The following is a 43,717-nucleotide window of genomic DNA, read 5'->3' as shown; positions in this document are numbered from 1 at the left end:
TGAACCGCCCCGACCGGCTGCGGGAACTCGCGACCGCCAACTTCGACCGGCTGGGCCTGATGCCGATGGAGCCAAGCCAGTTCGGCACGGCGGCGCAGGTGTCCTATCCGGCGGCGAAACTGCCCGAAGTCAGCTTCACCCAGGATGTGCAGGGCACGACCGGCGCTGACGCCGAGACTGGCACTGAAACCGGCACCGGCGCGGAGGGTTTGTAAGATGCGCACGCCCCTTCGCCCGCTCGCCCGTATCCTGCAGGCCCGACAGGAAGGGCTGAACCCCGACAGCATCGAGAAGGAAAACCTGAAGGTCCGCCACGAGGCGCTGCGCGAAAAGGCGCGGGGCCGGGCGCAGTTCCGGCTGTTCATTCTCTGCATCAGCTTCGTCTTCGCCTTCGGCGCCATCGGCGCGCGGATGGGACTGATGGCGGCGACCGAGCCGGTGGAGCCGAAATCCAGCGCGCCGGGGGCCGAGATCATCGCGCAGCGTGCCGACATCACCGACCGCAATGGCCGGGTGCTGGCGACCAACATGACGACCCATGCGCTTTACGCGCACCCCAAGGTCATGGTCGACCCGAAGGGCACGGCGGTGAAACTGGCGGAGATTTTCCCCGAGCTTGACGCCAAGGCGCTGGAGCGGCGCTTCACCGACGGGCGGAGCTTCGTCTGGATCAGGAAGGTCCTGTCGCCGGAACAGATGCAGAAGGTGCATGAGATCGGCGATCCCGGCCTGCTCTTCGGTCCGCGCGAGATGCGGCTTTACCCGAACGGGACCTTGGCCGCGCATGTGCTGGGCGGAACCTCCTTCGGCGCGGAGGGGGTGCATTCGGCGGAAGTGATTGGCGTTGCGGGGATCGAGAAGGCGCTGGATACCCGCCTGCGCGACCCGGCGCAGGGCGGCAAGGCGCTGACGCTCTCCATCGACCTGACGCTGCAATCGACGATCGAGGAAGTGCTGGCTTCGGGCGTGAAGATGCTGAACGCCAAGGGCGCGGCGGCGATCCTGATGGATGCGCGGACCGGCGAGATCCTGGCGATGGCCTCGCTGCCGACCTTCGACCCGAACGACCGCCCGGCCCCCATCGTCGACAAGAACGCCGAACCGGGGGACAGCCCGCTTTTCAACCGCGCGGTGCAGGGGGTCTACGAGCTTGGCTCGACCTTCAAGATTTTCGCCGTGGCGCAGGCGATGGAGCTGGGGCTGGTCAACCCGGAGACCCTGGTCGACGCCAATGCGCCGATGATCTGGGGCAAGCACAAGATCAGCGAGTTCGAGGGGCACAACTACGGCCCGCTTTTGTCGGTGACGGACGTGATCGCCAAGTCGTCGAACGTGGGCACGGCGCATATCGCGCTGATGATCGGGCCCTTGCGGCAGCAGGCGTTCCTGAAGTCGATGGGCTTCTTCGACCCGACGCCGGTTGAACTGGTGGAAGCCCCCGGGGCAAAGCCGCTTCTGCCGAAGAAATGGCCGGAGATCGTGACGATCACCACCTCCTACGGCCACGGGATGTCGGCCAGCCCCATGCATCTGGCGGCGGCCTATGCGGCGATTGCCAACGGTGGGGTGATGATCAAGCCGACGCTCCTCAAGCGCGAGGGTCCGACGACGGGCGTCCGGGTGATGAGCGAGAAGACGGCGGCGGATTCGGTCAAGATGCTGCGCCGCGTGGTGCTGGAGGGCACGGCGACGCTGGGCGACGTGCAGGGCTACGAGGTGGCGGGCAAGACCGGGACGGCGGAGAAACCGAAGAAGACCGGCGGCTACTACAAGGACAAGGACGTGAACACCTTCGCCTCGATGTTCCCGGCCTCGAACCCGCAATATGTGCTGATCGTGACGCTGGACGAGCCGAAGGACGACACCCTGTCCGAGGTGCGCAGCACGGCGGGCTGGACGGCGGTGCCGGTCGCGGCCGAGATCATCCGGCGCGTCGCGCCGTTGATGGGGCTGCGCCCGAAGCTTGAACCTGTCGCACCGGATGCGGTAACTGCCGCCAGCAACTGAAGCTGGCAAATCACGGGGACATGACATGGCAGCGCGCGCGACACGGCTATCCGACCTCGGGCTGACCGCCCGGGCCGGTCGCGACCCGGCGCTGTCGGGGGTGACGGCGGACAGCCGGGCGGTGCGTGCGGGAATGCTGTTCGCGGCCCTGCCGGGGACGGCGGTGCATGGCGCGACGTTCATCGCGGCGGCGCTGGAGCAGGGCGCGGCGGCGGTCTTGACCGATGCCGAGGGCGCGCGGCTGGCGGCAGAGGCTTTGGCCGAGACCGACGTGGCGCTGGTGGTGGCCGAGGACCCGCGCGCGGCCCTGGCCTGTGCCGCCGCGCTGTGGTTCGGGGCGCAGCCTGAAGTGATGGTCGCGGTGACGGGGACGAACGGAAAGACATCCGTCGCGACCTTCACCCGGCAGATCTGGGCCGCCTTGGGCCATGAGGCGATCAACATCGGCACCACGGGGATCGAGGGGGCCTGGACGGCGCCCTCCGGGCACACGACGCCCGACCCGGTGACCTTGCAGAAGCTGCTGGCGGCGGCGGCGACGGGGGGCGTGACCCATGCGGCGATGGAGGCCTCGTCGCACGGGATCGACCAGCGGCGGCTGGACGGGGTGCGGCTCAAGGCGGGCGGTTTCACCAACCTGACGCAGGACCACCTCGACTACCACGGCACGATGGAGCGCTATTTCGCGGCCAAGGCGCAGCTCTTCACCCGTCTGCTCCCCGAGGACGGGGTGGCGGTGGTGAACCTCGACGGCGCCAAGGGGTCGGACATGGCCGAACTGGCGCTGGCGCGGGGCTTGCGGGTGCTGACCGTCGGCAAGGGGCAGGGCGCGGATTTGCAGATCGCCGCGACCCGTCCCGATGCGACCGGGCAAGAGGTACGCTACCTGTGGCAGGGCCGCGCGTTCCAGACCCGCCTCGCGCTGATCGGGGCCTTCCAGGCCGAGAACGTGGCGGTGGCGGCGGGGCTGGCGATTGCCGCCGGAGACGCGCCCGAGGCGGTGCTGGCCGTCCTGCCGCGCCTCACCGGCGTGCGGGGCCGGATGCAGCTGGCCGCCACCCGCAGGAACGGCGCGGCGGTCTATGTCGATTATGCCCATACGCCGGATGCGCTGGAAACCGCGCTCACGGCGCTGCGCCCGCATGTGATGGGGCGGATTGTGGTGGTCTTCGGCGCGGGCGGCGACCGCGACCGGACCAAACGGCCCCTGATGGGGGCGGCGGCGAAGGCCCATGCCGATGTGCTGTATGTGACCGACGACAACCCGCGCACCGAGGACCCCGCCTCGATCCGCGCCGCGATCCTTAAGGCCTGCCCCGAGGCGCATGAGGTCGGCGACCGGGCCGAGGCGATCCTGCGGGCGGTGGATGCGCTTCTGCCGGGCGATGCGCTGTTGATCGCGGGCAAGGGCCATGAAAGCGGGCAGGTCGTGGGGACCGACATCTACCCCTTCGATGACGTGGAACAGGCTTCCGTTGCGGTGGCTGCGCTGGACGGGGTGATCTGATGCTCTGGACCTCCTCCGACGCGGCACAGGCGACCGGCGGGCGGGTTACGAAGCCCTGGGAGGCCTCGGGCGTGTCCATCGACACGCGGACGCTGGCGCAGGGAGACCTGTTCGTTGCGCTGAAGGATGTGCGGGACGGGCATGAATTTGTCGCGGCGGCGCTGGAGAAGGGGGCTGCAGCGGCGCTGGTCAGCCGCGTGCCGGAGGGCGTTGCGGCGGATGCTCCCCTCCTGATCGTCCCCGATGTGCTGAAGGCGCTGGCTGACCTCGGCGCTGCGGCGCGCGCGCGGACGCGGGCGAAGGTGGTGGGCGTCACCGGCTCGGTCGGCAAGACCTCGACCAAGGAGATGCTGCGGGCGATCCTGTCGGGGCAGGGCCGGACCCACGCGGCAGAGGCCAGCTACAACAACCATTGGGGCGTGCCGCTGACGCTGGCGCGGATGCCGGTCGACACCGACTATGCGGTGATCGAGATCGGGATGAACCATCCGGACGAGATCGCGCCGCTGGCCCGGCTGGCCCGGCTGGACGTGGCGATGATCACCATCGTCGCCCCCGCCCATCTGGAAGCCTTTGCCAGCATCGAGGGCATTGCCGAGGAAAAGGCCGCGATCTTCGACGGGCTCATCCCCGGCGGGACGGCCATCTTCAACGCCGACATGGCGACGACACCGATCCTGCGGGCGAAGGCGGCGGAAGTCGGCGCGAAGCCGGTGGGTTTCGGGGCCAGCGAAGGCGCCGACTGGCGGCTCATCGAAGCGCGGATCGGCGACGAGGCGACGGTCTGCCGGGCGACGCATCAGGGCAAGCCGCTGCTCTACAAGGTCTCTTCCCCCGGCCGCCATTTCGCGCTGAACGCGCTTGGCGCGCTGGCGGTGGCCGAGGCGCTGGGGGCCGACCCGATGATCGCCGCGCATGACCTTGGCCGTTGGGTGCCCCCGGCCGGGCGCGGGCAGCGGGAACGGATCACGCTGGATATCGTCGAGGAAACCTATTTCGACCTGATCGACGACGCCTTCAACGCCAACCCGGCCTCGCTGGCGGCGGCCCTTGACGTGCTGATCGCCGCCAAGCCCACCGACGGGATCGGGCGCGTCGGCGGCGGCCGCAGGATCGCCATCCTGGGCGACATGCTGGAACTCGGCCCGACCGAGATCGAACTGCACGCCGCCATCGCGAAACATCCCGGCCTGTCCGCCATCCACGTCATCCACTGCGTCGGACCCCGGATGAAGGCGCTGCACACCTCCCTGCCGCGCGGGCAGCGGGGCGAATGGGTGGAAACCGCGCAGGACCTGGCGCCGCGCGTCCGCAGCCTGATCGACGCGGGGGACATCCTGCTGGTCAAGGGCTCGAAGGGCGTGAAGGTCAGCCTGGTCGTTGACGTTCTGCGAAAAATGGGGCAGGCCGCGAGCCCGAAAGAAGGGACCCTGTAGATGTTTTACTGGCTTGCCGAGTTTTCCGATGGGGGCGGTATCTTCAACCTCTTCCGCTACATCACCGTGCGCGCAGGCGGGGCCTTCGTCACCGCGCTGATCTTCGGCTTCCTCTTCGGGCGCCCGCTGATCGACCTGTTGCGCCGGAAACAGGGCAAGGGCCAGCCGATCCGCGACGACGGGCCGCAAAGCCACCTGTCGAAGGCCGGGACGCCGACGATGGGGGGCCTTCTGATCCTGTCGGCGCTGATGGTCTCGACGCTCCTCTGGGCGCGGCTCGACAACCCCTTCGTCTGGATCGTGATCCTGGTGACGCTGGCCTTCGGCCTGATCGGCTTCGCCGACGACTATGCCAAGGTGACCAAGCAGAACACCAAGGGCGTCTCAGGCCGGGTGCGGATGGGGCTTGGCCTGCTGATCGCGGCGCTGGCGGCCTATGCGGCCTCGATGTTCCATCCGGCGGAGCTGACCAACCAGCTGGCCTTCCCCTTCTTCAAGGACGCGCTTCTGAACCTGGGCGTCTTCTTCGTGCCCTTCGGCATGGTGGTGATCGTGGGCGCGGCAAACGCGGTGAACCTGACCGACGGTCTGGACGGGCTGGCGATCATGCCGGTGATGATCGCGGGCGGCACGCTGGGGATCATCGCCTATGCGGTGGGCCGCGTCGACTTTACCCAGTACCTCGATGTCCACTACGTTCCCGGCACGTCCGAACTGTTGATCTTCTCGGCCGCGCTGTTTGGCGGGGGCCTTGGGTTCCTTTGGTACAACGCGCCCCCGGCGGCGGTGTTCATGGGCGATACCGGGTCGCTGGCTCTGGGCGGCGCGCTGGGGGCCATCGCGGTCTGCACCAAGCACGAGATCGTGCTGGCCATCGTCGGCGGCCTTTTCGTCGTCGAGGCGCTGAGCGTGATCATCCAGGTCCTCTATTACAAGCGCACCAAGAAGCGCATCTTCCTGATGGCCCCGATCCACCACCATTTCGAGAAGAAGGGCTGGGCCGAGCCGCAGATCGTGATCCGGTTCTGGATCATCAGCGTGATCCTGGCGATGATCGGCCTGGCGACGCTGAAGGTGCGGTAAGTCGTCGCAACTTTCCTGACGGTCATGGCTTGTTTCCCGGCAGGGGCCAAACCGGGCGGATTGCCGCATTTCGGCCACGAAATGGCAAAAGTTTCACCCCTTTACCTCCTTGAATTGCATTGCGATTCAACTGGAGGCTGAGCAGATGTTTTCCATCACCAAGGCTGTTTGTCGTAACGCGTTCCTTGCCGTCGCATTTCTGGCGCCCCTGTCCGCCGCCGCGCAAGAGGCCTGCACCACCTACACCGTGCAGGAGGGCGACACGCTGGGCGGCATCGCCATGACCGCCTACGGGTCCTACAACTATCAGATGATCTTCAACGCCAACCGCGAGGCGATTGCGGGCAACACGAACAGCCTTCCGGCCGGGTTGCAACTGGTCCTGCCCTGCAAGGACGGTCGCCTGACGCCGGACAGCGAGCTGAGCGCCGTGATCGAGGCCGAGACGAAGAAGCAGGACGAGACACGCGATCCGAACCGGCCCTACCTGCCGCCGTTGAAATTCGTCACCGCGAACGACTGGAAGCCCTTCACCGACGAAAGCCTGACCGGCGGCGGCATCTATGTCCGCATGGCCACGACCGCGATGCAGCGTGGCGGCAACGACCGCGACTACAAGATCGCCTTCGTCGACGACTGGGGCGCGCATATCGACACGCTCCTGCCCTCGGGGGCCTATGATGTGTCGATCGCCTGGTCGAAGCCGGACTGTTCCAAGATCGACATGTTGGGCGAATTCGCGGTCAAGATGTGCACCGAGTTCGAGTTCTCGGACCCGATCTACGAGGTGGCCTATTCCTATCACACGCTGGTCGACAGCAAATACGCCAACGCCCGCGCCTTCGCCGACTATGCCGGGGCAAGGATCTGTCGGCCCGAGGGCTGGCCGACCAGCGATCTCGAGGTCGAGGGCCTGGCCGCGCCGACGGTGGAATTCGTCCGACCGAAGACCCCGATGGAATGCGCGAAGATGCTGCTTGACGGCAAGGTCGACCTCTATTCCATCGAAGTCGAGACCTCGACAGCGAACTTCGAGGAGTTGGGCGCGACCGACAAGGTGCTGCTGAACCCGGCGCTGGCGACCTTCAACACGCATCACTTCGTGACCTCGCGGTCGAACAAGCGCGGGCTGGAATATATCGCCATGCTGAATCGCGGCCTGGCCGAGATGCGCGAGTCGGGCGAATGGTACGACATCGTCGCCACGGGTCTGGCGGAATACAACGACGCGAAGAAGTGATCCGGCTCCCGGGCAGGTGGCATGGGTTGCCCCCTGTCCGGGTCCGCTTCTGGCCGGAGCGGCATGCCATCCGGCCTCACGCGGGGATCACCAACCCGTGCTGCACGTCGCGGTGATTTCCAGGTGAACGGGGTCTGTGTCTAGCCTTTGTCCCACGTCCGACAGGGACGCAACAACGGGCTTCGACCCAGGAGAAACGCCATGAAACTCACGCTCACTGCTCTCGCACTTGCCGCCGCTGCCGCGCTGCCGACGCTGGCCCTGGCCGATGACATGGACCCGGCCAAGATGACCTGCGCCGAGTTCTCGGCGATGGACAAGGACGGGATGATGAAGGCCATCGACGCCATGCACATGGCCGGGCCGGATGCGTCGATGAAGATGGACGCGGCGGCGACCGAGGAGGCGATGAAGATGACCACCGAGCACTGCAAGGACAAGCCGGACATGATGGCGATGGACGCCATGATGCAGAAGTGACGCGAGGCCCGGTCGGCCCGTCCCCGGATCGGCCGGCCGGACTTTCGCCCTGATCGGCAGGGCACGCCCGATCCCCTTCCCCTTTGCCGCGCGGTCGCCTATCCCTGTCCGGGACCAATGGGGGGCAGGCGATGATCCCGGTGAAGGGCTACAAGGGTGCGAAGGTGGCGGTGCTGGGCCTCGGCCGGTCAGGCCTCGCCACGGCGGCGGCCTTGCGGGCCGGGGGGGCGGAGCCCTTGCTGTGGGACGACAGCCCCGAAGCCCGCGCGAAGGCGGAAGCCGAGGGGTTCACGCTCACCGACCTGACGCGCAACGCGGCGCTTGAGGGGGTGGCCTGCCTTGTCACCTCGCCCGGCATCCCGCATCTTTTCCCGGCGCCAAACCCGATCATCGCCCGCGCGCTGGACGCCGGGATCCCGGTCGACAACGACATCGGCCTCTTCTTCCAAAGCGCCGCCGGGCCGGAGTGGGAAGAGATGGAAACCCCGCCCAAGGTGGTGGCGGTGACCGGCTCGAACGGCAAGTCGACGACGACGGCGCTGATCCATCACATCCTGCAAGTGGCAGGCAAGCCGACGCAGATGGCGGGGAACATCGGCAAGGGGGTCCTGTCCATCGACCCGCCCGTCGACGGCGAGGTGGTGGTGCTGGAACTGTCCTCCTACCAGACCGAGCTGGCCCGGGCGCTGACGCCGGATGTGGCGGTCTTCACCAATCTCTCGCCCGACCATCTGGACCGGCATGGCGGCATGGGCGGCTATTTCGCCGCCAAGGCGCGGCTTTTCACCCTGGGCGGGCCGGACCGCGCCGTGGTGGGCGTGGATGAGGTCGAGGGGCGCTACCTCGCGGGGGCGCTGGCGCAGGGGCCGCAGGACGACCGGGTGATCCGGGTGTCGTCGGGGCAGAAGCTCGAAGGCTTCGGCTGGTCGGTCTTCGCCCGAAAGGGGTTCCTTGCAGAATGGCGGAAGGGGCGGCAGGTCGCTTCGATTGATCTGCGCGAGGTCAAGGGCCTGCCGGGCGCGCACAATCACCAGAACGCCTGTGCGGCCTATGCCGCCTGCCGCTCGCTTGGCCTGGCGCCGAAGCTGATCGAAGGGGCCTTGCATTCCTTCGCGGGACTCCCGCACCGCAGCCAGCTGGTCGGCGAACGCGGCGGGGTGCGGTTCGTGAACGATTCCAAGGCCACCAACGTGGATTCGGCCGAGAAGGCCCTGCAGGCTTTCCCGAAGATTCGCTGGATCGCCGGGGGCATGGGAAAAGACGGCGGGATCGCCGCCTTGAAGCCGCATCTGGGATCGGTGGTGAAGGCCTACCTGATCGGCCATTCCGCGCGGGAGTTCGCCTTGCAGATCGGCGAGACCCCGCACGAAATCTGCGAGACGATGGACCGCGCCGTGGCCCGCGCGGCGGAAGAGGCGCAGGCGGGGGAAGTCGTGCTCCTCGCCCCGGCGGCGGCAAGCTTCGACCAGTATCCGAACTTCGAGAAGCGGGGCGAGGATTTTACCGCGCGGGTCAGGGCGCTGCTCTAGCCGACGCCTCGTCGAAGCCCTTCGGGCACTCCTCGGAGGGGGACCCCAGCGATGAGTGCCCGAAGGGCTCGAAGAGCGAGCCGTCAGACAGAAAGCAGCTTGCCGTCCTGATCCGCCGAGTCCACCGCCCGGTCCAGCAGCCGCTGCAAGGCCGCGCCCCTTGCGAAATCCGGGTCGGCAACGCTTTCGCCCCGGATCGCCGCGATGAAGCGCTGGTAGATCGTCGGCACTGGCGGGCAGTCCACGTCGTGCCAGGTGCCGGTCTGGATATCATCGCCAAGGCAGGCCCGCAGGTGGCTGACGGTCTTCTCGAAGGTCACCTCCAGCCCGCCGGTCTGGCCGTAAAGCCGCAGCCGCAGGTCGTTCAGATGCCCGGTCGCAAACCGCGTCGCCGCCACCGTGCCAAGCGCGCCGTTCGCCAGCCGCAGCTGCATGGTGGCACTGTCATTGGCGTCCAGCACATAGTCGCCGATCTGCCCGCCCGGCGCCTTGTCGAAGGTCTGCAACAGGCAGGACACCTGCGTCGCATCCATCCCGGCGATGAAGGTGGCGAAGTCGAGGATGTGGATGCCGACATCGCCCAGCACGCCTTTCGAGCCATGCTTCGTCGACAGCCGCCACAACCATTGCGGCTCGCGGTCCCAGTGGCCCCAGGCGGGCTGGGTCAGCCAGCTTTGCAGATACGACGCCTCGAAATGCCGGATCGTGCCGATGGCACCGTCGCGCACCATCTGCGCGGCTTTCTGCAGTGCGGGCACGTTGCGGTAGCTCAGGTTGACCATGTTCACCACCCCTGCCTTTGCGGCGGCGGCGGTCATCTCCTCGGCATCCTTCGCATTGGTCGCCAGTGGCTTTTCGCACAGCACATGCTTGCCCGCCGCCAGAAAGGGCAAGGTGGTCGGGCAATGCGCGGCGTCGGGGGTGACGTTGGTCACCGCGTCGAACCCGCCCCAGGCAATCGCCTCCTGCACCGAAGCGAAACCATGCGGGATGTTGTGCGCCGACTGGAAGGCGGCGAGCGGTTCGGCGCGGGTGTCGATCCCGGCGACGACCGTGACACCGGGGATCGCGGCGAAGGCTTCGGCATGGTTCTTCGCCATGCCGCCGGTGCCAAGGATCAGGATGCGGACGGGCTGCATCAGCGATACCCTTCCTCGCCGTCATGGTGCAGCCGGGGACCGCGTTCCTCCAGCGGTTCCAGCGTCTTGCCGACGGGGGTGTTCGGGGCATCGGTCGGTTTCGCCAGCCGCCCTTCCGGGTTGAAGGCCCAGCGGACGCCGTTGGCAATCACCTTCTGCACCAGTGGCTGATGGTAGGTCGGGTAGGTCTCGTGCCCCGGACGGAAGTAGAAGATATTCCCCGCCCCGCGCCGATAGGTGAGGCCCGAGCGGAACACCTCGCCGCCCTGGAACCAGCTGACGAAGACGGTCTCCAGCGGTTCCGGCACGCCGAAGGGCTCGCCATACATCTCTTCGTATTCGATCTCGAAATGGTCGGGGATGCCGCGGGCGATGGGGTGCTGGCGCGACGTGACCCAAAGGCGTTCCCGCTCCCCGGCCTCGCGCCAGCTGAGGTTGCAGGGCGCGCCCATCAACCGCTTGAAGGGCTTCGAGAAATGCGCGGAATGCAGGAAGATCACCCCCATGCCGGACCAGACCGCCTCGGCCACGCGCTCGACGACCTCGTCCTTCACCTCGCCATGCGCGGCATGGCCCCACCAGATCAGCACGTCGGTTTCGGCCAGCTTCTTCGCGGTCATCCCATGCTCGGGGTCCTGCAAGGTGACCGTGGTCGCCTTGATCCCGTCTTCCCGGTTCAGGAACTCGGCAATCGTGCCGTGCATGGTCTTGGGGTAAACCTCGGCCACCACCTTGTTTTTCTGCTCGTGGACGTTTTCGCCCCACACGGTGACGCGGATGGTCATGGGTAGTCTCCTTCGAAATGAAAGTGCGCCCGGTAGGAACCCCGGGTGCGCGGGATATGTTTCAGCGGATCGGTTTGCCCGCTTCGTCGAAGCGGTGCAGGTTCTCAGCCTGCGGGGCCAGCGAGACGCGGGTGCCGACCGGGATCGTCGCCTTGCCGGGACGACGGACGATGACCGGCTCGTCGCTGCCGATCTCGACGAAGAGATAGTGGTCGGAGCCCAGGTCCTCGACGTGCAGGACTTCACCCGACCAGGGGCCGTTTTCCACCACGTCGATATGTTCCGACCGGGCGCCCAGGGTGGTGCAGCCGTGGTCGGCGGCGAAATTCCCGGTCAGGAAATTCATCTTCGGGCTGCCGATGAAACCGGCGACGAAGATCGAGTTCGGGCGTTCGTACAGCTCGGCCGGAGACCCCGCCTGTTCCAGCCGCCCGTCGCGCAACACGGCAATCCGGTCGGCAAGGGTCATCGCCTCCACCTGGTCGTGGGTCACATAGATCATGGTGACGTTGGACATCGAATGGTGCAGCTTCGCGATTTCCAGCCGGGTCTGCACCCGAAGTGCGGCGTCGAGGTTCGACAGCGGCTCGTCGAACAGGAACACGCGCGGATCGCGGACGATGGCGCGGCCGATGGCGACGCGCTGGCGCTGGCCGCCCGACAGCTGCTTCGGCAGACGGTCGAGCAGGTGGTCGATCTGCAGAAGCTTGGCGGCGGATTCGACGCGCTTCCTGATCTCGGCCTCGCTGGTCTTGTCCAGCTTCATCCCGAAGGCCATGTTGTCGTAGACCTTCATATGCGGATAAAGCGCGTAGCTCTGGAACACCATCGCGATGCCGCGCTTCGACGGGATCAGGTTGTTCACCTTCTCGCCGTCGAAGGTCATGTCGCCGGTGGTGATCTCCTCCAGCCCCGAGATCAGGCGCAGCAGCGTGGACTTGCCGCAGCCGGAAGGCCCGACGAAGACCATGAACTCGCCCTTCTCGATGGTCAGGTCGATGCCCTTGATCACCTGCACGGCGCCGTAGGACTTGGTGACGTTCTTCAGTTCGATCTTTGCCATGATGTCAGCCCTTCACGCCGCCCGCGGTAAGCCCCGCGACGATCTTGCGTTGGAAAATGAGGACGAGGATGATCAGCGGCACCGTCACGATGACGCTTGCCGCCATGATCGGACCCCAGGGGATTTCCTGCTGGCTTGCGCCTGACAGCAGCGCGATGGCCACCGGCACCGTCCGGGTCGTCTCGGAACTGGTGAAGGTCAGGGCGAACAGGAATTCGTTCCAGGCCCCGATGAAGGCCAGAAGGCCGGTCGTCACCAGGGCGGGCCACAGAAGCGGCAGGAACACCTTGGTGATGATCACCCAGGGGGTGGCGCCGTCGACGATGGCGGCCTCCTCGATCTCGACCGGCAGGTCGCGCATGAAGGTGGTCAGCACCCAGACGGTGAAGGGCAGGGTGAAGATCGTGTAGGACAGGATCATCGCCCAGGGGGTGTTGAAGATGCCAAGGAAGCGGACCAGCTCGAACAGGCCGGCCAGCACGGCGATCTGCGGGAACATCGACACCGCAAGGATCGCCATCAGCAAGAGCCCCCGCCCCCGGAACCGCACCCGCGCCAGCGCGTAGCTCGCCGTGACGGCCAGGAACAGTGCGAAGACCACCGTGGTCGTCGCGATGAAGACCGAGTTGACGATCGACCGCACGAAGTTCCGGCCACCCAGCACCGAGGCATAGTTGCCCCAGTCGAAGTTCCTGGGCAGGTAGTTGACCTTGAACAGCTCGGTTCCCGTCGCGAAAGAGGTGACGATCGCGTAGTAGAACGGGAAGACCGAGAAGACGACGATCACCACGACCAGCGCGTAGAAACCGACGGTGGAAAGCAGTTTCTGCCCGGTCATTTCTGCCCCTCCCCGGAAAGGTCGACCTTGCCCAGCCAGATATAAAGGCTGACGAAAAGCGCGATGATCGCGAAAAGCAGCGTCGACTGCGCCGCGCCATAGGCGAACTTGTCGAAGTCGATCATGTTCTCGCGGCTGATCACCGACATGGTCTTGGTGGCCGCACTGTTCGGCGTCAGCACATAGACGAGGTCGAAGATCCGCAGCGCGTCCAGCATGCGGAAGATGATCGCGACGGCCAGCGCCGGGCGGATCAGCGGCAGGGTGATCTTGAAGAACACCTTCACCGGGTTGATCCCGTCCAGCTTCGCGGCCTCATAGATGTCGCGCGGCACCATCTGCAGGCCGGCAAGGATCAAGAGCGCCATGAAGGGCGTGGTCTTCCAGATGTCGACCATCAGCACCGCATACATCGCGGTATCGACCGAGGCGGTCCAGGCGATCTTCTGGTCGATCAGGCCAAGCCGGAGCGCCATGTCGTTCAGGATCCCGAACTGGTCGTTCAGCATCCAGGCCCACATCTTCGCCGAAACGATGGTGGGAATGGCCCAGGGGATCAGGATGGCGGCGCGCACCAGCCCGCGACCCTTGAACTCGGCATTCAGCACCAGCGCCACGATCAGGCCCAGCACCGTCTCGAAGAAGACCGAGACGAAGGCGAAGCGCACCGTGTTCCAGACCGCGTTCCACCAGTCGGGATCGACCAGCGTGCCGCGCCAGATCCAGCGCCCGCTTTCAAGGACGCGCAGTGACAGGTAGTTGTCGAAGCCGATCCACTGGCCCGCGTACAGATCGGACAGCTTGGTGTCGGTCAGCGAAAACCAGACCGTGCGCAGCAGCGGCCAGGCCGCCACGAAGAACAAGGCCGCCAGCATCGGCGCGATGAACCAGAAGGCCGCGCGCTGGCGTTGCTGCGAGAGGCTGAGCCCCCCGTCGTTGGTTGCCATGATACCCTCCCCTGTCGGGCCCCCCTCCGGGGCCCGTTGCGATGAGGCGGGCGGCGACTGCTGGGGTCAGCGCCGCCCGCCGTCGGGGTCAGTCAGGTCCGGGAGGACTTACCAGCCCGACCCCTTCAGGTCCGTCAGATCCGCTTCCAGAAGTTCGAGGTTCTCGGCAGCCGATCCGTTGCCGGACAGCGTCTCGTGGACGGCCGACCAGAACTTCGCCGAAACCTCGTTGTATTTCCCAAGCGTCGGCGCCGAGGGGCGCGGCACGGCGTTCAGGAACACGTCCTTCCACTGCGGGATGATCGGCTGCGCGGCGGCGATGTCGGCGTCATCGTAAAGCGAGATGATCGTCGGCAGGTTCGAGGCGATGAGCGCGCGGGTCTTCTGCGCCTCCGGTCCGGCAAGGTAGAGCGCAAGGCTGATCGCCGCGTCCTGTTTCGTCGAGTATTTCGACACCGCGACGTTCCAGCCGCCCAGCGTCGCCGCCGAGGTGTCGCCTTCCTTGCCGACCGGCAGGGTCGTCACCGCGAACAGGTCCTTGACCGCCGAATCGTCGCCATTGCCCAGCGTGTAGGCATAGGGCCAGTTGCGCATGAAGACGGCATTGCCGGTCTGCCAGACGCCGCGGGATTCCTCTTCCCCATAGGCCAGGACGCCATCGGGGCTGATCGTGCCGACCCAGGACTTCGCCATTTCCAGCGCCGCCACGGCGTTCTCGTTGTTGATCGAGATCGTGCCATCGGGCTCGACGATCTGGCCGCCGCCATAGGATTTGACCCATTCCAGCGCGTCGCAGGTCAGGCCTTCATAGGCGTTGCCCTGCCAGACGAAGCCCCACATGTCGGCCTTGCCTTCGGCGCGTTCGCCGTCCTGGATGACCTTGGCGGTTTCCGCCAGTTCGGCCCAGGTCTTCGGCGGGGTCTTGCCGTATTTCTCCAGCAGGTCCTTCCGGTAATACAGCGCGGGCGCATCGGTGAAGATCGGCAGCGCGACGAGCTTGCCGTTCACGGTCTGCGACTGGATGATCGACGGGAAATGGGTGGGCGCCAGGTCCTTCGCCGCTTCGGTCAGGTCGACGAAATGGTCGGCCAGCTGCGGTGCCCAGATCACGTCGGTCTGGTACAGGTCGATGTCGGTCGCCCCGGCGGCGAGCCAGAGGCGGTACTGGCCGAACTGGTCGGTCGTCGAGGCGGGCATCGGGACGATGGTCACCGTGTTGCCGGTCTTCTCTTCCCAGGGCTTCACGATGGTCTTGAAGTCCTCGACCGCGTTGCCGACGGCGCCGGACACATAGAACAGCTCTTCGGCCATGACGGGCGCGCCCAGCACGGCAAGCATGGCAGCAGTGGCGGTCGCGCGGAAGGCGCGGCCTTTCATCATCATCATCGGTTTTCCTCCCATCGGCGGCCTTGATGGCCCGCCTTCCCTCCAAAAAACGCCCGGCAGAATCCGAAACGTTTCGGAAAAGATAACTTCCAAAGCGCTTTCGGTCAACGATTCGATGCGCTTTGGATGCCCGGCGCATCGGCGACGGAATTGCGCTCGATGAAGGCGAAGCTGCCGATCCGCTGAAGCTCGGCAAGCGGCTTGCCCGCGATGGCTCCGGCCAGACAATCGGCGAGCGGTTCCCAGCTGTCCCGCAGCGGGGCCCTGGTGACGGTAAGCGCGGGAAAGAACGCCGACGCCCGCAGCGACGGCAGCTCGTCGTCATGCGCGACGACCGACACATCGCCGGGCACAGCAAGGTTCAGCGCCGACAGGGCCTGATAGACACCTCGGGCCAGCCGCACATTGCCGCAGACGATGGCGGTGGGCCGGGGGGCATCGCCGGTAAAAAGCCGGATGGTGGCGGTCAGGCCGGTCGCCTCGTCCATCTCGCCGTTCAGATGGAGATGCGGCAGGTCCTCGGCCCCGCTGTCGCGTAACGCCCGGTGGTAGCCCTGCTCGCGTCGGGTCACATAGCATCGCCCGGACGTGCCGTTCAGATAGGCAATCCGGCGATGGCCCCGCGCGGCGACGTGAGCGGTCAGGCCATAGGCAAGCTGTTCATTTTCAATATCAAAGTACGGGTATCCGGGCGCCCTTCCGCTGCGGCCATGCACGACGAAGGCGATGCCGGTCCTGGCCAGGAAGTCGATCCTGGGGTCCTGGTCCTGCGGGTCGATCAGCACGAAGCCATCCAGCAACGCCTTGCCGATCAGCTTCTGGTAGACCGGGATCGCGGGCTCGTTCTCGGCCATGATGTGCAGGACGAACTGCATGCCCCGGCCGGAAAACTGCGCGGAAAGCCCGGCGACCACCTCCAGGAAGATGCCGTCCTGGCCGATGTCGCGGTGCTGTGGCACCACCAGCCCCACCATGCCCGACCGACCCGAGACCAGCTTCCGCGCCGAGGCATTGGGGTGGTAGTTCATCGCCTGTGCGGCATCCTTGATGCGCTGGCGGGTGTCCTCGCTGACGTCGGAATGGTCGTTCAGCGCCCGGCTGACCTGGGTGATCGACAGGTCGAGCGCCCGGGCGATATCTTTCAAGGTCGCCATCGTTCAAACCCCTTTGGATTTCATCCGAAACATTTCGGACGCGAAATGCAATGAAAATCTCGCAGGCCGGGCCGACACGGCCGCCGCACGTCCGCCGGGCGGCCCCGGGGCCAGGGGACAGGGCTCCGGCTGCGGCCCGGTGTCACTTCGTTGCAGCGCACGCATTGCGGCGTTGACAGGTCCACCATCTGCGGGAGTAAGCTTTGTTTACCGGGGGCGAACTGGCCGATTGACAGGGTCCTGTGACAGGGGCTCTTCTTGGCAAGCGGCAGCGCGCGCCTGCACGAACCAGACCGCGAACCAGAACATCCGGGGACAGCCCGGAAGACTGCCGTCAATCAGGGAGACCAACCGTGAAACACACCACCTCCGCCTTCAGCCGCCGCCGGTTCCTGCAAGGGTCCGCCGCCGGCCTGGGCATCCTCGCCGCCCCGGCGATCATCTCGTCCAAGGCGCTGGCCTCGTCGGGCGAGCTGAACTTCACCGGCTGGGCGGGCTATCCGTCGCTGGCCGAAAAGGTGTTCCCCGCCTTCGAGGCGGCCACCGGGATCAAGGTCATCTTCAAGGAACTGCCCGACCAGGATTCGATGTACACCGAAGGCAAGGTCGCGCTTGACGCCGGCGGCATCGACGTGATCGAGCCGACGATCGACCGCGTCGCCGCCTGGAACTCGAACGGGCTGATCCAGGGCTGGGACGACACCAAGCTTGCGACCGGCAACTACCTGCCCGGCCTGATCGACGGCAACGCCGAGGGCATGGCCCGGATCGACGGCAAGCTGATGATCGCGCCGTCGAACTGGGGCACGGAATCGCTGGTGGTCAACACCGCTGGCGCCAAGATGTCCTCGCCCCCGACGCTGGGCGATCTCTTCAACCCGGACAATGCCGTCACCGTGCGCCCGCATTCGGCGCTGGCCGCGATGGGCCGCTGGCTTGACGCCACCGGCAAGCTGCCGCGTCCGTGGATGGACGGCTACAGCGACATGGCGGCGATGGCCGAGCTGTGGGACATCGCCCTGGCCGAGGCGATCAAGGCCAAGGGCAACGTGGTGCAGTGGTGGACCGGCGAGAACGAGGCCAACGCGGGCTTCACCGCCAACGGCGCCGTCGTGGGCCTGTGCTGGGATTCGACCGGCTACAACCTGCGCAACGACGGCTACGGCTATGTCGCCCCGGCCGAGGGTGCCTTCGCCTGGAACCAGGGCTTCGTCTTGATGAAGAACGCGGTCAACGTCGACCAGGCGCATGAATTCGCCAAGTTCGTCTCGACCCCGGAAGGCTCGGCGATGTGGGCGACCGCCTTCTCGTCGAACCCGGTGGGCAAGGGCGGCTACGACCAGATGGGGCCGGACGTCGCCAAGTACTACGGCGATTTCCTGACCGCCGAAACCTCGGCCAAGCTGTGGTGGTGGCCCGCCCAGTCGGCCGAGTTCCTGACCAAGCGCGCCGAATACGCCGACAAGTACAAGTCGGCCTGATCCTGGCGCTGCGCGTGCGCAACCATTGAGCCAAGGACGCCGGGCCCGCACGGGCTCGGCGTGCCTCATTGCGCAAGGCAACCCGCGCTGGACCGAAAGTCCGGTGCAATCTGGCGATAGCGAATGCGGGGGGCTGGATGCCTGCTCCCCTGCAAAAAAGACTGATCTCGGGGATACGATTGGGGGACGACGCGGGCCATGAGCGCGGGAATTGATCTGGAAAACGTCTGCTGCGACTTCGGCACCTTCCGGGCCGTCGACAACGCCAATGTGTCGATCAGGCCGGGGGAGTTCTTTTCCTTCCTCGGGCCATCGGGCTGCGGCAAGACCACGATCCTGCGCATGGTCTCGGGCTTCATCGAGCCGACGGAAGGGTCGATCAGGATCGGTGGCAAGGATGTGAAGGGCACAAGGCCGAACCAGCGGCCGACGGCGCTGATCTTCCAGAACCTCGCCCTCTTCCCGCTGATGCCGATCTGGGAGAACATCTCCTTCGGGCTGGAAGTGCGCGGCGTCGACAAGGCCACCCGCCGCAAGAAGGCCGAGGACCTGCTGAAGCTCGTCGACCTGCCGGGGGCGGCGGACAAGATGGTCAGCCAGCTGTCCGGCGGGCAGAAGCAGCGGGTGGCGATTGCCCGCGCGCTGGCGGTCGAACCCTCGGTCATGCTCCTTGACGAACCCTTGTCGGCGCTGGACCTGAAGCTGCGCCAGCACATGCGGGCCGAGCTTCGCGCCATCCAGAAGCGGACGGGCGTCACCTTCATCTACATCACCCATGACCAGGGCGAGGCGCTGGCGATGTCCGACCGCGTCGGCGTCATGAGCCAGGGCCGCATCCAGCAGATCGCCGTGCCGCGTGACATCTATGACAACCCGGTCAACGGCTTCGTTGCCTCTTTCGTGGGCGAGAACAACATCTTCGAAGGCGAGATCGGCCCGGTGGCCGAGGGCATGGCGGGGCTTTCGGGCGCGCATGGACGCTTCCGCGCCCGGATCACGCCGGACGCGCAGGGCAAGGCGCTGAAGCTTTACGTCCGGCCCGAACATACCAAGCTGTCGAAAACCGCCGCGGGCGAGAATTCGGTCGAGTTGGAAGTGACCGAAGTGGCCTTCGAAGGCGCCTTCATCTCGGTTCACGGGCTGGCGGCAGGGGGCAAGCGCATCCAGGCCGAAGTCAAGAACGATGGCGTCACGCAGGCCCCGGCCGTGGGTGAGAAGGTCTTCGCCACTTTCGATGCCGCCCGCGCCTTGCTGCTGCCCGACGCGAACGTGCGGGGGTAGGCCGATGCAGGATCTTCTCCGCCGCTACGGGAAAGGGCTGACCGCCGTCTTCTGCCTGCTGGTCGCCTTCTGGATCCTCGTCCTGGTGATCCTGCCGAACTTCACCATGTTCGAGCAAAGCTTCCGCCCCTACCTGCCGGTGACCGAGATCGGCGGGCCGAAGGATGTCTACGGGTTCGGCAACTACAACAAGATCCTGGACAACCCGGTCGAAACCGCGTGGTTCGGCATTCCGATCACCGTCCCGATCCATGTCAACACCTTCCTGCAGACGGTGTTCTTCTCGGCGATGGTCACGCTGTTCACCCTGATCCTGGCCTATCCGCTGGCCTATTATCTGGCCAAGATCGCCAATCCGCGCTCGATCCCGACGCTGCTTCTCCTGCTCTTCATCCCGATGTGGGTGTCCGAGGCGCTGCGCGCTTTCGCCTGGTACATCATCCTTACCTTCAACGGGCCGCTGAACGCAGCTCTGAAAGCCCTGGGGGTCATCGACCAGGGCGTGCGCTGGCAGAACGGGGTCGTCACCTCCTACGATGCCATCGTGATCGTGCTGACCTATTGCTACGTCCTGTTCATGCTGTTCCCGATCTACACCGCGATCACCTCGCTCGACACCAACCAGATCGAGGCGGCCGAGGACCTGGGCTCGCCCTGGTGGCGGACGCATTGGCGGGTGGTGATTCCGCATGCCAAGCCCGGCATCGCAAGCGGGTGCGTGATGGTGTTCATGCTCTCGGCCGGGTCGTTTCTGGTGCCGACCGTCGTGGGCTCGACCAAGGCGAACTGGTTCCCGCAGACGATCTACACCTGGTTCAATGATGCGCTCGACTGGAACACGGGGGCGGCCTATTCGATGATCTTCCTTCTGGTCTGCATCTTCTTCGTGATCCTTGCGATGCGGGTCTTCAAGGTCAAGCTGTCGGATATCGCCAAATGAGCCGGAAACGCGAACTTCTCGGGCAGGTCTACTTCGCCCTTTTCATCCTCTACCTGCTGGTCCCGCTGGCCGTCATGGCGGGGGCGGCGTTCAACGACAGCAAGCTGCCGACCATCGCGCCCTGGAAAGGCTTCACCTGGGTCTGGTTCCAGGAGCTTTGGGCGGACCAGACGATGTGGGGCGCCTTCCTCAACTCGATCCTGGTCGCGCTGGCCGTGGTGGCGCTGGCGGTGCCGATCGGGACCTCGGCGGCGATCCTGCTGAACTCGATCTCGGGCAGATACCGGGCGACGCTCTACGGCTTCATGGTCGCGCCGGTGCTGGCGCCGGGGCTGGTGATCGGCATCTCGACGGTGCTGTTCTGGAACCAGCTGGGCCATGCCACCGGGGCCGACAACCTTGCGCTCTTCGGTCGTGGCCTGCACCTGTCGACGCTGGGCCAGGTCAGCTACATCTCGGCCTATGTGATGCTGCTGGTGCTGGCGCGGTTGCAAAGCTTCGATCCGGGGCTGGAAGAGGCGGCGCTCGACCTCGGCGCGAACCACGGCCAGGTCTTGCGGCGCATCCTTCTGCCGCATCTCTACCCGGCCATCGCGGCCTCGGCGGCGATCGCCTTCTTCCAGTCGATCGAGAACTTCAACGTCACGCTGTTCACCAAGGCGAATGCGACGACGCTGACGGTCTATGTCTTCAGCCAGGTCCGGGCCGGGATCACGCCGAAGATCAACGCGCTGGCCTTCCTGTTGATCCTGCTGACGCTGATGCTGGCGCTGGTCTACGAGATCAACCGCCGCCGCCGCGCCCGGATCGAGGCCGCGCGCGAGGCCGAAGCCCGGCGGGCGGAAGAGGCGATGCTCTAGGGGCGGCTCGTCGATGACTTCGCTTCCTCGCTCGGTTGCGACGAGAAGCCGAAGGCGCACGAGGAGCCGACCCCTGGGCAAGTCTTAACAAAATCTGAATGTCCGCAAGCAAGCCATTGATTTTGAATGGCTTGATTTTCTGTCCACCGTGGACAGCCCTGTTTCAAAGCCCCCGCAGCAGCACATCGCACAGGGGGGACGCCGGGTCGGCCAGCCCTTCGATCACGCTGAAATGGTGGTGCCCCGGATCGGCGGTCCAGGGGCAGGCCCATTCCTCGGACAAAAGCCGCGCTTGCATCAGAAAGGCCGGCCGCTCCTCGGCCCCCACCCAGACATGCGCCGTCACCCCGTCCCGCAAGGCCTGTCGCGCCGGGCTTTCCATCGCCGCCTCTTCCGCGTCGATCTTCAGGGTCCGGTTCATCCCCGTCGCCATCAGCGGCCCCAGTTCGGCGAGCGGAGAGATCGGCACCACCCGCGCCACCGGCACCGCGATGTCGGCGCAGCCCATCCGCGCCGACAGATGCCCCCCGGCGGAATGCCCCGTCACCACCATCGGTCCCGGCACCCGCGTCCCCACGAACCAGCAGGCCCGCGCGATCTCCGCCGTCATCTCGGCCAGTCGTGCCGCCGGGGCGAGCGTGTAGCTCGGCATCGCCACGGCAAAGCCCCGCGCCAGGGGCCCCGCAGCCAGGTGCGACCAATGTGCCTTGGAAAAGAGGTGCCAGTAGCCGCCGTGGACGAAGACGACCACCCCCTTCGGCGCGCCTTCGGGCAGGAACAGATCCAGCTCCTCGCGCGGGGCGGTGCCATAGGCCAGGTCAAGCTCGGCCCGCGCGCCCATCGCTTGCCGGAAGGCCGCGGCCTCGCGGGTCCAGCGCGGGGGATAGTCGGCGGCACCGGGAATGAAGTCACCGTTGGCATAGTCGCGGTCGGGATCGGGCCAGCGGTAGGCTGGTCGGGAATGGGGCACGTCGGACCTCCTGTCGGATCGCGGCCAGACTGCGCCAGACGGACCCGGCTTCGCAAGGGGCCACCCCTTTCTTGCGTGCGCTGCGGAAGCCGGTCATAGCTTGACCGGAGCGGTAGCGACGGAGAAGCGGCATGCTGAAGGGGATCGACAACCGGCTGAACGCCGAGGTGCTGGGAACCCTGCGCGCGATGGGGCACGGCGACTGCATCGTCGTGGTCGACACCAACTTCCCCGCCGAGTCGGTGGCACGGGCGACCGTCACCGGCAAGCTTCTGCGGATGGAGAACCTGTCGGCCGCCGAGGCGATGAACGCGATCCTTTCGGTCCTGCCGCTGGACACTTTCGTCGAGGATTTCGCGGGCCGGATGGAAGTGGTGGGCAAGCCCGAGGAGGTGCCGCCGGTGCAGGTCGAGGTCCAGGCCGAGGTCGACCGCGCCGAGGGCCGCTTCCGCCCCTTGCCCGGCATCGAACGTTTCGCCTTCTACGACATGGCCCGCCAGTCCTTCGCGGTGATCCAGACCGGGGAGCGGCGTTTCTACGGCTGTTTCATGCTGCGCAAGGGCGTGATCCCACCCGAAGCCTGACCCGGAGACCCCGTAATGTCGAAACCCGTCGTGATCCTTGGCATTTTCAACGCCGACACCTCCTATCGGGCCGAGCGCCTGCCGAAGATCGGCGAGACGATCCTCGGCCAGCATTTCGCGTTGGGGCCTGGGGGCAAGGGCTCGAACCAGGCGGTCGCTGCGGCCAGGGCGGGGGGCCGGACGCATTTCATCACCCGGCTTGGGGCCGATGATTTCGCCAAGGTCGCCCGGCAGGTCTGGGCAGAGGCCGGGGTCATCCCCGAGGTGACAGTGGACTCCGACAGCCACACCGGCGCGGCCTTCATATTCCTGGAGGCGGCGACGGGGAACAACGCGATCATCGTGGCTTCGGGGGCCGGGGGGCGGATCGAGCCCGAAGACCTGGACGCCCGCGCCGACTTGATCCGCAGCGCGGCGGTTTTCGTCACGCAACTGGAACAGCCGATCCCCGCCGCGCGCCGGGGGCTGGAGATCGCCCGGGCGGCAGGGGTGACGACGATCCTGAACCCGGCCCCGGCGGCGGCGCTGGACGATGCGATGCTGGCCTTGTGCGATTACATCACCCCGAACGAGACCGAGGCCGAGACGCTGACCGGCATGGCCGTGGCGACGCTGCCCGAGGCGGAGCGGGCCGCCGACGCGCTGATGGCGCGGGGCGTGGGGGCGGTGATCATCACGCTGGGCGCGCGGGGGGCGCTTTACCGGGACCGGACGCGGTCGGTTCATGTCCCGGCGATCAGCGCGGGCCCGGTGGTCGAGACGACGGGCGCGGGCGACGCGTTCAATGGCGGCTTCGCGGTCGCGCTGTCCGAGGGCCGCGACGTGGTTCAGGCGGTGCGCTTCGGCTCGGCGACGGCGGGGATTTCGGTTACGCGTCCCGGTGCCGCGGCCGCCATGCCGACCCGGGCCGAGATCGACGCGCTTCTGGCCAAGGATTGAGCGGTACGGCTGTCATTCCCCTGTTACAAATACGTCGCAGAGCTGTAACCGAACCGGCCTAGATCGTCCCGGTGCGGCAGCCGTGGGGAAAGTGGATGGACGACATGCGGACGTTGGAGCGGGAGGTGGCGACCGGAAGCGCCAAGATCGCCGCCCGCGAGGTTCAGGTCCACTACGGCACCAACCATGCGCTGAAGGACGTGACGGTCGACATCCTCGACCAGACGGTGACCGCCTTCATCGGGCCTTCGGGCTGCGGCAAGTCGACCTTCCTGCGCTGCCTGAACCGGATGAACGACACGGTGGCCTCGGCCAGGGTGTCGGGCAGGATCACGCTGGACGGCGAGGATATCTACGACCCCCGCGTCGACCCGGTGCAGCTGCGGGCCAAGGTGGGGATGGTGTTCCAGAAGCCGAACCCCTTCCCGAAGTCTATCTACGACAACGTGGCCTACGGGCCGAAGATTCACGGTCTGGCGCGCAGCCGGGCGGAACTTGATGCCATCGTCGAGGCAAGCCTGCGCAAGGCGGCGCTCTGGGCCGAGGTGAAGGATCGGCTGGATGCGCCGGGGACGGGGCTTTCGGGCGGTCAGCAGCAGCGGCTGTGTATCGCGCGGGCGGTGGCGACCTCGCCGGAAGTGCTTTTGATGGACGAGCCCTGCTCGGCGCTGGACCCGATTGCCACGGCGCAGGTCGAGGAGCTGATCGATGAGCTGCGCAGCCAGTTCTCGGTGGTGATCGTGACCCATTCGATGCAGCAGGCGGCGCGGGTGAGCCAGAAGACCGCCTTCTTCCATCTGGGAAACCTGGTCGAATTCGGCGACACCACCCAGATCTTCACCAATCCGAAGGACCCCAGGACCGAAGCCTATATCACCGGGCGCATCGGGTAAGGAGCAGGCCATGAATACCGCCCATATCGTTTCCGCCTTCGACCGCGACCTCGAGGCCGCTCAGGCCCTGGTCATGCGGATGGGCGGGCTGGTCGAGGCCGCGCTTCTGGACGCGGCCGAGGCGCTGGACCGGCGCGACGAGGATCTTGCCGCGCGGGTCCGTTCGGGAGACCGGGCGATCGACGCGCTGGAGGACCAGATCAACGCGCAATGCGCCGAGCTTCTGGCGCTGCGCGGGCCGACGGCGGGTGATTTGCGGACGGTGCTGACGGTGATGAAGATCGCCGCCGCACTGGAGCGGTCGGGGGACTACGCGAAGAACCTGGCGAAGCGGACGGCGGTGCTGGCGCAGCTTTCGCCGGTGCCGGGGGCCTCCGGTGCGATCCGGCGGCTGGCGAAGGCGGTGGTGCAGATGCTGACCGACGCGCTGGACGCCTATATCCGCCGCGACGTGAAGCTGGCCGAGGATGTGCGGGCGCGCGACCGGGACGTGGACCAGATGTACAACTCGATCTTCCGCGAGTTCCTGACCCACATGATGGAGGACCCGCGCACCATCGGGCCCTGCATGCACCTGCATTTCATCGCCAAGAACATCGAGCGGGTGGGGGACCATGCGACGGCGGTCGCCGAGCAGGTGATCTACCTCGTCACCGGGGCGATGCCGGGCGAGGATCGGCCCAAGTTCGACAGCACCGGCGTGGGGGAATGAGCATGGCCAAGGGCGGACAGCCGCGGGTGCTGCTGGTCGAGGACGAACCGGCGCAGCGGACGGTGCTGGCCTACAACCTGGAGGCAGAGGGCTTCGCGGTGACGCAGGCGGACAACGGCGAGGATGCGATGATGCTGGTCGACGAGGAGGAGCCGGACATCATCATCCTGGACTGGATGATGCCGAAGGTGTCGGGGATCGAGGTCTGCCGGCGGCTGAAGATGCGGCCCGAGACGCGGGGGATTCCGGTGATCATGCTGAGCGCCCGCGCCGAGGAGGTGGACCGGGTGCGGGGGTTGGAGACCGGGGCGGACGACTACGTCGTGAAGCCCTATTCCGTGCTGGAGCTGATGGCCCGGGCGCGGGCGCAGCTCAGGCGGGTGCGGCCCTCGACCGCGGGGATGGTGCTGGAGCACGAAGATATCCGGCTGGACCCGGAAAGCCACCGGGTCTACCGGGCGGACAAGGTGCTGAAGCTGGGGCCGACCGAGTTCAAGCTTCTGGTCACGCTGATGGAGCGGCCGGGGCGGGTGTTTTCCCGCGAGCAGCTCTTGGACCTGGTCTGGGGGCGGGACATCTATGTCGACACCCGGACGGTGGATGTCCATGTCGGGCGGCTGAGAAAGAGCCTGATGCAGTTCGGGGGGGAGGACCCGGTCCGGACGGTGCGGGGGGCGGGCTATTCGCTGGGGTGACTGTCCACGGTGGACAGATTTTCCAAGCCTGTCTTTTCAATCACTTGCGCGCGGGCGTTAAGGATTTGGCAAGATATTGAACCACCCGCCGGTTGGGGTGGTTTTCGCAAGGAGCGCTGGCGCGCGGGGCTTTCCTCTCGTCGTCGGGACTGCGCCCTCCTCCTCGGCTGACGAGGGGCGCTGCCCCTCGAGCACCCCGGGATATTTGCACCAGTATGAAAGCGCTTTCGCAAGGGGTGACCGGGCGCCTCCGGCGGGGATATTTGGGCAAAGATGAAGGTGCGGCCTAAAGGGTCGGCAGAAGCCGGTCCAGCGTGTCGAGGACCTGATCCACGTCTGCAAGGCTGAAAGGCAGCGGCGGGCGGATTTTCAGGCTGTCGCCCTGCGGGCCGGTGGAACTGATCAGGATGCGGTTGTCGCGCAGCGCATTCACCAGCCGGGCGGTGCGGGCGGGGTCGGGCTGGCCGTCGGTCTGGATGGTCTGGCCGATGAAAAGGCCGGCGGCGCGGGTTTCGCCCAAGGCCTCGTGGCGTTGGGCGAGGATGCGCAGGCCATCGGCCAGCGCCTTGCCCACGGTGGCAGCGTTCTGTTGGAGGGCTTCGTCGCGGATCACGTCGAGCACGGCCAGACCCACGGCAGCGGCGACGGCATTGCCGCCGAAAGTATTGAAATAGCGTGCCTTTGCGCCGAAGTCGGCGATGACGCGCGGTTGCAGGGCAAGCCCCGCCAACGGATAGCCGTTGCCCATTGGCTTGCCCATGCTGACCATGTCGGGGACCAGGTCGTGGCGCTGGAAACCCCAGAATTGGCTGCCGGTGCGCCCGAAGCCGGGTTGCACCTCGTCAGCGAGGAAGAGGCCGCCCCGCGCCCGGATCGCGGCGGCGGCGGGGGCGAGGAAACCGGCGGGGTCGGGAAAGACGCCATCGGAGGAGAAGATGGTGTCGACGATCAGCAGGGCGGGCCTGATGCCCTGCGCGGCCATCCGGTCGCAGGCCTGGGTCACGGCCTCGGCGAAGCCTTGGGCGATGCCTTGCGGGTAGTTCGCGGCGGAGGGGGCGGGGATCGGGAAGACCGTGGGGCCGGGGGCGACGGCGGGGCCGATCGACATCGACATCTCGGCAGTGGCAAGGGTGACGCCGTGATAGGCGTTGTCGGTGACGATGATCCCGCTGCCGCCGGTCGCGGCGCGGGCGATGCGGAGCGCGAGGTCGTTCGCCTCCGACCCGGTGCAGGTGAACATGACGTGGCTGAGGTCGGCGGGGAAATGCGCGAGGAGACGCTCGGCATAGGTCAGGATCGTCTCGTGCAGGTAGCGGGTGTGGGTGGCGAGCGTCGCGGCCTGCTCTGCCATCGCCTGCACCACGCGGGGGTGGCAATGACCGACCGAGGCGACGTTGTTGTAGCAGTCGAGATAGGCGGTGCCGTCGGGGGCGTAGAGGTGGACGCCTTGCCCACGGGTGAGGTGGACCGGGGTTTCGTAGAAGAGCCGGTAGGCGGGGCCGAGCGCCTGGGCGCGGCGGCTGGCGAGGGCTTCGTCTGCAGGCGAGAGCTGGCCTGCGCCGGGGGTATAGGCGTTCAGCATCGAGGTCTGGCGGGTCATGTCGGCTGGCTTTCGAGGATGGCGAGAAGCGTGTCGGTGAGTGCGGCGGGGTCGGTCAGGGCGTCGAGGCCCGCGCGCGAGGTGGGGGCGTTGCGCAGGATGTAGGGCGCGTTCTCCGGGTAGCGGGCGGCGCGCCAGGCGGAGATCGTCAGCGTGGTGGCGAGGCGGGCGGTGATCAGGTCGGGGAGGAGGCGGAGTTCGGCTTCCGTCAGGGGGTTGGCCCGGTGATAGGCCCGGGTCAGCGGGACCAGCAGGCCTGCGGGATCGGCGGGGTCGATCAGGTAGGAGGCGGCGACGGCGAGGTCGCAGATGCGGTGCGACAGCGTCATGTCGCCGAAGTCCAGGATGCCGGTGAGGGTTCCGGGCTGGCCTGGGTCGGCGAGGAGGTTGTGCGGGTTGAAATCGCCGTGGATCACCTGCCGGGGGAGGTTGGCGAGCGCCGGGGCGGTGTGGGTGGTGAAACGGGTGAGGAAGGCGGCGATGCGGGGCTTCAGGTCCTTCGGCAGCGCGGGGGTGAGGGGGGCCAGGTCGGCTGCGTTCTGGATGTCCCAGAGGAGGTGGTGATCCGACGCCGGATGGTGGAAGCTGGCCAGAGCCGCGTCGAGGCCGCCGAGGGCGGTGCCGATGGAGGCGGCCAGCGCAGGGGTTCGGGGCAGGTGCGCGAGCGGCGTGCCGGGTAGCCAGGTGAGGAGGCGCAGCGCTCCGTCCGGGGTGGCGATGATGCTGCGGCCAGTGCGTGCGGGGATCACCCGGGGGGTGGGGAGGTCGGGAGCCGCGCGGGCGGAGTGGAGAAGCGCTTCGGTCTGGAATTCGGTCAGGGCGGCGGGCTCGGCGGGGTTGGCCAGTTTCAGGGTGAACTGGCCGGTCGTGGTATCGAGCCGGTGATTCTGGTCGCGTTCCGAAGTGAGCGGGTGGAGAGAGCCGGTCAGGCCCCAGTGGGTTTCCGTCAGGGCGGCAAGCGCCTGCGCGGACAGGCGGGGCGGGGGGAGGGTGAGGAGGCTGCCTGCGGGGTCTTGGGTCATGGGTCTGGTCCGGGGCACAGGATAGCGGCTCGGGTGGCGGGAGCCAGCAGAATGTGGGCTTGACATGGTTGACTATTTTAGTAGGGATATAGTCAGAAACCCAGCCAGCCCGGATCGGGCCCGCCCGGCGTCCTTCAATTCAGGCGGAGTTCACCATGCCCGACCGAGATGCGGCCCCGCGTGCCGATTTTTTGGACCTGTTCCTGAGCGCCGTATCCGGGGTATTCCCGGGGCAGGTGCTGGAAGCGCTGATCGCGCGGCTGGAGGGGTCGAAATGAACGCTCATGTCGAACCCTGGCTGACGGCGGATGCGACGCCGGTGCATGATGCGCGGGCGCTGACCGAGGGCGGGAGCCTCGCGCGGATCGTGCTGGACGGACAGGTCTATGCGCTGCGGATCACCCGGGCGGGCAAGCTGATCCTGACGAAGTGAGGCGGGCCAAAATCCTTCGAAGGATTTTGCAAATCTTTTCGAAAAGATTTGGCGCCCTCAGCCGCCGGTGTGGCTCATGTGGCGGGTGATCTGGCCTGCGACCTTCTGGCGCGAGTAGTCGAAGTCGTGGCCCTTGGGTTTGCGCGCGATGGCGGCACGGATCGCCTGTTCGACGATCCTGTCGTCGGGGCTGGCGCGCAGGGGGGCGCGGAGGTCGGCCATGTCTTCCTGGCCGAGGCACATGTAAAGCTCGCCCGTGCAGGTCAGCCGCACGCGGTTGCAGCTTTCGCAGAAATTATGGGTGAGGGGGGTGATGAAGCCGATCTTCTGGCCGGTCTCCTCGACGCGGACATAGCGGGCGGGGCCACCGGTGCGCTCGGTGAGGTCGGTGAGGGTCAGGCGTTGGGCAAGGCGGGCGCGCAGGTCCTTCAAAGGCCAGTACTGGTCGAGCCGGGTGGCGGTCATGTCCTCGCCCATCGGCATGACCTCGATGAAGGTGAGGTCGTGGCCTTCGGCGGCGCACCAGTCGAGGAGGGGGAAGAGCTCGTCCTCGTTGAAGCCTTTCAGGGCGACGGCGTTGATCTTCACCTTGAGGCCCGCGGCTTTGGCGGTTGCGATGCCGTCCAGCACCTGCGGCAGGCGACCCCAGCGGGTGATGGTGGCGAATTTCGCGGGGTCGAGGGTGTCGAGGCTGACGTTGACGCGGCGGACGCCGAGGTCGGCGAGGGCTCCGGCGAATTTCGCCAGCTGGCTGCCGTTGGTGGTGAGGGTCAGCTCCTTGAGCGCACCGGTCTGGAGGTGGCGCGACATGGCCTCGAAGAAGGTGAGGATGCCCTTGCGGACCAGAGGCTCGCCCCCGGTGATGCGAAGCTTCTGGACGCCCATGTGGATGAAGGCGGTGCAGAGGCGGTCGAGTTCTTCGAGGGAAAGCAGGTCGGTCTTGGGCAGGAAGGTCATGTGTTCCGACATGCAATAGGTGCAGCGGAAGTCGCAGCGGTCGGTGACCGAGACGCGCAGGTAGCTGATCGCGCGGGCGAAGGGGTCGATGAGCGGCGTCATGCGGCGAAGGTAGGCCTGTGCGGGGGGCTGCACAAGTGCGCGAGCGGCGATTGCGAGGTGGGAAACGGCAGGCTAGGCTGCGGGGCATGAAACAGTTCGTGATCCTGCCGCTTGTCGCCCTGGCCCTGTCGGGTTGTGCCCTGTTCCAGAAGGAAGGGGGGCGGACCGGGGTGACGGGGCCGGTGGAGCCGCCACCGGCGACGGAATTCGCGCCGAAGGTGGCGACCAGCGTGCTGGGCGCCACGCAGGCGACGAGCGCGGAGGCGCTGGACAAGACCACGGCGGCGGAGAAGGCGGCGGCGCTGGCGGCCCCGGCCAAGGGCGGCGAGCGGGAGCTGGGCCGCGTGGTCGTGGCGCTGGGCTCACCGGCGGAGCAGGGGATCTGGCTGTCCTCGGCGCTGGTGAAGGAGAAGGCGCAGGGGCGGATAATGACGGCGGCGGGCAAGTCTCTGGCGCTGGAGCTGCGGCCGGGAACCGGCGGGGCGCACCTGTCGCTGGCGGCGTTCCAGGCTTTGGGCCTGAGCCTGACGGAACTGCCGCAGGTGACGGTCTACGGGCCGTGAGCCTGCGGGCTTCGGGCGCTTTTCGAAATGAGCGCTGACGCGCGAAGACTCCTTGTCTCGTCGTCGGGGCTGGCGCCCTCCTCCTCGGTCGCTGGGGGTTTCACCCCCATGCCAGCGATTTCTTGAACCAGTGGCGAAACCGCTGGCATACCTAAGGATATTTGCACCAGTATGAAATGCGTCGGGAAGGGGCCGGGCAGGTGCCTCCGGCGGGGATATTTGGGCAAAGATGAAAGGCAGCGGGCTCAGGCGGGTTGGGCTTCGAGGGCGTCGGCGACGGTGCCGGTGACGGTCCAGTCCGGGGCGAGGAGGAGGAGGTCGGCTGCGTCGCGCTGTTCGGGGGTGGCGAGGTCGGGGCGGTTCAGGAGCCGGGCGGGGGCGGCGGTGGCCATGTCGAGGGCGACCTCTGGCGGGGTGCCGACCACGGTGATCAGGCGGTGGAGGCCCTCGGCCATCGTCACATGCGCCCCGGCGAGCGAGCCTTCGGCGTTGACGAGGCGCCCGTCCTTCAGCCAGACGTCGCGCCCGTAGAGGCGCAGGTGGTCGGAGCCGCCGACCGTGCTCATCGCGTCGGAGACGAGGAACATGCGGCCGGGGACGGGCCTTGCGCGGATGGCGAGGCCGACCATTTCGTCGGCGACATGGATGCCGTCGCAGATGATGCCGGCATAGGCGGTGGAGTTGATGCAGGCGCCGGTCACGCCGGGGGCGCGGTTCAGCATCGGCGACATCGCGTTGAAGAGATGGGTGAATGAGGTGGCGCCCGCGTCGAGGAGGGTGAGAACCTCGTCTGCCGTGGCGTCGGAATGGCCGATGGAGACCACGGCGCCGAGACCGGCGAGGCGGGCCACGTCCTGCGGGGTGGTGCTTTCCGGCGCGACGGTGATCTTGACGAAGAGGCCCTTGTCACGCAGGCGCCGGACATGGGCGAGGGTGCTGGCGTCGAAGGGGCGGATATATTCCGGGGCATGGGTGCCGCGCCGGGGGATCGAGAGATGCGGGCCCTCGATATGGAGGCCGAGGAGGCTGCGGTCGGGCTGGGGTTCGGCATGGGCGGCGAGCACGGCGTCGACGGCGCGGGCCAGGACCTCGGGCGCGTCGGTGATCACGGTGGGCAGGATGCCGACGGTGCCGAAGCGGCGATGCGCGGCGGCCATGCGGTGCAGCGCCTGAGGCGACTGGTCGTTGTTCAGGAGCGCGTCGCCGCCGCCGTTCACCTGCAGGTCGAGGAAGCCGGGGGTCAGGGTGCCGGTGAGGCGGCGGATCGGGGCGCCGGGGGGCGGGGTGTCGGCGATCTGCAGGCTTTGGCCCCCGGAGATGCCAAGCGCCGCGCCCTGCCGCAGGCGGGTGCCGTCGAAGATCGCGTCGGGGAGGAGCCAGAGATCGGGTTGGGCGGTCATGGCCGGGGTCCGGTGAAGAAGTAGGGGCGAAGGGCGGTCTGCACCCGGGCCAGGGCCAGCGCGCGCGGCAGGGGATGGCGGCTTTCGCGGGCAGAGGCAAGTTCGTCCGCGCGGAAATGCGCGAGAAGCAGCGGATCGGGCAGGCGTTTGCCGGCGAGATCGGCCAGCAGGCGGGCGACGGCGGCCTGGGCCTTCGGATCGGGCCAGTAGTAGCGGATGCGGTCGGCGAGGCCGAAGTGGCGTTCGCTGCGCGGATCGGCGGTGGTGCCGTGGATATGGGCCTGCCAATAGGCGGGGTTCGCGAGCATCACCTGTTCCATCCTGTCGGGAAGTGAGGGACCTGTGGCCCAGCCGTTCTGGGCGCGGATCGTGTCGAGGGCGTAGAGCGCCTCGCGCCAGGCGAAGGTGAGGGCGGGGCCGACCTTCTGGAAGGCGAAGCCGAGTTCGGCGAGGCGGGGGTAGGCGGCGGGGCGCTGGTAGTCGGTGGAATGGGCTTCGAGGCAGAGGTTGGGCCAGTCCTTGAGCGGTTCGAGGAGGCCGGGGTCGCGGGTGAGGGGGAGGTGGTGAACCTCCATCGGCGAGAACTCGACGCCGGGCTGGACCACGAGGCCGCCGATCTGGTCGAGGGGGATATGCGCAGCCTGGAAGGCGTCGCGGTGGGCGGCGAGGGTGGCGCTGGCGGAGGCTGGCGTGGTGGGGGGAATGTCGCCGTGGTCGTCGGTCCGCGCGCCGCCGGGGGGCGGGACCTCGGTGCCGATGACGAAGAGGAGGGCGCCGGGGTCCGGGGCGTGTTGCAGGGCAGTGGCGGCCAGGGCGGCGGAACGGGTGGCGGTGATTGCGTCGGGGAGTTGCGCGGGTTCTCCGGCGCAGCCTTCGGAGCAGTCGAGGTGGATCTTGGTGAAGCCTGCCGCGGCGTAGTCGGCGACCATCCGGTGCGCCTTGTCCATCGCTTGCGTCGCGGGGAGTTTGCGCCAGGCTTGCGGGCCGAGATGGTCGCCGCCGAAGAGGATGCGGCTTTGCGAGACATTGGTGCGGCTGGCGATGTCGGTGACGAAGCGGATGAAGGCGGCAGGGGTCAGGCCGGTGTAGCCGCCGTCCTGGTTGACCTGGTTCGAAGTCGCCTCGACGACGATCAGCTGGTCGAGGGTTTCGGCGAGGGTGAGCGAGGCTTCCAGTGCGTCGGGGTGGGCGGTGCAGACCGAGGGGATGGCGATGGGCTCGCCTGCGCGGTTCCGGGCGATGATCTGGCGGAGGTCAGGCATGTTTGGCCTCGTTCACGGCGTGGAGGGCGGCACCGCGCGCGCCGCTGGCATCGCCACCTTGCGCGACACGGATGGCGGGGATCGGGAAGCCGCCGAGCGAGGCCTGGGCCAGGCGGCGGGTGAGGTCTTCGGTGAGGCCCGGGGCACGGGAGAGGCCGCCGCCGATGACGATGACCTGCGGGTCGATGGTGAGGCAGAGGGTGATCAGGAACTCGGTCGCGAGGTCGAGCCAGATCTCCCAGGCGCGGGCGAAATCCGGGTTGTCGGCGCGGCTTGCGACGATGGTTTCGGGGGCGTGCTCGGTGCCGGTCAGGTGTGCGGCGATGCGGGCGAGACCGGGGGCGGCGAGGTAGGTCTCGACGCAGCCGAGGCGGCCGCAGCCGCAGGTGAGCAGGGGGAGGTTGTGCGCGGTGACGGGACCGGCGGCGAGGGGGAAGTGGCCGAACTCGCCCCCGGTGGCGGCGGGGGAGGGGAGGAGGCGTCCAGCGGTCACCACGCCGCCGGCGACGCCGGTCCCGAGGATGAGGCCGACGGCGGGGTCGGCATCGCGCGCGGCGCCGAGCGTGGCCTCGGAGAGGGTGAGGGCGCGGCAGTCGTTGATCCAGGCGATGCGGCGGCCAGCGGCGGTGGCGATGTCGGCGGGGAAGGGCTTGCCGGTGGCGGAGAGGTTGGAGGTGAGGGCAAGGCCGGACTGCGGGTGGATCAGGCCCGCGGCGGAGATGCCGATGGGGAGGTTGGTGCCATGCGTTTCGCACCAGCGGATCGCCTCGGCCATCGCGGCGACGAGGGCGGGGTAGTCCTTTGGCGTGGGCCAGCGGTGGCGGGCGGCGAGCGACCAGTCGGGGGCGAAGACCTGCGCCTCGATCTTGGTGCCGCCGAGGTCGATTCCCGCTGCGATCATGGCATCACCGGGTGGAGTTTGACGCCGGAGACGACGCGGGTCAGGGTGCCTTGCCCGGCGAAGGGGTCGTCGACGGGAAGGCCGAGGGCGTCGGACCAGGTGACGGCGAGGATCTGGGCGAGCGCGACGTAGAGCGGCGCGGACCAGAGGTCGCCGGGGCCTTGGGGGATGTCGGGGGCGGTGACGGTGGATTGGGGGAACTGGGTGCGAAGCTCGGCCAGGAGGTCGTCGTCATAGGCGCGGGTCTGGGGGTCGGAGGAGCGGAAGAGCCAGAGGTCGGTGCCGGGGGTGGTGAAGCTTTTCGGGCCGTGTCGGAAGCCGAGGGTGGAATCCCAGAGCGCGGGGATTTGGCCCGCGGAAAGCTCCATCACCTTCAGCGCGGATTCGCGGGCGGCGAAGGCGAGGGGGCCGGAGCCGAGGAAGACGGCGCGGGCGGGGCGGCGGGCGGATCGGGCCTGGGCGGTGAAGGCGGGGAGGAGGCTGGCGAGGGTGCCCGCGAGGGTCTGGAACCGGGCGGGGGCCTCGTCTGCCGGGAGGTGGGTGTCGAAGAGAGCGGCGGCGGTCAGGAGCATGGTGGAGAAGCTGGAGGTCATCGCGAAGCCCTGGTCGTGGGTGGCTTCGGGCAGGGTGATGACCTTGGCTCCCGGTCGCAGGCCAAGGGCGGAGGTGGCGTTGCAGGTGATGTTGAGGCGCGGCCAATGGGGCGCGAGGGCGTCGAGGGCGTCGAGAAGGCCGATGCTTTCGGTCGAGTTGCCGGAGCGACCGAAGCTGACGATCAGCTTCGGTGCGCCGGTCAGGTAGGCGCGGGGGCGGGCGACGATGTCGGTGGTGGGGACGGAGCGGAGGCGGGGGCCTTCGTGCTCCTCCAGCCCCGCGGCGAGGATGTCGCCGATATAGGCCGAAGTTCCCGCGCCGCAGAACCAAACCTCGGAGACATGGGTTTCTGCGATCCAACGGCGGAGGTCGGCGATGGGGAGTGTCGCGCCCCAACCGGCCCAGATTGTGGGTTGGGAGAGGATTTCGCGGAAGGTGGCGTGGCGGGTGAGGTCGGTCATCGGGTTTTCGCTTCGTGGATCGGTCGGGTGCCCCCCACCCCATCCCTCCCCACGAGGGGGAGGGGGGCGCTTGTGGCAGGCCTTGGTGCGGTGCGGTGGTGGACTGCGCCTCTGGCTGCGGTGGGGCAGGCCTCCGGCGGGGATATTTGGGCAAAGATGAAAGGCTGCGGGCGGGTCATCGGGTTTCCGTCACCTTGGCAAGGGTCGTCGGGCGGTCGGGGTCGAGCCCCAGCGCGAGCGCGGTTTGCAGGACAAGCGGGTAGGTCAGGCAGAGGAGCGCGGCGGCGGCGGCGGCGGGGGTGAGGCCGGTCGCGCCCGCGTCGGAGGGACGGAGGCGGACCACGGTGCCACCAGCGGCGCGGAAGCGGGCTTCGGCGGTGTCGAGGCTGTCCTGCACCTCGGGCTGTTCGGTGTCGAGGATCAGGATCAGAAGCGGGTTCGTCACCAGTTGCAGGGGGCCGTGCAGGACTTCGCTGCTGGAATAGGCCTCGGCGTGCAGCGCGCAGCATTCCTTGAGCTTCAGCGCCAGTTCCTGCGCCGCGCCGAAGCCGGTGTCGCGGCCGATGACATAGACGTGGCTGGCGCGCAGCAGGGCGGCGAGGATCGCGCGGGTCTGCGGGAGGGTCTGGCCTTGCAGCGCGGCGAAGGCCTGCGCGGAGGCTTCCGCGCGGGCGGCATAGGCCGGAACGAGGGCGGAGAGGAGCGCCATGCCGCCGCCGATCGCGCCGATCACCGATTTTGTGGCGGGCACGGCAAGTTCGGGGCCTGCGCCGATCCTGAGGGTGCAGTCGGCCGCGGCCTCGACCGGGCTGCCGGGGGCGTTGGTCAGGGCGAGGACGGTCGCCCCGTTCGCGCGCGCGCCTTCGGCGGAGCGGACGAGATCGGGCGAGGCGCCGGATTGCGAGACGACGAGGACGGCGGCGTCCTTGAGGCGGACGCCTTCCCCGAGCGAGAAGATCGAGGGGGGGAGCGAGGTCACGGGCAGGCCGGTTTCGCGCATGATCTCGTAGGAGAGGACGTTGGCGGCGGCGTCGGAGGAGCCGCGGGCGACGGTGTAGATCGCGCGGAGTTCGGTCAGGTCCGGGAGGGCGACGGGTTGTGCGACGGAGGCGGCGAAGACGACCGGGGCCTCGGCGATCTCGCGCGTCATGTGCTGTCCGGCGTTCTGGGGGAGGTCGATCATCTTGTGGCTCGGGCGTGGTGGATTTCGAATTGGCGGTGCCCCCCACCCCCGGCCCCTCCCCACGAGGGGGAGGGGAGGCGCTTGGGGTTGGCGTCATGCACGGCGGAAACGGTTGCGCGGGTGGCGTCCGCGGAGCCTCCGGCGGGGATATTTGGGCAAAGATGAAAGGTCGGAGGGGGCAGGGTGAGTGCCGTATGGCTCATGCGGCGACCCGCCACGCCATCGGGGGAGGAGAGGCGGGTGGTTCGGCTGCGCTGGGAGGGAACCGGCGCGCGGGTTGATGCGGAGGAGCCTCCGGCGGGGATATTTGGGCCAGTATGAAAGGCCTTGGGGCGAGGGATGCCTTCCGGGGTGGTCTGGGTCAGGGACGCGCAGAGGGTCATTGGCGCAGGCCGTGTCTGTCAAGCGCGGCCCAGGTGTCGGTGAGGTCGACCACCTGGCCGGTCACGCGCGCCTGGTCCAGCGCGATTGCGGCGATGCCCGCCTCCATCGCGTCGAGGATGGAGACGGGGAGGCTGTCGGCCTGCCCGCGCAGGTAGGCGGTGATGTCGCGGCACATGAGCTGGTCCGCGCCGTAGTGGGCGCCCTTCATCGCCGTGCCTTGCGTGTAGTCGTGGTCGGCAAGACGGCGGCCGTCGCGGGCGGTGATCTTGAGGAATCCGCGAACGAAGTCGCCCTCGGCCATGCCATGCGTGCCCATCACGCAGAAGCGACGGTGTTCGTCGGGGACGTTCAGGTTGGTGTGGAAGGCGAGGGAGGCGCCGGTCTCGTACTCAAGGATCGCGGTCTGGTAGTCGATGATGTCGCCGTCGGAATTGAAGGGATCGTCGGTCGATTCCCAGACGGATTTCTTGACGTGGAAGATTTCGGCCTCGGCATTTGATTTGGGCGCATTGGCGGGGACGAAGCTTTTCCGCCCGCCGAAGCTGGCGACGCGGCTCGGGCGCGACCCCGTGACCATGTTGTAGATGTCGAGGTCGTGGCAGCATTTCTCCAGCATGAAGCCGCCGGCGAGGCCGGTCTTGCGGCGCCAGTCGCGCATGAAGAAGGCGCCGTGGTAGGGGCCGATATGTTCGTTGGCCTCAAGGCTGGTGACATCGCCGAGCCAGCCTTGCGACTGGGCGGCGCGGAGGTCGACCATGTGCTGCGAATAGCGCAGGACGAGGCCGACCATCGCGCGGGCGGCCCCCCCGTGTTTGGCCAGGAGGCGGGCGAGTTCCAGGGTTTCGTCGATCGAGGTGACGACGGGCTTTTCGGTGAAGATCTGCACCCCGGCCTCAAGGCCTGCGCGGATCTGGTCGAGGTGGAAGACGTTCGGCGAGAAGACGCAGTAGAGGTCGGGTTTCGCGTCGGAGAGCATCGCCTCGACCGAGGGGTAGCGCGGGGTGTCGGTCCCGATCATGTCGAGATGGGTGGGCTGGGGGTCGAAGTAGCCGACCACCTGCGCCTCGGGCATTTCCGCCAGCAATGTCGACAAGACATTTCCGGCCCGCAGGCCGATGCCTGAGGTGACGATACGCATCGGTTTCTCCTTCTGTCAGGCGGCGAGCGCGGGCGCTTGCCGCCGCCGCATCACGCGGCCCTGGGTGTCGAAGACATGAGCGTCGGCGGGGGCGAAGGTCAGGCCGATCTCTTCGCCCTCATGCACGGTGGTGTCGCCGGAGAGCGCGGCGCAGAGCTTCAGCCCGTCGGCCATCTGGCCATAGGCGATGGCGGTGCCGCCGAGGCGTTCGAGGACGCGGAGCCGCATCGCGATGCCCTGGCCGAGGTGGAGGTTCTCGGGCCGGACGCCGACCTCCACCACGTCGCCCTTGCGGGCACTGCCGGGGTCGACCGGCAGGGTCATCTGCGTGCCGCCGTGGAAGGTGACGGTCAGGCCCTCCGGTCCGGTGCCGGTGACGCTGGCGGGGATCAGGTTCATGTTGGGCTGGCCGATGAAGGTGGCGACGAAGCGGGTCGCGGGGTGGTGATACAACTCCATCGGGGTGCCGAACTGCTCGATCCGGCCCTTGTTGAGAACGACGATGCGGTGGGCCATCGTCATCGCCTCGACCTGGTCGTGGGTGACATAGACCATCGTCGCGTCGAGGTCGCGTTGCAGGGCGGAAAGTTCGACCCGCATCTCGCCGCGCAGGGCGGCGTCGAGGTTGGAGAGCGGCTCGTCGAAGAGGAAGACCTTGGGGTTGCGCACGATGGAGCGGCCGATGGCGACGCGCTGGCGCTGGCCGCCGGAGAGCTGGCCGGGCTTGAGGCTGAGTTTCTCGGTCAGTTGCAGGATTTCGGCGGCGCGACCGACCTTCTGCTTGACCTCGGCCTCGGGCAGGCGGGCGACGCGGAGCGGGAAGGCGATGTTCTCGAAGACGGAAAGGTGGGGGTAGAGCGCGTAGCTCTGGAACACCATCGCGATGCCGCGATCCACGGGCGCGGCGGCGGAGACGTCGGTGCCGTCGATCAGGATGTTGCCGGAGGTGGCGGCCTCCAGCCCCGCGATGATGCGGAGAAGCGTGGACTTGCCGCAGCCGGAGGGGCCGACGAAGACCACGAATTCCTTGTCGCGGATGGCAAGGTCGATGCCGGTCAGCACCTGGGCCGCGCCGAAGGATTTGGTGATGGACTGGAGATCGAGCGTGGCCATTGGCGCGTCCTTGTCAGGGAAGGGCGGAAGGGTGGGGGCGCGACGGGCCGCGCCCCCGGTTCTTGATTAGCGGACGGCGGCGAGTTCGACACCCGCCTGCGTCACCAGCTCGTCCACCGTGCCTTCGCCCAGCAGGATGCCCTGGATCATGTTGGTGAAGACGGCCTGCAGCGCCTTGAAGTCCTCGACCATCGGCTCCGGCCCGCCGGTGGAGATGCCCGCGACGAAGACCGGCCAGTTGCCCTTCTTGTAGAAGACATCGGTCATGCCCAGCTTCTCGTAGTCGAGGATCGGCGTCAGGCCCCAGGTCATGTCGAGGTCATACTGCGCCTCTCCGCTCGTCAGGGCCTTGGCCAGCTTGGTGGCCAGCTCCTCGTTCCCGGTGCCCTTGAAGACAGCCAGCGAGTCGGTGATCAGGATGGTGCCCGAGGGACCCGAGGGCCCGTGCGGGACCGGGACGATGATCTGGTTCGGCACCTTCTCCTTGTGCTGGCCTTCGCCCCAGGGGCCATTGACATACATGGCGATCTGGCCGTCGTTGAAGAGGTCCTTCATCTGGTCGCGTTCCCATTCGGTCGGGCCCGATTCCATGTAGGGTATCAGGTCTGCGTACAGCTGCAGCGTCTCGCGCGTCTGCTTGCTGTCGAGCGCCGGGGTGCCGTCGTCGTTGAAGACCTTGCCGCCGTCCGAATAGAGGAAGTCGAGGAACATGTGCATCGTGTTGTCGAAATCCTTGCCGGCGATGCCGATGCCTGCGGCGTCGGTGTTGTCGGTCACGGTCTTCGCCAGTGCGATCAGGTCGGCCCAGGTTTCGGGCGCCTTGCATTCGGCGCCTGCGGCCTCGACCAGGGTGCAGTTGATGTAGAGCGCCTTGGTCGAGAAGGCATGCGGGATGCCCCAGTACTGGCCGCCGCTCGACACGGTCTTGAGGACGCCAGGCTGGAAGGCGGCCTCTTCCTCGGGGGTGAAGGTCACGGGAACGATCAGGTCGTTCTTGGCCAGCTGGCGCAGCGTGCGCGAGCCCATGTAGGCCACGTCCGGCGGGTCGCCGGCGGCGGCGAGCTGCATCGACTTGTCCTGGCAGGTGCCCCATTCCACCGCTTCCATCTTCACGGTGACGCCGGGATTGTCGGCCTGGAACTTGTCGATCACCACCTGGTCGGCCGGGCGCACTTCGCCGCCGCACATGATGAACTGAAGCTCCTGCGCCTGGGCCGAGAGCGCCGTTCCGGCCAGAAGGCCTGCAGCGACGGTCAGGGTCTGAAGTCTGGTCATTCGTAGTCTCCCTTGTTGGTGGTCTTGGTTGGTCATTCTTTCACCGCACCGGCGGTCAGCCCGGCGACGAGGAATTTCTGCAGGAACAGGAACACGAGCATCACCGGGGTGATCCCGGTCAGGGCGGCGGCCATCAGCTCGTTCCAGGTGGTGTCCTGGTAGCCGACGAATTCGAACAGGCCCGCCGGCAGCGGTTGCAGCTCGCGGACGTTGTTGAAGGTGATCGCGAACAGGAACTGCTGGGCATAGGCGCCGATGTAGACGGCGGTGCCGACGACGATCAGGCCGGGGATCGCCAGCGGAATCACCACCCGGCGCAGCGTGTAAAGGCGGGATGCGCCGTCGACGAAGGCGGCCTCTTCCAGCTCGCGCGGGATCTTCTCCAGGTACGACCGCAGGAGCCAGATGCCGGTCGGGATCAGGAAGGCCACGCCGGGGATGATCATCGCCCAGTAGGTGTTGAGCATGCCGAGCGAACGCAGCACCCGGTAGAGCGGGATCAGCAGCACCGCCCCGGTGAACATGTTCACGGCCAGGAACCCGCCCAGCGACAGCGCCTTGAACGGGAAGTCGAGGCGGGCATAGGCATAGGCGGCGGGGACGACCACGATCATGGTGATCACCGTCACGGCCGAGGCGATGAAGATCGAGTTGAAGATGTAGCGCCCCAGAAGCGGCACGGTCTTCCACATGTCGTGGTAGGCCTGCAGGCTGAAATCGTCCGACCACCAGGAGAATTCGGCGGTCATCAGGTGGCTCATGGGCCGGAGGCTGACGCGGATCATCTCGATGAAGGGCATCAGGATGAAGAGGAGGAACAGGAAGGTGGCGAAGTAGACGCCGATCTTCTGCAGGAGCGAGAGCTTGTCGATCTGCATCATTTCGCTCCGTAGTGCCGGTTCACGCGGTTCAGGAACCACAGGTAGAAGAGCGAGAACGAGGCGAGCAGCACCACGATCACCACCGCCCGCGCCGCGCCTTCGCCGAAGCGCTGGGCCGAGATGGCGACCTTGTAGGTGTCGATGATGAGCGTTGTGGTCGCGCCACGCGGGCCGCCTTCGGTGAGGATCCAGATGATCTCGAAGCTGTTGAAGGTCCAGATCGCAGAGAGAAGCGCCATCGACACGATCACCGGCATGATCTGGGGAATGGTGATGCGGCGGAAGCGATACCAGCGCCCGGCGCCATCGACCCAGGCGGCCTCGTAGAGGTCCTTCGAGACGCCCTGCATGGCGGCGAGGAAGAAGAGCGTGACCATCGGGGTGCCGACCCAGACGTCGGTGACGATGGCCGAATAGAAGGCCGAAGTCTTGGTGGCCAGGAGCGCGACGCGGTCCTGGACGATCCCGAATTCCTGGAGAAGGCCGGAGATCAGCCCGAAATAGCCGTTGTACATCCACTTCCAGCCGATGCAGCCGATGGCAACCGGGATGACCCAGGGCGGCATGACGAGGACGCGGAACAGCGCCTTGCCGGGGATGGCGGCGTTCAGGAGCGTGGCGCCGATCAGCCCGACGATCAGTTTCAGGCTGACGGCCAGCACCATCCAGTAGAAGGTGCGCCCGACGATCTGCCAGAATCTCGGGTCGGCGAAGAGGACCGTATAGTTCGCGGTGCCGACCCAGTTTTCCCCGCCGAGTGTGGCATCGGTGAAGGACAGGCGGATCGTCTCCACCAGCGGCCAGACGACGATCACGACGATGAACAGCAGTGCCGGGGCGATCAGGGCCCAGGCGAAGGCGCGCTCGGACAATTCGCGGCGCTGCATCCGTTCGGGCGCGGCGGTTTCGACGGCAAGCGTCATGCAGGTCCCCCTTGGTCCAACGGCCACCCTGGCAGGGGCGGGTCGAATCATCCTCTTGACCCGACGATACCAAAAAAGATTGGCTTTGCTACCATCTTAATACCAATATGCCGAAAAATTCGTACCATGCGTCGATTTCCCTTGTTTTCAGGCGGGAAATCGGCCCTTCTGGCGCGGAGAGATGGAATTGGTTCCGTAGAAACAATACCAATTCGGGGGCTTGCGATGGAAGACGACCAGGCGCTCTACCGCCCCGAAGCGTGGTTCCGTGCGGCACGGGGTCCGCGCTACGAACAGCTCTACCGCCACCTTTCGGCAGCGATAGCATCGGGCGATCTGCCGCCCGACAGCCAGCTGCCGCCCGAGCGCGAACTGGCGCTGATCGCCGATGTCAGCCGCGTGACTGTAAGGAAGGCGGTCAGCCAGCTGGTCGAGGACGGCGTGCTGGAGCAACGGCGCGGCGCGGGGACTTTCGTGCGGCCCGCGCGGTCGCGGATCGAACAGTCGCTCTCGGCGCTTCTCTCCTTCACCGACTACATGCGGCAACGCGGCAAGACTTCGTCCAGCCGCATCCTGCGCCGGGGGCTGTTCCTGCCGACGCCGGACGAGACCATCGCGCTGGGGCTTCCGGCCGGGGATCGGGTGGCGCGGGTGGAACGCCTGCGCTTCGCCGACGAGACGGCGCTGGCGCTGGAATGGTCGTCGCTGCCGACCGACGTGCTGCCGGACCCGGAGGTGGTGGAAACCTCGCTCTACGACGTACTGCGCGCCTCGGGCAAGGCGCCGACGCGGGCGGTGCAGCGGATCACGGCGGTGAACCTGACGGCGGCGGATGCGAAGCTCTTGCTGCTGCCGGAAGGGGCGGCGGTCTTGCGGATCGACCGGACGGCTTATCTGCCCTCGGGGCGGCCGATCGAGTTCACGCGGGGGCTCTACCGCAGCGACATCTATGATTTCATTGCCGAACTGAGGCTGGACGCACCATGACCCTGACCTTTTCCGCCCGCATCGAGGGGCGGCGGATCCGCTGCGAGATCGGCACGGATCACGCTTTGACTGCGCCGGTCTTCTGCTTCTCGCTGATGGCCGCGCCTGCGGTGGTGTCGGGCGGCACGCTGGTCCGGCGGGTGGCGGGCTATGCCGAGGTCGCCTTGCCGGACCTTGCGGCGGGGTGCGCGCACGAGGTGGTGCTGGAACATGCCGACCCGCACTATCACCCGCGCAACCGGGCCTGGCTACCGCTGGGGGCCTACCTGCGGGTGGGACGCGAGTGCCTGCCACTGCCCTCCGGCGCCGACCTGGGGCTGCGGGAAGTGGGGGAGCGGCCCGCGCCGAAGCTGGACCCCGCACGCCTGCCACTGGTGCCGCAGCCGACAGACTGGCGGGCTTCGGGCGGGGCGGTGGGCTTCGCCGCGCTGGCCCCGGTTGCGGGGCTGGAGGGGGTGCCCGAGCTGGCCGAGCGGCTGGGGCTGGCGCCGCTGGTTGCGCCGGGCGGTGTTTCGCTGGCGGTGACGGAGGACGCGGCGCTTGGGCCGGAAGGCTATCGGCTGACCATCGCAGCCACGGGTCTGTCGGT

The 43,717-nt window shown here is 67.4% G+C and carries 41 protein-coding genes and 2 pseudogenes; 22 read left to right on the top strand and 21 right to left on the bottom strand.

The genetic code is table 11. The features are described 5' to 3' along the window. The 8 genes and pseudogenes from ACE3P6_RS00215 to murD form a co-directional block, all read left to right on the top strand. Window positions 1-215: pseudogene (locus ACE3P6_RS00215) on the top strand (cell division protein FtsL); the annotation flags it as partial. Between the two features lies 1 nt (window position 216). After that, entirely contained in the window at window positions 217-2,007 is a 1,791-nt protein-coding gene (locus tag ACE3P6_RS00210; RefSeq protein WP_374390911.1) for a peptidoglycan D,D-transpeptidase FtsI family protein, read from the top strand. 25 nt (window positions 2,008-2,032) lie between these two features. Further along, window positions 2,033-3,514 carry a UDP-N-acetylmuramoyl-L-alanyl-D-glutamate--2,6-diaminopimelate ligase gene (locus ACE3P6_RS00205; protein ID WP_374390909.1) on the top strand — a complete coding sequence of 494 codons (1,482 nt, stop codon included), beginning with the start codon at window positions 2,033-2,035 and terminating at the stop codon, window positions 3,512-3,514. Further along, window positions 3,514-4,950 carry a UDP-N-acetylmuramoyl-tripeptide--D-alanyl-D-alanine ligase gene (murF, locus tag ACE3P6_RS00200; protein ID WP_374390907.1) on the top strand — a complete coding sequence of 479 codons (1,437 nt, stop codon included), beginning with the start codon at window positions 3,514-3,516 and terminating at the stop codon, window positions 4,948-4,950. The genes ACE3P6_RS00205 and murF overlap by 1 nt, the downstream gene beginning before the upstream one ends. Next, the gene (gene mraY / locus ACE3P6_RS00195; RefSeq protein WP_374390905.1) at window positions 4,951-6,033 is read left to right on the top strand and encodes a phospho-N-acetylmuramoyl-pentapeptide-transferase; all 1,083 of its coding nucleotides are present in this window, start codon (window positions 4,951-4,953) and stop codon (window positions 6,031-6,033) included. It abuts the gene before it with no gap. 145 nt (window positions 6,034-6,178) lie between these two features. Next, a complete protein-coding gene (locus ACE3P6_RS00190) occupies window positions 6,179-7,273 on the top strand; it encodes an ABC transporter substrate-binding protein (protein WP_374390903.1) in 1,095 nt (364 codons plus the stop codon). Window positions 7,274-7,474: 201 nt separating this feature from the next. Then, the gene (locus ACE3P6_RS00185) at window positions 7,475-7,753 is read left to right on the top strand and encodes an HdeA/HdeB family chaperone (RefSeq protein WP_374390901.1); all 279 of its coding nucleotides are present in this window, start codon (window positions 7,475-7,477) and stop codon (window positions 7,751-7,753) included. 131 nt (window positions 7,754-7,884) lie between these two features. Then, entirely contained in the window at window positions 7,885-9,282 is a 1,398-nt protein-coding gene (gene murD, locus ACE3P6_RS00180) for a UDP-N-acetylmuramoyl-L-alanine--D-glutamate ligase (RefSeq protein WP_374390899.1), read from the top strand. A gap of 83 nt (window positions 9,283-9,365) precedes the next feature. On the opposite strand, the gene ACE3P6_RS00175 is transcribed toward murD, so the two are convergent. From ACE3P6_RS00175 to ACE3P6_RS00145, 7 genes are all read right to left on the bottom strand, one after another. Next, window positions 9,366-10,421, bottom strand: a complete 1,056-nt coding sequence (locus tag ACE3P6_RS00175; RefSeq protein WP_374390897.1) for a Gfo/Idh/MocA family protein — start codon at window positions 10,419-10,421, stop codon at window positions 9,366-9,368. Continuing rightward, complete coding sequence (locus ACE3P6_RS00170; protein WP_374390895.1) at window positions 10,421-11,206, bottom strand: ThuA domain-containing protein; 786 nt, start codon at window positions 11,204-11,206, stop codon at window positions 10,421-10,423. The genes ACE3P6_RS00175 and ACE3P6_RS00170 overlap by 1 nt, the downstream gene beginning before the upstream one ends. 61 nt (window positions 11,207-11,267) lie before the next feature. Further along, window positions 11,268-12,269, bottom strand: a complete 1,002-nt coding sequence (locus ACE3P6_RS00165) for an ABC transporter ATP-binding protein (RefSeq protein WP_374390893.1) — start codon at window positions 12,267-12,269, stop codon at window positions 11,268-11,270. Window positions 12,270-12,273: 4 nt separating this feature from the next. Beyond that, on the bottom strand, window positions 12,274-13,107 hold the full coding sequence (locus tag ACE3P6_RS00160; protein ID WP_374390891.1) for a carbohydrate ABC transporter permease: 834 nt from the start codon (window positions 13,105-13,107) through the stop codon (window positions 12,274-12,276). Then, window positions 13,104-14,054 (bottom strand): carbohydrate ABC transporter permease, encoded by a 951-nt coding sequence (locus ACE3P6_RS00155; protein WP_374390889.1) that lies wholly within the window; start codon window positions 14,052-14,054, stop codon window positions 13,104-13,106. Before ACE3P6_RS00155 ends, ACE3P6_RS00160 begins: the two co-directional genes overlap by 4 nt. 108 nt (window positions 14,055-14,162) lie before the next feature. Next, window positions 14,163-15,440: an ABC transporter substrate-binding protein gene (locus ACE3P6_RS00150; protein ID WP_374390887.1), complete on the bottom strand. Its 1,278-nt coding sequence runs from the start codon at window positions 15,438-15,440 to the stop codon at window positions 14,163-14,165. Window positions 15,441-15,544: 104 nt separating this feature from the next. Beyond that, window positions 15,545-16,594 (bottom strand): substrate-binding domain-containing protein, encoded by a 1,050-nt coding sequence (locus ACE3P6_RS00145; RefSeq protein ID WP_374390885.1) that lies wholly within the window; start codon window positions 16,592-16,594, stop codon window positions 15,545-15,547. Between the two features lie 353 nt (window positions 16,595-16,947). Here ACE3P6_RS00145 and ACE3P6_RS00140 point away from each other — a divergent pair, with 353 nt between their 5' ends. The 4 genes from ACE3P6_RS00140 to ACE3P6_RS00125 all read left to right on the top strand — a co-directional run bounded on the left by ACE3P6_RS00140 (window position 16,948) and on the right by ACE3P6_RS00125 (window position 21,156). Further along, window positions 16,948-18,075 carry an extracellular solute-binding protein gene (locus tag ACE3P6_RS00140; protein ID WP_374374438.1) on the top strand — a complete coding sequence of 376 codons (1,128 nt, stop codon included), beginning with the start codon at window positions 16,948-16,950 and terminating at the stop codon, window positions 18,073-18,075. 198 nt (window positions 18,076-18,273) lie between these two features. Then, window positions 18,274-19,356, top strand: a complete 1,083-nt coding sequence (locus ACE3P6_RS00135; protein ID WP_374390883.1) for an ABC transporter ATP-binding protein — start codon at window positions 18,274-18,276, stop codon at window positions 19,354-19,356. Window positions 19,357-19,360: 4 nt separating this feature from the next. Further along, on the top strand, window positions 19,361-20,296 hold the full coding sequence (locus tag ACE3P6_RS00130; RefSeq protein ID WP_374390881.1) for an ABC transporter permease: 936 nt from the start codon (window positions 19,361-19,363) through the stop codon (window positions 20,294-20,296). Beyond that, entirely contained in the window at window positions 20,293-21,156 is an 864-nt protein-coding gene (locus tag ACE3P6_RS00125; RefSeq protein ID WP_374390879.1) for an ABC transporter permease, read from the top strand. The genes ACE3P6_RS00130 and ACE3P6_RS00125 overlap by 4 nt, the downstream gene beginning before the upstream one ends. 163 nt (window positions 21,157-21,319) lie before the next feature. On the opposite strand, the gene ACE3P6_RS00120 is transcribed toward ACE3P6_RS00125, so the two are convergent. Then, entirely contained in the window at window positions 21,320-22,126 is an 807-nt protein-coding gene (locus ACE3P6_RS00120; RefSeq protein ID WP_374390877.1) for an alpha/beta hydrolase, read from the bottom strand. A gap of 131 nt (window positions 22,127-22,257) precedes the next feature. Here ACE3P6_RS00120 and ACE3P6_RS00115 point away from each other — a divergent pair, with 131 nt between their 5' ends. The 5 genes from ACE3P6_RS00115 to phoB all read left to right on the top strand — a co-directional run bounded on the left by ACE3P6_RS00115 (window position 22,258) and on the right by phoB (window position 25,949). Next, the gene (locus ACE3P6_RS00115; RefSeq protein WP_374390875.1) at window positions 22,258-22,710 is read left to right on the top strand and encodes an RbsD/FucU family protein; all 453 of its coding nucleotides are present in this window, start codon (window positions 22,258-22,260) and stop codon (window positions 22,708-22,710) included. A gap of 15 nt (window positions 22,711-22,725) precedes the next feature. Beyond that, window positions 22,726-23,649: a ribokinase gene (rbsK, locus tag ACE3P6_RS00110; RefSeq protein ID WP_374390873.1), complete on the top strand. Its 924-nt coding sequence runs from the start codon at window positions 22,726-22,728 to the stop codon at window positions 23,647-23,649. A gap of 95 nt (window positions 23,650-23,744) precedes the next feature. Further along, complete coding sequence (pstB, locus tag ACE3P6_RS00105; RefSeq protein ID WP_374390871.1) at window positions 23,745-24,542, top strand: phosphate ABC transporter ATP-binding protein PstB; 798 nt, start codon at window positions 23,745-23,747, stop codon at window positions 24,540-24,542. 10 nt (window positions 24,543-24,552) lie between these two features. Then, the gene (phoU, locus tag ACE3P6_RS00100; RefSeq protein ID WP_374390869.1) at window positions 24,553-25,254 is read left to right on the top strand and encodes a phosphate signaling complex protein PhoU; all 702 of its coding nucleotides are present in this window, start codon (window positions 24,553-24,555) and stop codon (window positions 25,252-25,254) included. A gap of 2 nt (window positions 25,255-25,256) precedes the next feature. Continuing rightward, window positions 25,257-25,949, top strand: coding sequence for a phosphate regulon transcriptional regulator PhoB (gene phoB / locus ACE3P6_RS00095; protein ID WP_374390867.1), 693 nt, complete (start codon window positions 25,257-25,259; stop codon window positions 25,947-25,949). 286 nt (window positions 25,950-26,235) lie between these two features. Here the strand turns inward: phoB and ACE3P6_RS00090 are convergent, their stop codons facing one another. Continuing rightward, window positions 26,236-27,549 (bottom strand): aspartate aminotransferase family protein, encoded by a 1,314-nt coding sequence (locus ACE3P6_RS00090; protein WP_374390865.1) that lies wholly within the window; start codon window positions 27,547-27,549, stop codon window positions 26,236-26,238. Then, window positions 27,546-28,571 (bottom strand): phosphotransferase, encoded by a 1,026-nt coding sequence (locus ACE3P6_RS00085; protein WP_374390863.1) that lies wholly within the window; start codon window positions 28,569-28,571, stop codon window positions 27,546-27,548. Before ACE3P6_RS00085 ends, ACE3P6_RS00090 begins: the two co-directional genes overlap by 4 nt. 155 nt (window positions 28,572-28,726) lie before the next feature. Here ACE3P6_RS00085 and ACE3P6_RS00080 point away from each other — a divergent pair, with 155 nt between their 5' ends. Continuing rightward, the gene (locus ACE3P6_RS00080) at window positions 28,727-28,849 is read left to right on the top strand and encodes a hypothetical protein (RefSeq protein ID WP_374376977.1); all 123 of its coding nucleotides are present in this window, start codon (window positions 28,727-28,729) and stop codon (window positions 28,847-28,849) included. Next, complete coding sequence (gene hemP / locus ACE3P6_RS00075; protein ID WP_374376976.1) at window positions 28,846-29,004, top strand: hemin uptake protein HemP; 159 nt, start codon at window positions 28,846-28,848, stop codon at window positions 29,002-29,004. Before ACE3P6_RS00080 ends, hemP begins: the two co-directional genes overlap by 4 nt. 57 nt (window positions 29,005-29,061) lie before the next feature. On the opposite strand, the gene moaA is transcribed toward hemP, so the two are convergent. After that, the gene (gene moaA / locus ACE3P6_RS00070) at window positions 29,062-30,063 is read right to left on the bottom strand and encodes a GTP 3',8-cyclase MoaA (protein ID WP_374390861.1); all 1,002 of its coding nucleotides are present in this window, start codon (window positions 30,061-30,063) and stop codon (window positions 29,062-29,064) included. Between the two features lie 86 nt (window positions 30,064-30,149). On the opposite strand from moaA, the gene ACE3P6_RS00065 reads away from it, so the two are divergent. After that, entirely contained in the window at window positions 30,150-30,626 is a 477-nt protein-coding gene (locus ACE3P6_RS00065; RefSeq protein ID WP_374390859.1) for a hypothetical protein, read from the top strand. A gap of 245 nt (window positions 30,627-30,871) precedes the next feature. On the opposite strand, the gene ACE3P6_RS00060 is transcribed toward ACE3P6_RS00065, so the two are convergent. The 10 genes from ACE3P6_RS00060 to ACE3P6_RS00015 all read right to left on the bottom strand — a co-directional run bounded on the left by ACE3P6_RS00060 (window position 30,872) and on the right by ACE3P6_RS00015 (window position 42,141). After that, a complete protein-coding gene (locus tag ACE3P6_RS00060) occupies window positions 30,872-32,026 on the bottom strand; it encodes an N-acetylglucosamine-6-phosphate deacetylase (RefSeq protein WP_374390857.1) in 1,155 nt (384 codons plus the stop codon). Next, a complete protein-coding gene (locus ACE3P6_RS00055; protein ID WP_374390855.1) occupies window positions 32,023-33,288 on the bottom strand; it encodes a class II D-tagatose-bisphosphate aldolase non-catalytic subunit in 1,266 nt (421 codons plus the stop codon). Before ACE3P6_RS00055 ends, ACE3P6_RS00060 begins: the two co-directional genes overlap by 4 nt. Continuing rightward, window positions 33,281-34,189, bottom strand: coding sequence for an ROK family protein (locus tag ACE3P6_RS00050; RefSeq protein ID WP_374390853.1), 909 nt, complete (start codon window positions 34,187-34,189; stop codon window positions 33,281-33,283). Before ACE3P6_RS00050 ends, ACE3P6_RS00055 begins: the two co-directional genes overlap by 8 nt. Then, on the bottom strand, window positions 34,186-35,244 hold the full coding sequence (locus tag ACE3P6_RS00045; protein ID WP_374390851.1) for an SIS domain-containing protein: 1,059 nt from the start codon (window positions 35,242-35,244) through the stop codon (window positions 34,186-34,188). The genes ACE3P6_RS00050 and ACE3P6_RS00045 overlap by 4 nt, the downstream gene beginning before the upstream one ends. A 175-nt stretch (window positions 35,245-35,419) precedes the next feature. Further along, entirely contained in the window at window positions 35,420-36,427 is a 1,008-nt protein-coding gene (locus ACE3P6_RS00040) for an SIS domain-containing protein (RefSeq protein WP_374390849.1), read from the bottom strand. A 379-nt stretch (window positions 36,428-36,806) separates the two neighbouring features. Further along, the gene (locus ACE3P6_RS00035) at window positions 36,807-37,949 is read right to left on the bottom strand and encodes a Gfo/Idh/MocA family protein (RefSeq protein WP_374390847.1); all 1,143 of its coding nucleotides are present in this window, start codon (window positions 37,947-37,949) and stop codon (window positions 36,807-36,809) included. Between the two features lie 15 nt (window positions 37,950-37,964). Beyond that, a complete protein-coding gene (locus tag ACE3P6_RS00030) occupies window positions 37,965-39,062 on the bottom strand; it encodes an ABC transporter ATP-binding protein (protein WP_374390845.1) in 1,098 nt (365 codons plus the stop codon). 66 nt (window positions 39,063-39,128) lie between these two features. Continuing rightward, window positions 39,129-40,337: an ABC transporter substrate-binding protein gene (locus tag ACE3P6_RS00025; protein WP_374370088.1), complete on the bottom strand. Its 1,209-nt coding sequence runs from the start codon at window positions 40,335-40,337 to the stop codon at window positions 39,129-39,131. Window positions 40,338-40,369: 32 nt separating this feature from the next. Continuing rightward, on the bottom strand, window positions 40,370-41,215 hold the full coding sequence (locus ACE3P6_RS00020) for a carbohydrate ABC transporter permease (protein WP_374390843.1): 846 nt from the start codon (window positions 41,213-41,215) through the stop codon (window positions 40,370-40,372). Further along, the gene (locus ACE3P6_RS00015; protein ID WP_374390841.1) at window positions 41,215-42,141 is read right to left on the bottom strand and encodes a carbohydrate ABC transporter permease; all 927 of its coding nucleotides are present in this window, start codon (window positions 42,139-42,141) and stop codon (window positions 41,215-41,217) included. Before ACE3P6_RS00015 ends, ACE3P6_RS00020 begins: the two co-directional genes overlap by 1 nt. A gap of 225 nt (window positions 42,142-42,366) precedes the next feature. On the opposite strand from ACE3P6_RS00015, the gene ACE3P6_RS00010 reads away from it, so the two are divergent. Both ACE3P6_RS00010 and ACE3P6_RS00005 read left to right on the top strand, forming a co-directional pair. Then, entirely contained in the window at window positions 42,367-43,128 is a 762-nt protein-coding gene (locus tag ACE3P6_RS00010; RefSeq protein ID WP_374390839.1) for a GntR family transcriptional regulator, read from the top strand. Beyond that, window positions 43,125-43,717 (top strand): annotated as a pseudogene (locus ACE3P6_RS00005) (glycosyl hydrolase); the annotation flags it as partial. The gene ACE3P6_RS00010 and the pseudogene ACE3P6_RS00005, both read left to right, overlap by 4 nt.

This window comes from Tabrizicola sp. (genome assembly GCF_041911175.1).
Lineage (GTDB): Bacteria > Pseudomonadota > Alphaproteobacteria > Rhodobacterales > Rhodobacteraceae > Tabrizicola.
Note: the sequence above shows the minus strand (reverse complement) of the source record. Positions and strands in the feature narration are given on the sequence as shown.

Excerpts from the sequence above, each read along its gene's own strand:
- ACE3P6_RS00210 (WP_374390911.1), top strand. The coding sequence starts at position 217 with ATGCGCACGCCCCTTCGCCCGCTCGCCCGTATCCTGCAGGCCCGACAG.
- ACE3P6_RS00205 (WP_374390909.1), top strand. The coding sequence starts at position 2,033 with ATGGCAGCGCGCGCGACACGGCTATCCGACCTCGGGCTGACCGCCCGG.
- murF (WP_374390907.1), top strand. The coding sequence starts at position 3,514 with ATGCTCTGGACCTCCTCCGACGCGGCACAGGCGACCGGCGGGCGGGTT.
- mraY (WP_374390905.1), top strand. The coding sequence starts at position 4,951 with ATGTTTTACTGGCTTGCCGAGTTTTCCGATGGGGGCGGTATCTTCAAC.
- ACE3P6_RS00190 (WP_374390903.1), top strand. The coding sequence starts at position 6,179 with ATGTTTTCCATCACCAAGGCTGTTTGTCGTAACGCGTTCCTTGCCGTC.
- ACE3P6_RS00185 (WP_374390901.1), top strand. The coding sequence starts at position 7,475 with ATGAAACTCACGCTCACTGCTCTCGCACTTGCCGCCGCTGCCGCGCTG.
- murD (WP_374390899.1), top strand. The coding sequence starts at position 7,885 with ATGATCCCGGTGAAGGGCTACAAGGGTGCGAAGGTGGCGGTGCTGGGC.
- ACE3P6_RS00175 (WP_374390897.1), bottom strand. The coding sequence starts at position 10,421 with ATGCAGCCCGTCCGCATCCTGATCCTTGGCACCGGCGGCATGGCGAAG.
- ACE3P6_RS00170 (WP_374390895.1), bottom strand. The coding sequence starts at position 11,206 with ATGACCATCCGCGTCACCGTGTGGGGCGAAAACGTCCACGAGCAGAAA.
- ACE3P6_RS00165 (WP_374390893.1), bottom strand. The coding sequence starts at position 12,269 with ATGGCAAAGATCGAACTGAAGAACGTCACCAAGTCCTACGGCGCCGTG.
- ACE3P6_RS00160 (WP_374390891.1), bottom strand. The coding sequence starts at position 13,107 with ATGACCGGGCAGAAACTGCTTTCCACCGTCGGTTTCTACGCGCTGGTC.
- ACE3P6_RS00155 (WP_374390889.1), bottom strand. The coding sequence starts at position 14,054 with ATGGCAACCAACGACGGGGGGCTCAGCCTCTCGCAGCAACGCCAGCGC.
- ACE3P6_RS00150 (WP_374390887.1), bottom strand. The coding sequence starts at position 15,440 with ATGATGATGATGAAAGGCCGCGCCTTCCGCGCGACCGCCACTGCTGCC.
- ACE3P6_RS00145 (WP_374390885.1), bottom strand. The coding sequence starts at position 16,594 with ATGGCGACCTTGAAAGATATCGCCCGGGCGCTCGACCTGTCGATCACC.
- ACE3P6_RS00135 (WP_374390883.1), top strand. The coding sequence starts at position 18,274 with ATGAGCGCGGGAATTGATCTGGAAAACGTCTGCTGCGACTTCGGCACC.
- ACE3P6_RS00130 (WP_374390881.1), top strand. The coding sequence starts at position 19,361 with ATGCAGGATCTTCTCCGCCGCTACGGGAAAGGGCTGACCGCCGTCTTC.
- ACE3P6_RS00125 (WP_374390879.1), top strand. The coding sequence starts at position 20,293 with ATGAGCCGGAAACGCGAACTTCTCGGGCAGGTCTACTTCGCCCTTTTC.
- ACE3P6_RS00115 (WP_374390875.1), top strand. The coding sequence starts at position 22,258 with ATGCTGAAGGGGATCGACAACCGGCTGAACGCCGAGGTGCTGGGAACC.
- rbsK (WP_374390873.1), top strand. The coding sequence starts at position 22,726 with ATGTCGAAACCCGTCGTGATCCTTGGCATTTTCAACGCCGACACCTCC.
- pstB (WP_374390871.1), top strand. The coding sequence starts at position 23,745 with ATGGACGACATGCGGACGTTGGAGCGGGAGGTGGCGACCGGAAGCGCC.
- phoU (WP_374390869.1), top strand. The coding sequence starts at position 24,553 with ATGAATACCGCCCATATCGTTTCCGCCTTCGACCGCGACCTCGAGGCC.
- phoB (WP_374390867.1), top strand. The coding sequence starts at position 25,257 with ATGGCCAAGGGCGGACAGCCGCGGGTGCTGCTGGTCGAGGACGAACCG.
- ACE3P6_RS00090 (WP_374390865.1), bottom strand. The coding sequence starts at position 27,549 with ATGACCCGCCAGACCTCGATGCTGAACGCCTATACCCCCGGCGCAGGC.
- ACE3P6_RS00085 (WP_374390863.1), bottom strand. The coding sequence starts at position 28,571 with ATGACCCAAGACCCCGCAGGCAGCCTCCTCACCCTCCCCCCGCCCCGC.
- ACE3P6_RS00080 (WP_374376977.1), top strand. The coding sequence starts at position 28,727 with ATGCCCGACCGAGATGCGGCCCCGCGTGCCGATTTTTTGGACCTGTTC.
- hemP (WP_374376976.1), top strand. The coding sequence starts at position 28,846 with ATGAACGCTCATGTCGAACCCTGGCTGACGGCGGATGCGACGCCGGTG.
- moaA (WP_374390861.1), bottom strand. The coding sequence starts at position 30,063 with ATGACGCCGCTCATCGACCCCTTCGCCCGCGCGATCAGCTACCTGCGC.
- ACE3P6_RS00065 (WP_374390859.1), top strand. The coding sequence starts at position 30,150 with ATGAAACAGTTCGTGATCCTGCCGCTTGTCGCCCTGGCCCTGTCGGGT.
- ACE3P6_RS00060 (WP_374390857.1), bottom strand. The coding sequence starts at position 32,026 with ATGACCGCCCAACCCGATCTCTGGCTCCTCCCCGACGCGATCTTCGAC.
- ACE3P6_RS00055 (WP_374390855.1), bottom strand. The coding sequence starts at position 33,288 with ATGCCTGACCTCCGCCAGATCATCGCCCGGAACCGCGCAGGCGAGCCC.
- ACE3P6_RS00050 (WP_374390853.1), bottom strand. The coding sequence starts at position 34,189 with ATGATCGCAGCGGGAATCGACCTCGGCGGCACCAAGATCGAGGCGCAG.
- ACE3P6_RS00045 (WP_374390851.1), bottom strand. The coding sequence starts at position 35,244 with ATGACCGACCTCACCCGCCACGCCACCTTCCGCGAAATCCTCTCCCAA.
- ACE3P6_RS00040 (WP_374390849.1), bottom strand. The coding sequence starts at position 36,427 with ATGATCGACCTCCCCCAGAACGCCGGACAGCACATGACGCGCGAGATC.
- ACE3P6_RS00035 (WP_374390847.1), bottom strand. The coding sequence starts at position 37,949 with ATGCGTATCGTCACCTCAGGCATCGGCCTGCGGGCCGGAAATGTCTTG.
- ACE3P6_RS00030 (WP_374390845.1), bottom strand. The coding sequence starts at position 39,062 with ATGGCCACGCTCGATCTCCAGTCCATCACCAAATCCTTCGGCGCGGCC.
- ACE3P6_RS00025 (WP_374370088.1), bottom strand. The coding sequence starts at position 40,337 with ATGACCAGACTTCAGACCCTGACCGTCGCTGCAGGCCTTCTGGCCGGA.
- ACE3P6_RS00020 (WP_374390843.1), bottom strand. The coding sequence starts at position 41,215 with ATGCAGATCGACAAGCTCTCGCTCCTGCAGAAGATCGGCGTCTACTTC.
- ACE3P6_RS00015 (WP_374390841.1), bottom strand. The coding sequence starts at position 42,141 with ATGACGCTTGCCGTCGAAACCGCCGCGCCCGAACGGATGCAGCGCCGC.
- ACE3P6_RS00010 (WP_374390839.1), top strand. The coding sequence starts at position 42,367 with ATGGAAGACGACCAGGCGCTCTACCGCCCCGAAGCGTGGTTCCGTGCG.